Origin of the sequence: Acinetobacter sp. 22512, assembly GCF_052044755.1 — a bacterium.
Taxonomy (GTDB): Bacteria; Pseudomonadota; Gammaproteobacteria; order Pseudomonadales; family Moraxellaceae; genus Acinetobacter; species Acinetobacter pittii.
Map to the genome: position 1 here is coordinate 57,672 of NZ_JBQENP010000011.1, position 55,531 is coordinate 113,202.

A 55,531-nucleotide genomic window follows, 5' to 3' on the forward strand; every position below is an offset into this window, starting at 1 on the left:
GCTGCACCACGCTCGTGAGATAAACGCATATCAAACATGATGTATTCTCCTCATTTAATTTTTTATCTGAGTACAGTTTATCGTAGCGTTTATTGGAGTGAATCTATGAAAATAGAAAGCTTGGTGCGATTTATAGAACGATGAAACTTGGACGTAATTTTGCTAGTCAACCAATAGAGTCAACGGAGAAAAAATATTTTTTAAATAAGATGAAGATTTCTTTGAGCTGAATTTTTACTTTAAAAGCTAAACATGCAACATAGAAATTAGTCGCTAAAGAAACAATTTTAAAGAAAAGTACATTAACGAAAATAGCTCCTTTTTATTTCATTTAAAGCTTAGCAAATAAAAAGAAATTTCAAGCCGTATACACATTTGTCTATGCTCTATCTTTAAAATAACTTAAGAGTTAAAACCGATAAAAAGATAATATTAAAAATAACTAAAATAAGCTCTTATTAAATAAAGTTACTTTTCAATGGAAAAGTTTAGTATTTATTGGGTTTTTTAATGATATTTTTAAAATAACTTTTATTTTCAATAATTTGAATAAGAGTGTCTTATTGTAAATAAATGTGAAAATATTCACAAAGCTATAATTTTTTGTTAAGATCATTAACATTAAAAACATAGAGATAATAATAATGATCAATAAAGTATTAATAGTGTTGTCTGTGGGTATTGTCTTTGTATTAGGGTATTGGGCTTATTTAGATACTCAAAATAAAAGACATCAAGAGCTAATGCAGATCATACAAGAAGCTGAAAAAAACCTACAAAGTATCGAACGAAATCCGAATCATGCTCATCACAGCAATTTAGCTTCTTTTCATATGCAACAATATATAGGCGAGAAAAAAATTATTTTCTAGCAATAACGAGCTATAAATTTCTAACTTTTTACAGTGTCATTGGTCATATCTTTTCATAAATTTTGATCATGTTTCTGTTGAATCTGTTAAACTTATTGAACGTATAGTAAAAAAGCTGCATAGGGGTTATGCAGCTTTTTTGTGTTTCAAGAGGGGCTGTGGTTATTTGCTATGTATGAAAACAGACATCAAATGAGTGGCATATTTGTTGCTTCTTAAATTTGAGATTCTTGTTTATAGGACTGAACAGAAAAACAATATTGTTCAGCGACCTACATAGACGTAAATATTCCACAGTTCAGATTTTGCATAGAGGCTACTTATGGCGGCGCCCAATTCTTCGGCAGGCTGGTTAGAGCGTTTATTTAAACTAAGCGACAATAAAACCACTTTCCGAACTGAAGTTCTTGCTGGTGTAACTACATTCCTAACGATGTGTTACATCATTATTGTCAATCCACTCATTTTATCTGAAACCGGCATGGATCATGGTGCCGTATTCGTTGCGACCTGTTTGGCAGCAGCAATCGGATGTTTAGTAATGGGGATCATTGCTAATTATCCAATCGCACTGGCCCCTGGTATGGGTTTAAACGCTTACTTTACCTACTCGGTTTGTATGGGAATGGGCGTGCCATGGCAAACAGCTTTAGCCGCTGTTTTTGTTTCAGGCCTTGTCTTTCTTGCAATTAGTTTCTTTAAAATTCGTGAAGCGATTGTTAATGCGATTCCAATGTCACTTAAGTTTGCAATCGGCGGTGGTATTGGTTTGTTCCTAGCACTGATTGCACTAAAAAATGCTGGAATCATTGTTGATAACCAAGCGACATTAGTCGGTTTGGGCGATATCAAACAGCCTACAGTATTATTAGCGTTATTCGGATTTTTAATGATTGTGGTTTTACACCAGTTAAAGGTTCGCGGTGCAATCATTATTAGTATTTTAGTTGTTACAGCCATCGCTACTGCTTTAGGTTTAAATGAATTTAAGGGTGTAGTGGGTCAAATTCCTTCAATTGCACCAACATTCATGCAAATGGACTTTGAAGGTCTATTTACTGCAAGTATGGTCGGCGTCATTTTCGTATTCTTTATTGTCGACTTGTTTGACAGTACAGGTACTTTGGTTGGTGTTTCACACCGTGCAGGTCTTTTACAAGACGGTAAATTACCTCGTTTGAAGAAAGCATTATTCGCAGACTCTACTGCAATCGTTGCAGGTGCCGCATTAGGTACATCTTCAACTACACCATATATTGAATCAGCTTCAGGTGTAGCAGCAGGCGGACGTACTGGTTTAACTGCTGTTGTGGTTGCAGTCTTATTTATCTGCTGTTTATTTTTAGCACCTCTTGCTCAATCTGTACCAGGTTTTGCAACGGCGCCAGCTTTATTGTTTATTGGTGTGTTGATGATCCAAGGGATCACTCACATTGATTGGGATGATATTACTGAAGCTGTTCCAGCATTTTTAACCATTGTATTTATGCCATTCACCTATTCAATTGCTGATGGTATTGCAATGGGCTTTATTAGCTATGCATTAGTTAAATTATTCACGGGTAAGGCAAAAACTGTACCGTACATGGTATGGATTATTGCTGCACTTTGGGTATTTAAATTTATCGCGTTTGGCGGTTAATATGATTTTTTGTAATTTTCTTCTTGAGCTATCTTAGACATAGTTTTCAATAAGAAGAAAATTATAAAAGGGTGTGATTTTGACCACACCCTTTTTTCTTTAGACGTGGAGTTAATATGAATCAAGTCGAGCTGATTCGCGCCTTACCAAAAGCCGAATTGCATGTGCATATTGAAGGGACTTTTGAACCTGAATTAATGTTTGCAATTGCCCAGCGCAATCAGATTCAGATTCCTTACAAATCTGTTGAAGAAGTAAAGCAAGCTTATAACTTTCATAATCTTCAATCATTCTTAGATATTTACTATGCTGGTGCAAATGTTCTTGTACATGAACAAGACTTTTATGATTTAGCGTGGGCCTATTTTGAGAAATGTGCCGAAGATCATGTCGTTCATACAGAAATGTTCTTTGATCCGCAAACCCACACTGACCGTGGTGTTGCGTTCTCAACTGTGATTAATGGTTTAAAGCGTGCGTGTGCAGATGCCAAAGCTAAGTTTGGTATCAGCTCTCAACTGATTATGTGTTTCTTACGTCATTTAAGTGAAGAAGCTGCATTTGAAACACTTGAACAAGCTTTACCATTTAAACAAGACATTATTGCAGTCGGTCTCGATTCAAGTGAAGTAGGGCATCCGCCAGCTAAATTTGAACGTGTTTTTGCAAAAGCACGTGAAGAAGGTTTCTTAATCGTTGCTCACGCTGGCGAAGAAGGTCCCCCTGAATATGTATGGGAAGCTTTAGATCTACTTAAAGTGAATCGTATTGATCATGGTGTACGTTCTGAAGAAGACGAACAATTAATGGCGCGTTTAATTAATGAAAAAATGCCGTTAACGGTTTGTCCTTTAAGTAACTTAAAGCTATGTGTTGTTAAGGATATGAAAGATCATAATATCCGCCGTCTTTTACAAAAAGGCGTACATGTGACGGTTAACTCAGATGATCCTTCATATTTTGGTGGATATATGAATGATAATTTCTTTGCCATCCAGCAAGCATTAGACTTAAACAATGATGAATTGAAACAACTCGCAATTAATTCTTTTGAAGCTTCTTTCATTTCAGATGAAGAGAAACAAAAGTGGATTGCAGAAATCCAAAAAATCTAAATAAAAAAACCGCCTATCTCGGGCGGTTTTTTTATATATCAGGTTTATTTAGGCTGTTTGGTCATACTATTTAAAATATTGTCTTTATCAATAAAGTGATGTTTCAAAGCTGCAAGTACATGCCCTACAATAAGAAAACCTGCAAACCAAGAAATATAAATATGTAATGGTTTAACAACAGCTAAAAGCTCTGGGTTATCTTGCACTAAACGTGGAATTTCAAACAAATATAAAACAGGGGCAGGGTGACCAGCACTCCAACTAAACAAGCAACCCGTAACAGGTAAAGCAACCAAAATCACATAAAGGAATAGATGACCAACGTGTGCCAGAGTTTTCATCATCGGTGACATGGTGTCAGGTAGTTTTGGAGCTGGATGTGTATAGCGCCATAAAATCCGGATAATGACTAAAAAGATAATTGTGGTTGCAATGTTCTTGTGCAACGTAATCACATCACCTTTAAAGCTGCCATCAACGTCATAGCTTAAAAAATTTCCACTATAAAAGCCAATAACCCATGCGACGATGAAAATAATTGCCATCACCCAATGCAGAATTTGTGCTGTACGGGTGTAATACTGAGAGGAAGCAGTAGGCATAAAAGACCCTTTTTTTGTCGTTTTGATTTGTGATTTTAGGGGAAAGCACAGATTTTGAGAAATGTTTTATATGTGACAGAGCGTGCTAAAAACAGAACGTTTTACTCCAAAAAGCATTTGATGAGCTGAATTTCACTCGGCAAAATAGTTTGCATAAATGCATCAAATTATTTGTTTCTTCTAAAGTTGAGTTTAGGCACAATACGCGCTGCCAACGTTCAATCAAAGGAAAAAATGATGAAAAAATTGATGCTCGCTCTAGCGCCAGTTGTTTTAGCTTTAACAGCATGTGCAACAACTACAGGCACTGGTACAGGTGCTGCTTCTGCACAAACCACAACTCAACAATTAGGCGTTGCTGCGTTAAAGGTTGCTGTAAATGCGAAATGTATTACAGAGATTAATAATGTTGCAGCTTGGAAAACAGCAACAAAATATATGACTGCTGAGCAACGTGATAGCATCCAAACGAATGTGTGTGGTTGTGTGAGCGAAAAGGCTCCAAACAGTGTGACAGCAGTAGAATTAGCTGCAGCTGCACTTGATGTAAATACACGTGCTACAATCGTAAACCAAGTGGTTTCTAAAACTGTAAACGCTTGTGTGGCAGAAGCTTTACAAAAGTAATTAATAAATTATGTGTTAAAGAAGGCTGATTACTATTGATCAGCCTCTTTTATTTAAAGGTAGTGAGTTGATGTTTATTGCTGGTGTAGATGAGGCGGGACGGGGGCCTTTAGTAGGTTCGGTTGTGGCAGCAGCCGTTATTTTAGATCCGAATAATCCAATTTTAGGATTAAATGATTCTAAAAAATTAACTGAAAAGAAACGTGAAAAGTTGTTTATTGAAATACAAGAAAAAGCCTTAGCTTGGTCAATTGCTGAAGCAACTCATGCTGAAATTGATGAACTAAATATTTTACAGGCGACTTTTTTGGCTATGCAACGCGCTGTTGATGGCTTGAAAACGCAACCTCAAAAAGTGATTGTCGATGGTAATCAAATTCCGAAAGGAATTATTATTCCTTGTGAAGCCATTATTGGTGGAGATGCAAGCCATGCTGAAATTAGTGCAGCAAGTATCTTGGCGAAAGTGACACGAGATCGACAAATGGCAGAATTAGATCAGCAATATCCGTTATTTGGATTTGCCAAACATAAAGGATATCCAACCAAAGCACATTTTGAAGCGATTGCCGTGCATGGCGTGATTGATCAGCATCGTCGTAGCTATGCACCTGTTAAACGTGCTTTAGGTCTATAAATACAACCACTTAAAAAATTTAAAGCGACTATAAAGTCGCTTTAATTAGGGAGAGAACAACTTCATATTAACGATTGAAGTTTTTCTGTGCATAATTATCATCTTCATAAGAAACTTGATAATCTTGATCAAGATGTTGAAGGTGTTCATGCATTGCACGTTCATGTTGAATACGTTGATAAATTTCTTCGCGATGAACAGAAACCTCTTTTGGTGCATTCACACCAATACGAACTTGGTTTCCTTTGACGCCAAGCACAGTAACACTGACTTGATCCCCAATCATTAATGTTTCCCCGACACGGCGGGTCAGAATCAGCATGTTTATCTCCTTGCTAAACGCTTAAAACTGCAATATTGGTACCCAAATAAAAAGCTCAACCTCAGTTTTCAGTCAGATTCTAACAGAAATATGAGAACAAAGTCATATTTTGATAATCTCTGCCAAAAAACTTTCCGTTTAATATAACAGAGCCGCTATAAAAAAAACTATAGCGGCTCTGTGTTTTCTTTGATTATTGTCGGACAAGTAAACATTTTTTAATGAATTCTTGACCGGTTGGTAAAATTAAGCGCGAGCGCTGCTTTCACCATGTTCACGATCCAAACCAAAAGCGGTATGTAAGCAGCGAACAGCAAGTTCAAGGTATTTCTCGTCGATAATCACAGAAACTTTAATTTCAGAAGTTGAAATCATAAGAATGTTGATACCTTCATCAGCAAGGGCAGTGAACATTTTGCTCGCTACACCTGCGTGTGAACGCATACCAACACCTACGATAGATACTTTAACGATGTCATCACGTGTTGAAACTTCACGTGCGCCAATATTTTTAGCAGTTTCGTTTAAGATTTTTTCAGCTTTCGCTAAATCAACACGGTTTACAGTGAAAGTGAAATCTGTTGTGCCATCTTCTTCAACATTTTGCACTATCATATCGACTTCAATATTGGCATCACTTACTGGTGATAAGATTTTAGAAGCAATGCCTGGTTCATCAGGTACACCTAAAATCGTTAATTTTGCTTCGTCACGGTTAAAAGCAATACCTGCAATAATTGGCTGTTCCATAGTATCTTCTGCCTCAGTAGTAATGAGTGTACCAACATTTTCTTTAAATTCGTCGTCAAAAACGCCGTCGTCGTCATTATCAAAGCTTGATAATACACGTAAAGGAACTTGATATTTCCCGGCAAACTCTACTGAGCGAATTTGTAAAACTTTAGAACCTAATGATGCCATTTCTAGCATTTCTTCAAAAGAAATACGGTCGATTTTTTTGGCTTTAGGAGCAACGCGAGGGTCAGTGGTGTAAACACCATCTACATCAGTGTAAATCTGGCATTCGTCAGCTTTTAAAGCAGCAGCAAGAGCAACACCAGAAGTATCTGAACCACCTCGACCTAGTGTTGTGGTATTTCCATTAGCATCAAAGCCTTGGAAACCAGCAACCACAATAACACGGCCTGCATCTAGGTCATTGGTCATGACATCTGTATCAATAGACTCGATACGCGCCTTGGTAAATGCACTGTCAGTTTTAATACCGACTTGACGTCCGGTATAGGATTTAGCTTCCACACCAATCGAATTAAGTGCCATAGCTAACATGGAAATCGTCACCTGTTCACCGGTTGAAACCATTTGGTCTAACTCACGTGGGTCAGGTGTTTCGGTAATGGCTTTAGCGAGAGCAAGTAAGCGGTTTGTTTCACCACTCATTGCAGATACGACCACAACAACCTTGTGACCGTGATCATGCCAACGCTTCACACGACGAGCAACATTTAAAATGCGCTCGGGGGTACCCATAGAAGTACCGCCATATTTTTGAACGATTAATGCCATATCGCCTAAACCCTTATAATTAAACGGGAAAAGTATATTCTTGCTTCCTTGGTTTCATTATATGTACACCATTATGTACATAAATGAAATTGCTGAGTTTATCTAGCAAGCCGTGATTCGGCGGACAGTATATAGTAACGTAAATATGCTAACAATCATTGATCTGGACTAATTTCATCAAGTTTGCTGATTGTTAGCTTCGGTACAACTTATATAGCTTTTTTTAGTTGCTTCTTTTGCTGGCATTCTTCCTCCCACTTCATTACATCAGTAGCGAGGTATCTTTTCATTGTTCCGCCCTCAGAACTTAATGCCGGGGCTGGGAATGGAATCCCCCAAGGTGTGTTAATTTCCCACCGATTAAGTGTGCGTTTAGTAATATGAAACATCTCACACACATTGTTAGATGTCAGATATTTATCCACCTTACCCCTCCTTACTTTCCGCTTTAACTTCTTTCAGTGATTCAATTGACTTAATCCAACTTAAAATGTGTGGCTTAGTTATTTCATCCTGACCGTGAAACCAGTAGAACTTTTTTTCTTTTTCAAGAACGTAATAAGGTTCACCAGATCCATTAGGCACAAGAAAATAATGGGTAGCATCTTTTGGTGCTGATTCAAGTATTTCAAATTCACTCATCCCTCAGCTCCCGATTCAATATCCAACTTCATTGCACCTTCTTCTGGATATTCGGTCATCCAAAAGTAATAGCCTTTTCCACTGTGGCCATCTTCAAAGAATTTAATTGTTAGTTCATTATCAAGTTGATCTAAATCTTTCTCACCATCTGGATTTACAAATTCGAGAAGGCTTTTTAGTTGATGACCGCTAAGTGTTATGCTCATTGTTCAGCTCCCGATACTTTTGGCACACTATGAAAATGCATCCAATGTGAAGGTGGATCATTTTGATAGTTTGCCCATACGCTATTTAAATCCTCATCAATAGTCATATAGTCTTGTTCTGGGGTGACATCAGGAGCATCTGCCCAACAAATAAGTACCATTATGTCAGTAGTTGGCAATTCATCAGTCACGCTAATCCACGTTGGTACTTTGGATTTCATGAAATTTACGGCTTTCTTCCACATTGCCCAACCACTATTTACACGATGGTAAATATCAAAAAGGTCTTCTGCACTTAAATCGGTTTTGATACCGTCAACAATATCAAAACAACCGCCATTCATATCAAATTCGAGTACGTCTAAATGTCCAGGAATCCAATATTTTTCTTTAAAGAAAGGTAATTGTTCAGACCAAAAAGCTTGTTTTGTTTTTAAATCCATCATTTCCTACGCCCTCAAATATTCTTCTTTAGTCCACTCAACAAACTCTTTATAAAGTTGTTGTGCCGGTTTATTTAAACGGTTGTGATAGTCGATCGTTATGCGGCGCCAAGCGACTGGTACCGCATAATGCTTTGTTAGAAACATTGCTTGATCCATGCCTTGCCGGACTATTACGTAGCCCAGCAATTGCAAGTAGTACATAAAACCAAGCATGTGTTTTTGGCTCACTTTCTTGTACTGATCTTTCATATTAGAAACCGTCCACTAATAAATAATCAGGCTCAGCCTCTTGAAGTGGTGTAGATGTAGGATTCTCTAATTCAAAGCGGCGTTTCTTAACAAAATCCATGAGTCGTGATTGAATCTGTGGATCTCGTGCGGCCACATCTATTTCCAAAGCATTCAATGTTGTGATGTCTGGCGCGTTTTGGATCTGAACCATTAGTGATGTTGGTTCACTCTCTATAGGCTTTTCATCTGCAAGCTCAGTCAAACGCTTGTGAGTAGCTTTGAGTAAAGGATCCATTTGTTTATCTGACCATGTACGGGTATAGCGATAAACTGCATTCACTTCGTCAGGTGTTTTTGATTCCCTAACTCGTAGCAGAAGGGTATCAAGGTTTTTTTGATATTCAGGATCTAATGTCGGGTCAGTAGTTTCAGAAACTAATAGATCCTCAGAAACGGTGACATTAGTTTGTTCTGTTATAACAATCGTAGGCTTCTTTGTTTCAGCAATAACTTCAGCAGTCTTTTCTGAAACTACTGTTTGCTCAGCTTTAGCTTGTTTACCTTTTTGACCTCTTGGTTTGTCTTTAGTTGCGTCTATTACTTGTATATCAGTAATCATATTGCCAAAAGTTTTACCTATAGCTTGAAGTTGAAGCTTTGCATTTTCTTCATCAAGCTGTGCAAACCCATTACCAACACTTAGACAAGTTTCACCATTTTTAGAGTTATATGTGGTACGCAAGACATGGGAAGGCATAACAATATAGATAACTTGGCCATCTTCTAAATCATGCGGTTCAACTGGCTTGGTGAATGTAATTTCTGCTAAAACAGTCGTTTCAAGCTGAATGCAGAACTCGTAATGGGGTAGACCAAATACCGTTGCTGGCATTTGATCTAAGGTGCTGAATGACTTATCAGCTTTAAGTGTTCCATCACCAGCGTAACGGCAAAGAACAGTTTTACCTTTTTGAAGAGCTGCAAATGCTTCAGATGCTGTTAGTAAATTATTCATGCCGTAATCCCCGTTTTAGCCAATGTCTCAATGTCTTGTTTAACTGCCGTAAGTTTTGCTGCTTCAATTTGAGTAAGGGCATCAATGCCTAGATGCTCACAAACTGATTTCACGTCTAAACCGCACTCATCAATGAATGCCTGTAATTCATCACGCTGTTCATTTGAAATTCCTTTAAACTCAGGCGGGTTATTCCATTTCTTCTTCTCTTGATCGAAAGTGCAGTTCATTTCACGGGCACGTAACTGAATTGCATGCCACATAGGTAGGGCATATTTGTGTTCTCTATCGAGAGATTCAGTAAGCTGGTTTAGATCACCAGCGTGATTTGCCTCAGTACAAGATTGTTTAAAGTTACTCAAATCTGCCTGAGCTTTAATTTCAGCAGCTTGTACTGGTGTCAGAGTGTTAATGTGTTCTTTAGCTTGTTTAAGTAGATCAGCTAAGAAAGTAGGGGAGCTGCTTAACTCAGGTACGGGTACTTGACCAGTACAGATTTCGGCACCGCTTGATGTTGTCATTACCGTACCCAAGCGACCTGAGTTTTTAGCGTGGTGAGTTGGTGTAGGATTGAAAAGAATTGTACGAATAGTATCGCCGTTCTCATCAGTGGCCGAGTGGAGATAGCCCATTACGTCAGCCATGCGGTAAAGTAAATTACGGTTTTTACCGGCTAAATCTGGTCGATATACTTTTAGCTTTTCTTTACCCGCTTCCTCTTCAATGGCATGGGCAATAAACACCACATCTTTACCAAGGCTCTGCCATTTGCGAACCATAGTCATAAACTTGTTACCAGCTAATCCTTGCGCTTTAAGGGTTAGAGTTTGGTCACGTTGTCTATTATCAGGATTTTTTAATAATTGATCTTTGATAGCATCAAGCATAGCCCCAACAGTATCAGCCACAATTGTTTGATAGTTGTCGTAAAAACTGTCCTTTAAGTTCTCAAGATCTAACCATGTGTCAATGCGTACAATGGTGCCACGGCGGAGCTCAGGCGCTACACGATGCTGACCTTTGTCAAAGTCAAAAATTACAGGCTTGTTAGCTGTATGAGCGATGGAACTTTTACCAAGACCAGGGTCTGTATATAGGTAACAAATAACGCTTTGAACCAATAGCGTTTGTTCAGGTGTAAAAACTTCAATAGCCATAATATTTTTGCTCCTATCTACTACCAGTAAAACCGCGTTTTTGCTTATACGCTTTGCGTTCAATTGATGAGATATGTGAGTTACCCAAATCGATAGCTAATTTCTTTTTGCGTTGAAAGCTGATCTCTTGAGTTAATACTTCCCAAACTTTTGGATATTCAGTTTTGAACTTTTCAACATCTAAAGGCGTCTTAGTTTCGTCTTTAACTTTGTAAAGAACTGAGCCATTAGCATTAGATGCATACACTTGCCAGCCAATTCGAACAGAGTAGAGTCCTGTATTGTCGCGGCCTAAATAAGACTTGTACCCATCCGGGTGTTTTTTGAAATTAGACATATTCAGCCTCCTTACATTCGCATGTGCCAACAAATGCATAAGTAAGCGGGCTTGGCGCATCAGATGGTGAAACATCCTTAATATTTAAAGGAATAATTTCCTTTCGATATTTAACTAAAACAACATCACCTTCGCGGCACTCAACAATTCCTTCTCTAGAAGAAAAACGAGCAGAGTTGGAAGTTTGGGTTACTTTGCAAAATGAAACCTCATCACCAGCTTTGATTTCTGAGCGATCAACAGGGATAATTTTCTTGCAAGTAGGGCAGTTGTAATCTTTCATTAGGCTGCCTCCAACCATTTATTACGATCGATATAGCCAACCAATAAAATATTTATATTTTTATGGTCATCAAGATTAGTGAAGTCGTTCCAAGGTTTGCCGCTAAGGTCCGTTACTGACTCAATAGAAAGGTTGGTAATTTCAGCTGCTGTAAAGTCAGATCCTGCTATGCCGTAACTGTCTGCTACACCGTCAAAATCAAAGCTTACGTTTAATTTAAAGCCGTCAATGCGTATAACAGCTACACCAGTTTTTTCACCAGTTTGCTTAGCACCTAAAAGCTCATATTCAGAAGCAACCATTTGCTTGCTTTCGTATGAGTAATTAGAAGGGACGCTAGAATTAGCGGTACGGTATTCACAAGAACCAAGGGCTACAAGTACAGTAATTGCTGTAAGGCCTGCTACCTTATGCTTGTGTGGAATTGCTTTTGCATTCATAATTGATCTCGCAGTTTGCAAAGCACATCGGAAGGTAGAAGAGTCGATGTGCTTTTTTGTTGTTTGTGAGAAAAATATACCTGCAAGGTAAAATAAAGTAAATACCTGTGAGGTGAAATTAGATGATTATTTTTTTACTTCCTAGGTGTATTTAATGTAAAGGCCATAAAAAACCCACCAATTGGTGGGCTTAAATAAGAGTATATTAAAATAATTAATGAGCGTTAGGATGCTGTTGTCTGTGTTGGCTAGGAGGTACAATATCGGTAATAGCAGTAATGCTTTCGACTTCATCCATATCAAAAGTTAAGCGTTCGCCGCCGTTTACAGCTAAAAGATTTAAAACATTATTATGAATGCCAATAAATTCTTTGATTGTGCACCTACCATCTTTTAAACAAACTTGCACAAATTCAGTCGGCGTTAATTCTGCATCTGGGTCACAGACTACATACCAGCCATTACGGATAGCGGGGTACATTGAGTCACCAGTTCCTTTAATTGCATATGATCGATCACCAGCAGTGTGAGTCGGAATGTATCCATCACCAGCATTACCATCATACCCCATGTCTGTAAAATAACCATCCATGCCCATCTTGCTATACGCCTTTACTGGAACCCATCTTTTTGAAATAACTAGAGGTTTTTCTATAATATTAGTGAAAAGTACTGCATCTTCGCTATCAGGAATATTATATTTTTTCTTAAATGCCTCTATATCGAGTTGTTTAAAACTTGAAGCGCTATCTATTTGCTGTGAGTTTGTATTTTGACCTTCAGACTGATCTAAATATCCACGAGGCTTATTAAAAGCTTCTTCAATTTTTAATGCAGTTTCATCACCAATATTCTTTGTTGGATTTTTCCCAACATATTGGCTTAACAAACCATAAGACATGTCAATTTTTTCGGCAAATTCAGAACGAGTTAGTCCCGATTCCTTCATTAATTTCCTTGTATTACCAAGCCTAATTTCATGAATAGTCTTTAATTCATTCATTTTTCAATTCACCTCTAGCGCTGAACTCAAAAATACCTAATAGGTAGAAAAAATATATACCCTGATAGGTTGTATTTTATTTACCTTGTGGGTATATTTATTAAATAAAATTACCAGTGAGGTGTATTAATGCTTACTCTTCATAGCTATTGGCGCGGATTAAGTGAGAGTGACCGTCTCAAATTCTGCAAAGAAGCAGAAGTCTCATACGGATATATGGAAACTCATTTAATCCATGCTCGCAAAAGACCAAGAATGGAAACCATTCAAAAAATGGTTGATGCAAGCAATCAAAAATTAACTCACGAAAGCCTATTTGATTTCTTTTTAGGTACATCAAAAACAGCTTAGGAATAAACATGAGCAAATTATCAGTCGATCTATCTGCAAGTGCCAGAAATGACGTATCCCGAATTTTGCAGGCACTTGCAACAAATAAGAATGTCGAAATTGCAGAACATTTAAATGTAGATGCAAGCACCTTGTCGAGAATGAAAAATGACAAGAAAAATAATGGCTTAACTGAAATTGAAAGTTTTTGCGAACTCTTGAGTTGTTTAGGTTTGAAAGTAGTACCGAAAGATTATCAAAGCATTGATAAAGAGCGAGTCGCAGCACTTTTAGTCATGTCTAAAAGTTGGATGAACCGTATAGAAACAGTTGATGACTTATTTCATGACGAAATCAGTGGTCAAAAGGAAAAGCTTGGATATTAAAAAAGCCTGATCTCGGAAATCAGGCTTAGTTAATTCAATTACTGGCTAGAGGAATCGAATATGCAAACTAATCTATCAAATCAAGAGCAAATAATCCAGAGCTGGTTTGAACCGGCTCTCCACACACTTAAAGCATTAATCAAAAAGTGTGAAGAGAACCTTGAGCGAATCAAAGCTGATACTAAAAATGCAGCTGTAAAGCGAGATGACTTTAAAGAAACTTTAGTCCGTCAACACCGTATTACGTATAACCATGCTGAGGAAATTATTAGAAGCCTTAGCCGTGCTGATCGTATTCGCTTCTTGGGTAGCACATACATTCAGATTAAAGAAGGCGGTGAAGCATGAATGCATTTGTTGATGCTGCTCGTTCATTTAGAACTCAATTCGACTTAAATTTTTCTGAAAAAATCATTGTAGATTTCTTTGCTGGCGGTGGTGGTGCAAGTACTGGTTTAGAGATGGGGTTAAACAGGCCTGTTTATGTTGCTGTAAACCATAATCCAAAAGCAATTTCTATGCATGAGGCTAATCATCCTCATGCAAAGCATTATGTTCAGGATGTATTTGCAGTAGATCCGATTAAAATTTGTGATGGACATCAAGTCGGTTGGTTTCATGCAAGCCCCGACTGTACACATCATTCGCAAGCTGCTGGTGGTCAACCACGTAAAAAAGAGATACGTGACCTTTCTTGGGTTGTTCTTAAGTTTGCAGGCAAAGTTAAACCTGATGTGATCAGCTTAGAGAATGTTAAGCAGATCTTAGGATGGGGACCTTTAATTGCAAAACGAGACAAAGTAACAGGCAGAGTCATTACACTCGATAAAATTGATGTTAATGGCAAAAAGGTAAATCGAATTGCAGAGCCTGGTGAGCGAGTTCCTCGTCACAATCAATTCTTAGTACCGAACCCAAAGAAGAAAGGTAAAACTTGGAAACACTTTGTCCGTAGTCTTGAACAACTTGGTTATGAAGTTGAGTGGCAAAAAAATATTATTGCTGCTGATTTTGGGGCGCCAACAAAACGTGAGCGGTTATTTCTCATTGCACGCTGTGATGGGCAACCAATAGTATGGCCAGAAAAATACTTCTCAAAGAAACCTAAGGGCAATTTAAAAAAATGGCGTCCCACTGCCGAATGTATTGATTTTTCGGATTTAGGCAACTCAATATTTGATAGGCCTCAAGGTCCTTTAGCTGATGCAACCTTAAAACGAATTGCGAAGGGCATTCAAAAATTTGTTATTGAAACCAAAGAGCCATTTTTTGTTAATTCTGCCACTCCTTTTATTGGTCGTGATTTCAGAACTAGTTTCGGCCATGACATACGCGAACCACTGGCAACGACAACAGCAGGGTATGGCGGCCATAGTTCTTTAATAAGTCCAATTCTTGTTCCGTTTATTACTGAGTTTGCTAACGCATCTCAACAGCGGAACTGGTCAATTGATGAGCCTCTTTCAACCATTTGTGCTCAAGTGAAAGGTGGGCATCATGGTTTAGTTACAGCCAAGTTGAGTAAAGATAACTATAAGGGTGCCCTTCGTGTAGCTGCATTTTTAATTAATTACTACGGCAATGGCGATGCAAGAAGTATCACTGAGCCAATGGACACAATCACCACCAAAGATCGTTTAGCCCTCGTTACTGTCTGGATCAAGGGGGAACCTTGGGCAATTGTTGACATATGCATTCGCATGTTAAAGCCGCGTGAACTTTATAGAGCGCAAGGCTTTCCTGATTCTTACATTATTGAATATGGAAGTGATGGTAAGCCTTTATCCAAAAAAGATCAGGTTTTTATGGTTGGGAATTCTGTATCGCCATATCCAATGGCAGCAATTGCGAGAGCAAATAATCCTTTTGAAACTCATCAATCAAAATTGAAGGGGGCAGCATGAACTATTACCAACACCATATTGGTGACTTTAACAATGCGACTCGCCACCTCAGTTTAATTGAGCGGGCGATTTACCGCGACTTATTAGATATGTATTACGACACAGAAAAGGCGATTGATGCATCAAGCATTGATCGTCTAGCACGCCGTTTGCAATGTACTACCGAAGAGCAAAAAGAAGCTCTCAAATATGTACTTGATGAGTTTTTCATTCTTGAAGATGGTGTTTATCGCAATAATCGTTGTGAACGAGAAATTGCTGAATATCACGGGAAAAAGAAACAAGCGAGTGAGGCTGGTAAAGCGTCTGCTGCAAAACGTGCAGCGAAAAAGAAAGGCTCGTCCAACAGCAGTTCATCAAAAGATGATCATTCGTCTAACGAAAATTCAACGGTCGTTGAAAATCCGTTAAACGAAGAACAAACGGGCGTGCAACCAACCAATAACCATAAACCATTAACCAAGAACCAAGAACCAATTATTGATAGTAGTGGTAATACGCGTGGAGAAAATTCGCAATTAACTCCAATTCAATTTGCTCAGTATCAGATCGATGACCACAAGCGTTACTCAATGCGTGAATTCATTTCTGAATACAGCGAGTTTCAATACGATTTCATTTCACTTGTTCAACAAAGATATGTTTCGGTACCTGAAGTCGACTTGAGAACCATGATTCAAAACTTCGGTGACTGGTACTTTGCAAACGAATCAAGCTCGTTGAATACACCAAGCATCTGGTTGGTTAAGTGGTTCTCCTGGGTTCAAAACAACGAGAAACAAGTTGCTGCTAACCGCAAGAAGCAAGAGCAAATCACTTCAGCTGGGCAAAAAACACAAGAGCCGGGTTACTTCGCAAATCTTTTTGAAGAACAAAACCAGTCTCAAATCGTGGATGTAACCCCTTCAAAAAAGTATCTAGTGAGTGAGGAGGTAGGTCATGCATGAGATTACCTTGAACGAAGTGCGTCAATTAATCGCTTCTCTTCGCACTGTTTACGCTGCTCAGTTCAATAAGCAATTTCCAGCAACAGGCGAAAGTGCAATTCCTCTGTCAGTGGTTGAGCAAATCGCACTTAAAACACTGGTTGGCGTTCAACAAAACCAATTTAACAACGCACTTGCTCGTTTACTTACAGCAGGTGGACGCTTTATGCCGTCATTTGCCGAGTTTCGCACCTGGTGTATTGGTGAAAGTTGGATGTCTCCCGAAGAAGCTTGGTCACGTGCATGTAAGTTTACGACTGACCGAACAGTGGTTATTACCCAAATTACAAAATATGCATTAGACGAAGTGATGTACTTGATCGAAGCCGGCCAAATGCGAGCGGCTCAAGATAATTTCTTCGGGACCTACAACGTGATGGTGGCTAAAGCTCAGTTAATAGGTCGTCAGCAAGAGTTTTACACTCCACCGCTACAACTAGAGCACAAAGAACCTAAACACGTTCCTGTGAGCAATGACGAAGCGCAAAAGCATCTCAAATCATTGATGGAACGTTTAAAAATCAATGGCCGTAAGCCTGCACCAGTTCAAAAACTTGAGGTCAAGGAAAAAGAGCCTGAGATCAAACAAGAGTGGGGTCCAGATCCTTTCGATAATCCGCACGAATACGCAGAGATGTGCCGTCGGGAAGGAATGCCAATTCCTAGAAATATTCTTAAGTTAATTGATGGGGCAAATGTATGAAAGCATCTAAGTTAATTAGAGATAAAGGGCTGAAATACGCGAAAGAAATCGTAGATTCAGCTCCTTCTAACGCAACCGAATGGAATGAGGGTTACGAATTCCAATGTGGTCATAGTGTAGAAATTAGTAAGGCTGACCGAGAAAAATATTTTGTAGACCTTTCTGACCTCAAGCGTCTGGTGGAGTCGGTTGATCAGATCAATGCGTTTGATGGTGGGATTAAAGAAGCTAAAGAAATTCTAAGCCGTATTAACGAACATGGCAGTAAGTACGCAACATTGTTTGAAAGACCTGCATTAGAACGCGCAATCAAAGACCACGAATCAATATACGGAGGCGGGGAATGAATCTAGTTATCGGCAAACAATACAAGTGGATTCATGAGCCACAAATCTTGACGTATATCGGCGAGAAGAATGGTTGGCACATTTTTACTTTTAAAGATAGACCTTGGTGCGAGTGCTTAGATGCTGATTTGCCATACATGGAAGAAGTAAAAGGAACCAGCCATGAGTGAGTTTGAGTGTAAATCTGGAAAGTGGGCTTGGGAGATTCAAAAAGAACAACAAGCGAATGTGGATGAGCTAAGAAGTTCAATTGAAAACCTAGTTCAAAAGTATAAACACGATGCCCATGCTTCAAGCCTTTTTGGTGATCAAGATAAAGCACGAGTTTATAACTGCTTTGCTAATCAGTTGGAAAATTTACTGAAAGGTGGTGCTTGATGTCATCAATGAGCCTTGCTGATTACCGCCTTACATGCCCGAAAGTTCAAAAGAAAAAGGGTCGAAACAAGTTTAATGCTTCGAAAATTAAATTGGATGGAATGACTTTTGACAGTACTAAAGAATACAAACGGTATATCGAGCTAAAGGCTCTACAACAACGAGGTGAAATTAAAGAATTGCAGCATCACACAAAATTTGAATTGGCACCTAAGACAAAATTAGAAGGGGAGAAACGAGCTAAACCAGCACTTAGATATTTTGCCGATTTCACTTATTTCACGACATCAGGTGAATACGTTGTTGAAGATGTGAAGTCTATAGCTACACGCAAGCTACCGAGTTACCGAAATAAAAAACACCTGATGAAAACAGTTCACAATATTGATGTGAGGGAAGTTTAAACATGAATGCAAAAGTTAATAACAAGACAATGGACTGGTCTAAACGTTCTGCTCATCAATGGTTGGAACAATATGGTCTATGGGTAAGATCAACAAAATCTAAAGTTTCTGCTAATCCTTTAGCATGTTTAATTGACCAAAATGACACAACTAGAATTAGATCAAGTAAGGTCTCTATGCCATGCGAAATTGAAGATTATGAGGCAGTTGAAGTAAGTAAGCTCTTGGCTAAAATGCATAACGATAATAGAGAATTTCTACAAGAAAGAGCTTGGTTTTTAATACTTTATTATGAAAATAATTGGTCGTATTTAACAATTGCCAATGTACATAGATGTAGTAAAGCAAAAGTACGTGCTGAGATTGATAAAGGTTTGGCTTATTTGGATGGTAAAATAGAGGTAATGCAATCTTGACAGTGCAGCACACTTGGTTTAGATTTGTGATATGGTGGGACAAAGTTATAAGCGTTGCACCAAATTGTTTTAAAAGCTCGCCAAATGGTGGGCTTTTAATTAGGATTTGAGAAAACATGAAATTTATCGTATATTAAACTTACTATAAGGTGTTTATTTCCATTATAGTGTTTTTCAGTTGAAAAGCTTAGTCCGTACTTTCCCCAAGGTACGGATTTTTTTTATTTTTTGCTATATAGTCCAGGCTGGTAAAAATGAATATCTGTGTTGGTGGTGAATTAGATGGGCAAGTGATCGAAAAAGAAGGCAGATTACTTAAGGCTTCTGACATTGATCCATCATTCAAAACTGAGTACTACAAGCAAGTTTTTAACCGTGACAACATTAATTATCATTTTTGGCTACCAATAGGGTCCAACTTGCATGAAATGTCAAAGCGAGTTTTGGATATTTTGAGAGCATCAAAAAATTAAGTTTAAAGTATGTTGTAAATACATCTTCTAATTTGTATGATATGTCACAAATACTGCGCTGAAAGTTTTTGTTTTTATGCCCCGTTTCTTTTTTAGAAGCGGGTTTTTTAATGTTTATGTTTTTCTTGCTGGACGTATTACGGCATGTAAAGCCCCGCTAAATATCAATTATTGGCGGGGTTTTTTCTTTAATTAATTTGATGATTTGGTTCTCGGTAGTAAATAATTTACTATTGAGAAATAAGTATTTGAAAAATAAAAATAATTTGATTTTTTGTTTTATGTTTAGTATGTTGGTAAATATTAATTATTTTTAGGTGAAAGTATGACTTTATTTATCGGTGGTCACCAACATGGTCAATTCTTGTCGAAAGACGAGTTGGATTTGAAGCCAGAAAGTATTCCAAAGCAGTACGGACCAAGAACATGTATGCAAAGGCCAACAGAGTCATATTATAGAACTCAAGTAAGCTTCCACGGAGAAGTAAAAACGTTTTATATAATTTCTGGTAAGCAGCCAATTGAAATGAGAGATGAAATAATTAATTTATGGGATCAAGTAAAATCAGACATATATGCTATCTGATTAATTTAAGAAATTTTTTACTTTTTTCTGGAGGATTTCTTTCATGTTATAGTTCAGTCTGATTATAAACTGGTTAATAAAATGAATATCTGTGTTGGTGGTGAACTTGATGGGCAAAAGATAGAAAGAGGGGCGTTAAGAAGAATGATGTATATAAATATTATAAAAATCAGTAATTGCATAATAAATTCAAATATTTACTTAAAATCAGGGTGACAGAATTTAAACAATCTTTACCTAGGCGAAGGATTTACTAACTCAAATAAACATTATTTTAGACGGATAATTATAAAAAACGGAGTACAAATGTTATGAATAAGAATGTAGAGCTAATAAATTACATTGATGTAGCTGAGACAGTTTACGAACGGGTATATGAAAATAATAAAATTTCAAATAATTTGATTGTTAATCTAAATCGCATTATGGCTGAGATAAAGAATCAAGCTGCAGAAAAAAGACTCAAATTGAAGTACAGCTCAATAGACTTTGAATATTGTTTAAGTTTGCCTTTAGCTGATCGCAAGATAAAAGTAGATTTAAGTCTTATACCTCATTTTGAAGATCGTGAAGAAAGTATTTTGTGGTTAACTAACTTTATTGGAAAAATTTGTGAGCCCAGAAAGATACAAAGACAGAAAAAAAACTTCATTAAGTACCTGTGAATTTTAGATGAACAGCCCTTAAAGCGGTTTTTTATTGCTAGTAGAATATTTAAGGTATCTTTTCTAATAGGCACATACTATTAAAGTGTTTTTTATTTATTTTTTAGATTGAAAAGATTGCTATTTGAGGAATTTCAATATAAAAATCTTTATTGATTGAGCGTAGTTGTTATACAGGATATTTATAAGGATTTTAAAATGACAATTATCACATTGCTTGATGTTGAGACGAAGAAGAAGGTGATAGTTCGGTCCGTAATAGACCCAATAGCAAGAATAGACAAAAAAGGGAATATACAAATTATTCAAATTCATAAATGGCTATATGATGAATCTGGAGATTTCGTTGATGAAGATTTATATGAGGCACTCAACAATGGAGAAGTTGGAATATACATAACTTTGCAGTATATGATCATTGATATTGAAAATTAATTATTTTTTATTTTTAGTCAGTTTGAGTTCTTACTCTCTAGAGCCTAATGGTTACTGCACATAAGACCTTATTAAGTATTACCTATTGATGGGCACATATTCTTTATAAGTTTTGATAATTAAAAAAATTATGTAGGCTAAAAATAAAACCATTTAAAAAAAGAAATCTTTATCTATTTAAATATGAATATTTGATGTTTTTAATTCAATCCCTATTGCTAGTGCTTAAATATTATGCCAATATGAAGTTGGAAATATTTCCGAATAGATATTTCCTATTTCAGGTTTAAGCGTTTTTTTCGCTAAGTCCATTTCTGAATAAAAATAGGAAGTGGGCTTTTTTATTTTTAAATATTTCTGTATTATCAGTGTGTTGCTTTAAGTAACACTAAACCTTATTGATCAGCGCAAATATCAAAAAAGGGGGAGCTTGCCTACTAGGCAAGCTTTTTAAATTGATAATTTAAACACAATAATCCATTTTAAAGCTCAATAGAAAAATCAAACTTCCCTAGCTTTTATTCGTACTAATTTATTGAATATAATCGTTTTTATAATTTTTAAAATTTCCTTAAACTAAAAATGGAAAATTTCTTGTTGCAACATTGTTATAATAGGACTACCTTAAGAAAAATACTTTATAAAAATGAGGAGCTGCTGAAATGCCACAGTATCTCATGTTTGCGGAAAATATTTATAACAAAATTAAAGATGAGGAATTGTTTTCACATGACTGTATTGAAAATATGAACTTACTTATGACATGTATACGCAGAGAAATTGAGGGAACAGAATTTAAATTAAAATATAATTTTATTGATTTTGTTGAATTGTTTAGTAGACCATTAGATGAATGTAAAGTAAAAATAGATGTGAGTTTGATTCCTCCTCATAATTCAGAAGGTGAGTATATTTTATGGTTAGCTGGATTAATCGAAAAAATTACAGAAGGTGGACCTAAACCACCTCCGCCTATAAAGAAGTTTATTCCAGAGTATATGAGCTTGAAATTTGAATTAGATTTTTTACCCTTAAATGAGGAAAAAATTCAAAACGAAGGTAAAGAAATTACGGATTACTTTAATTCAAAGCTCTATAAGTCAACTTTTAAGAAGTAATATCATATTGCCTGTGAGTTTAGCCACCGCCTAAGGGCGGTTTTTTTTATGGGTGAGAATAATGGATTCTACAGAATACTTTTGGCTTACACGAAAAAAAGAACCTAAAACTAAGTCCAAATCTAGACCACTACCTAAAGCTACTCAAAAGTACTTAGAGGCTGAAGAAGAATTTACTCAAGCTTTGGATAATCTGGAAATTAAGTACGAAAAGAAATTCCAGTTTAAATCTACAAAGCATTGGCGTTTTGATTTTCATTTAATTGAACATCGTATTTTAGTTGAAATTGCTGGTGGACCTTGGTCTGGTGGACGAAAAGGCAAGCTGGCTACAAAAGCGTGGAGTATGGACCGTTACGATGTAGCTGAATCAATGGGATATACCGTTGTCCGGTTAGAGGCAGCACCAAGATTTAAGATTAATGAATCAGGTCCATTACAGATCCAAGCTCATTTCGCAAGCCAATGGCTTAAAAACTTGAAGAGGCAAATATTCAATGGAGCAGATCAGACCATTTCCACCAACTGATTTTATTGATCAAGCTGAAGAAGAGGAAGTAATTCGTTTAATACCAGCTCCAGACCTAAAGAAATGGGTTGTGGCCAACTACTTAACGATAGGTGGACCTCTTTATAACCCCGATCACGATCACATAGCTGAGCTGCTTCACGATAATGAAGAATTTTTAGCATTTGCTTGGGCCTCTTCTGCATATAAAAGCAAACAAGCTATGGTGTTAGGCCAGTGCGAAAAAGTCATGTTCAATGTTGGTGGCTGGCGCAAAGCTAGACAAGAGCAGCAAATGCGCGACTGGTTCGGATTCGTTCCAGTTTACTTAATCACAATCGATGCAAGCTTTTGTGAAAAGGCAAACGATAGCGAGTTCTGTGCTTTGCTTGAACATGAGCTTTATCACATTGGTGTAGAACGAGACTCGGACGGTGAGATTATTTACAGTGATCATACTGGATTACCAAAGCACTATTTAGCTGGTCACGATGTGGAAGAGTTTATCGGTGTTGTTAAACGCTGGGGTGCAAATGAAAACGTTAAGCGGCTTATTGAAGTCGCTAAAAACCCGCCGTTTGTTTCTGATTTAGATATTTCGAAATGTTGTGGAAACTGCGTAATTACCTGAGCCTTGAGGCTCTTTTTTTTGGCTATTTAGGTTGACGTAGGTTGACAGGATTGAGGATATGGCGGCTCTAAAAAAGGAGGTAAAACTCTTTATAGTTCGCTCACTTGCCGTATTTAATACACCCACAGAAACTGCTGAGCTCGTCAACCAAGAATACGGGATAAAAGTTACTAAACAGCAGTGTGAGAAATACGACCCGACCAAACGGGCAGGCGAGAACCTGAGCGAAGAATTAAGAAAAGATTTTGAAAAGACTCGCGAAATGTTTTTGGGTAAGCCTGAGGCAATCCCTATTGCAAATTTAGCGGTGCGTTTACAGCGCTACGAAAGCCAATATCAAAAGCACAGTAGAAACCGTGTAGCAGCTTTAAGCATTCTTAAGCAAGCTGCTGAGGACATAGGCGGCAAGTACACGAATAAGACTGAAATTACAGGCGCTGGTGGTGGTCCATTACAAAGCGAAAATATTACCTATGTGACTGCTACCGATGAGCAGGTAAGGCAGGCGATAGATGAACTCGAGAACGAATATTGATCCTGTTAAAGCCAAAGCTAAGCGGATTAAATGTGAGAAAGAACATTTATTTTTCACTCGTGCTTTTTTCTTGCCACGTATGGGCTTTAAGTTTTCGGTCAATTGGCATCATGAATATATTGCCGACAAGATTGACGAGGTAATCGCTGGAAAGGTTAAGAACCTAGTTATTAACGTTCCACCGGGTAGTGGTAAAACTGAATTACTTACAAACCTTATTGCCCGTGGTATAGCACGTAATCCTCGTTCGCGGTTTCTGTATTTGTCTTTCTCACAGTCACTAGTTGAGGATGTATCGGCAACAGCCAGAAACATTGTTAAGTCGGAAGACTTTCAGAGTTTATGGCCAGTAAAGATTTCTACCAGTACGGATGCTAAGTCGAGCTGGAAAACTACCGTTGATGGTTATGATGCTGGTCATGTTTATTCTGCATCAATGGGTGGGCAGGTCACGGGTCGCCGTGCTGGTACATTAGCGGATAAAGGCTTTACCGGTGCAATTATTCTTGATGACCCATTAAAGCCTGAGGATGCATTTAGCCAGACCGCTAGACGTAAAGCTAACCGTAAGATTCTAAACACGGTCAACTCGCGTAAAGCTAAATCTGATACGCCAATTATTCTGATCATGCAGCGTTTGCACGTTGAGGATCCGACTAACTTTGTGATGACGGGTAATGTACCTGGTGAGTGGGAGCAGATCAGTATTCCCGCTCTTATCGATGATGAGTACATCAGTAAGTTGCCCAAAAAAATACAGAGCAAAATTCCACGTGATGTTGAGCGAGATGCGAAAGGTCGTCAAAGTTATTGGCCATTAAAAGAATCATTGCAATCGCTATTGCAACTCGAACAAGGCGGACAGGATAAAGACGGCGCTACGGTATCCCGTTATACATTTGCAAGCCAATACCAGCAGGCCCCTAAAAAGCTGGGTGGTGATCTGGTTAAGGCTGAATGGTTCCCACGTTATCTAGATCTACCTGTTCTTAAATGGCGTGCGATTTGGGCTGATACGGCGCAGAAGACCAAAGAGCATAATGACTTTTCAGTGTTCTTATGCGCAGGTCTTGGCTATGACAATAACCTTTACATCATCGATGTGAAGCGTGGCAAATGGGAAGCACCAGAGCTATTGAAAGAAGCTAAAGCTTTTATCAATAAACACAAGGACAGTAACACAAAGATTGGCAAGCTTCGTTATATGGCCGTAGAGGATAAGGCGAGTGGTACCGGTTTAATTCAGTCCATATCTAAGCAGACCACTTTACCAATACGTGCGATTCAGCGAAGTACTGACAAACTATCAAGGACAATGGACGTCATTCTTTATGTTGAAGAACGCCGTGTCTGGTTACCAGCTAATGCACCGTGGCTATTGAACTACATTGAAGAGATTGAAGGCCTTACTGCTGATTGGTCACATGATCATGACGACCAGTGGGACCCGACCATTGATGCAATTAATGATTCATTAGCCAAAAAGCCAACTGTATTTGATTAGAGGAAATTATGGCTGAAACTAAAAAGCCCGATGCAATTGGCGATGCAGGGGCATATACAAACTTTGTCTCAAATATTGGTACCGAACGTGACAAAGCTTCACACGGTTCTTTCGTTAAGAAAGTAATTCCTGATGAGCAATTAGAAGCCGTGTATCAACACTGGTTAGCTAAGCGAATCGTCAACCGTCCAGCAAGTGACATGCTCCGAGCTGGTTGGTTTTTTGAAGGGATTCAGGATAACGATTTACTAAAGCTTAAAGAGGCGTGTAAGGCATTTAACTTAGATGGGGTGCTTTTATCTAGTTTGGTACTTTCTCGCTTATATGGTGTTTGCTATGTGCTTCTAGGGACTGTAGACGGCGGCAACTTAGATCAACCGTTTGATTTAAACAAGTTAGGTATTGGTCGTTTAGAGTTTTTCACGGTGCTTAAGAAAAAGCACATTGAAGCTGATACCAGTAAATATTTATCGCCTAAGGAGGCAGGTGGCGTTTTAAAGCAGCCTGAATTTTACAAGCTAAAGCTTGATGGTAAATCTAACCAACGGATCCACCACACCCGCTTAATTAAATTTGGTCATGCAGATGTGGTCAATGAAGAGCCTGTAAGTGTCTTACAGGAAGTTTATGAGGATCTACTTGATCATGCTGCCGTAAAGAAAGCCACTGCTAGTCTGGTCCATGAATCAAAAATTGACGTGATTAGAACACCTAACTTGGTCGATAAGATCAAAGAGGATATGAAATCCGTAGCTGAACGTTTTCTTAGTGTCGGATTGCTTAAGGGCTTGAATGGCATGATCGTCTTGGATAAAGAGGAGGAGTATGACTCTAAATCTTATAGCTTTGGCGGTCTGCCTGACCTCATGCGTGAGTATTCGATTCAAACTGCTGGTGCAGCTGATATGCCATATACGATTTTATTTGGGCAATCACCTGCAGGCATGAACGCAACTGGTGAGCACGACACACGGAACTATTACGACAGTATCGCAACTAAGCAAATATGGTCCTTAAAGCCATTCATGATGAAGCTTTTAAGAGTAATTGTTCAAGCTACATTTGGTCGTCAGATTCCAAGTTTAGATGTTGTGTTTAACCCATTATGGCAATTAGACGCAAAAGTCCGTTCTGAGGTCGAAAAAGCAAACGCTGAACGGGATTCCAGGTATTTAGAAATGGGCATCATTACCGAGCCACAGATAGCAAAACAGCTTGTTATTGACAGTGTTTATTCAGTGATCGATGAAGCTCATATCAAAGAGCTTGAGACAATGGTGAAGCTTAATGACAACGATAATTCAGATCCTGAAACCACACCTCCAGCAGGCGAAGAAACGTAAAAAAGGTCGTAAAGCTTCTAAGCCTAGAGCCGTACACGTAAATCGCCGTGTTGAGCTTTATTACACTCGGCAATTACTGGCTATTTCAAAATACTGTCAGGAACAAACTAAAGAGTTAGTTATTCCTACAGTTGGCCAGAATATCGGTGATGCTTGGTTTTCTGACATGATGACGGCGTTTAGGGAAAAGCTCACGAAGTATGTTGTTGAGGTTTCGCGACCGTTAGCCACAAAGGTCGTGACTGACACCCAAAAGGAAGTGGACAAGCAAATTGCAGAGCACACCAAAACAATTATTGGTGTGGATCTTACGCCGTTCTATCGAGCTGCTGATATTCAGGATGAGGTAGATCTAAACATTACGGCTAATGTCAGTTTGATTAAGTCCATTCCACAGCAATATGCCGATAAGCTTGAAGTATTAATTACTAATGCTTTGCAGACTGGACAAACCAATGAAGAGTTGGCCAAAGCTATTAAGCAATTAGGGTTATCTACTGATTATCGTGCACGTCTTATTGCTAGTGATCAGATGGGCAAGATTAACGGACAAATTAACCAAGCTCGACAGCTTTCGATGGGTGTTGAGACATACACATGGCAAACGGCGAAAGATGAGCGTGTACGCCCAGATCATCAACATAAACAGGGCAAGACATTCAGATGGGATTCACCGCCAGAAGGGGGGCATCCCGGTCAGCCTATCCGATGTCGTTGCACGGCATTGCCTAACTATGAGGATATCTTAATTGACTGATTCTAACGCTAGCGAGAAATGCTGGAAGTGTGGGAAGGACCACGGTCCAAGAAGACCCACTCCGCCGATTGTTTGTACACCCCCATTAGTTAAAGTAGATGGAGTAGAAAGCTCTAAAAAACCTAAGCCTCCACCACCAACTGTTTCTACCCCTCCAATAAAATGGGATGAAGTAAGTAACGTAACCCCTGAGCAAATGAACCAGATCCGAGAACTCACTTTGAAAAAGGTTTTCTTGTCAGTTCTTTTAATTTCAATCCCCATTCTGCTTTGGAAATTAGATTCGATCATTATGGCTTTAAAAGCCTAATACCATTAATAAGGATTTATGGCCATGAAACGCAAAAAGTTTAGTAAAAAACGGTTTTATCGCCGTTTACAAGCACAGAAATTTGCTAAAGGCGGGTTTGTAACTGGTGGCGACTTCACTCCACTGTGGTTAATGTCTTGCTGTGACGGGTTTCCTAACTTGGCTAAGGCGGCGGGTAAGGCTGCTGAAAAGTTTCAAGAGGTGGTGGGAAGTTTAAAAGGATTGCAGCCGCCGAATATCAAACCCATTAAAACTAATATTTTTATTGATGGTGTAGATTTCGGTTCTGCTAAAGACTTTTCTGTTACCTATTCAAGAACGTAATTTTGAAAATTAATAAAGCCACCTTCGGGTGGTTTTTTTATTGAGCGCAATTTATGAAAACCATTTACCAACTCAAAATTGGTGACTTTGCGCCAAGCGAATCGACACGCTCATTTACCAAAGAGGGGTATCTGAAATGCGTCAATGTTCGCTTAGCTAAAGCGCCACAAGTACGACAGTACTATGCGTATGAGTTTCCATCTCTGGAAGGTTATACCGCTGATCAAGTCATCAATGTCTACACGCCTGCAGAAGAGCTTTTCAAACCTGAGGCTATTCAAAGCTTCAATGGTGTAGACGCTACTGACTATCACCCGCCTAAAAATGAAATTAACGCATCTAACTGGAAGGATTATCACATTGGCTATTGTGAGAACGTTCGACAGGAAGGCGATTATCTGGTGGGTGATTTGCTCATTAAAGACAAGATCAGTATTGATTTGATCCAAAGCAACGAGCGGCTAGAAATGTCGCTTGGCTATGGAGCCTTATTAATCGTTGAGCAGGGTAAGGCGCCAGATGGTACGCCATATCAAGCGAAATTTATCAATTTTATAGGCAATCACGTAGCGCTCGTTAAATATGGCCGTTGTGGTGGTGATTGCCGCATCGGTGACAAACAACAAACTCCACATAAGGGGAATATATCAATGGAAGTTATTGTAAATGGTGTGCGCTATAACATTGGCGACAACACGCCTTTAGCGGATGCATTAAAAATCCAGCAAGAGCAGCTTGACAATTTAAAGGCGGCAAAGCTCAAAGTTGGTGATAAGCAATTTTCTATCGGTGATGAGCTTGGAGTAATTCAAGCAGTCGTAGATCAATTGCATACCGAAAAAACTGCTCTTGAGCAAAAAGTAGGTGATCTGGAAAAAAACCAAATGACACCTGAAAAGCTGGAGCAAGCTGCTGCAGAGCGTGCTGCTGTGATTGCTGATGCTAAAGCATTGGTGCCGTCAGTTAAAACGGAAGGTTGTTCATGTGAGCAAATCAAGCGTGATGTTATTGCTGCAAAAGCTGGTGATGCATTAGTAACTGCTTTGATGGGTAGCGTATCAGTAGGTGACGCAAAGCCTGAGCAGATCGATACAACTTTCCGTGCACTCTGTGCTGTGAAGGGTACACATCCTTCTAATCCTGTAGGTGATGCTCTTCACCAGCAGCAAAATGTTAAAGCAGGCGATGGTAACCCAGCAGGCGGTGGGGATGAAAAGACCTACAGTAAAGAAAACGCATACAAAACAATCTAAGGGGAAGTAAATCATGGTTAAGCAATACGATGCTGTACCCGGTATGAAGTTTCACCTCATTGGCCCAGAGGATATTTTATCCCTGCCTGTGGCTGGTACCGGTTTGGTAAACGATGGTGACGTGGTTGTACGAAGTACTGACGGAAAAACAGTTTCAGCGGTAACTGGTGCAACTAATACCAAGTTTGGAATTATCGTACGTCACGGCGTAGGTAAGTCAGGCAAAACGGCTGATGGCAAAGAAGCCTATAAAGCTACTGATGTAGCACCGGTTATGACGATAGGCTCGATTTACGTGAAGGTCACCGCACCAGTCACCGATATCAACGCAAAGGTTTATGTTAAAACAGCTAACGGTACCACAGCAGCGCCGTTAGGTTCTTTATCCCCAACAGCAACAGACGGTACAGAGTTACCGAACGCATCTTGGGAAACAATTTCAAATGAGCAGGGCTTAGCTGCTGTTCGCTTACGTGGGGCATAATAATTATGAGTAAATTGGCAGCAATGAAGCTACGTCTAACACCAGTAGCTCAAATGGTTCAGGCAAATATTGGGGATGCATTTAATATTGATGCATTAGCCCAGTTATTCGTTAAATTGGAAGAATTTAACGAAATGGGTCCTCAGCTTCAGCAAGTGATGGATTACGCTAAATACATTCCTGTTAAACCTGTCAATGCCGTATATGGTGGAGGAGAGATCCTAAGCCGTAAGAAGGGTGTGGGTATGGGTAAAGATCATTCAGGAACTGGTAATGATATTCCCGTGGCTGAAGTTGAATATGATACTGTTCAATTGCCAGTGAAGGTCGGCACGATCAGTTATATGTATTCAGTGTTTGAGTTACAAGCAGCCCAAAAATTAAATTTAGCACTTGAAGCAGATAAAGTAGAGGCCGCTCGTCTAGCTGCAGAAAAACACTTAAGTAACATTGCTTGGTATGGCAATGCTCTTACCGGAGTTAAAGGCTTCTTAAATCAGACGGGTGTAACCATTGTTACAGCCCAACATAACTGGGCTACTGCAACCATTGAAGAAGTACTAAGTGACTTCAATGCAAGCTTGGCAGATGCTGAAGATCTTGTTGATGGGGATGTATCCGTACAGCCAGATACTTATTTGATGGCATCAAATCAGTACTTACATCTTTCTACCCGTGTAGTTGCTGATTCTGGCGGAAAGACATTCTTAAAATTCATTGAAGAAAATAACATCTTCGCATCACAAGGTAAGCCGTTAACCATTCGTGGTTTAGGTCGTTCAAATGGTAAAGGTACGGCAGGTGCTGACCGTTCTATTATTTACCGCCGTGACCCGTCATGCATCCAAATGAAATGTGATGACGTCACTTTCTTGGCAGCTCAACCAGTTGGTGTGGATATTAAAGTGCCTGGTCACTACAAATATCAGGGCGTATGGTTGAAGCGTGTTGATTCTCTCCGTTACTTGGATCACGTGTAAGGATTAAAACAGTATGAAATATTCTTATATCTATAGCGGCTTACAGGCCGCTTTTGTTTTTTCTGGTATTGCTGTTTTACCTACAGGCACACCAACTCTTGTGGATGAAGAAGCGCACAAGAAGCTCACTAAAAATAAGTTTGCTAAACATCTTATTGATATCGGTGAACTTGAAGTTCAGGAAATCGCGGAAGATGAGCCAAAAACAGCGGGTAAAACTGGTGGCCGTGGTGGTAAAGGCGGCAAGCAAAACGATGCAGCAGGTGATGCGGCAAAAGCTGCAGAAGAAGCTACTTTGGCCGCCGTGAAAGCTGAATTAACTGCACTTGAAGTAACGTTCAGTGACGATGAAACACTTGAGCAGTTACAAGCTAAGTTAGCTCAGGCTAAGGAATAAGGTAGACATATGGACGTACAAACGTTTCGTAAAAAGTTCTCGACTGATTCGAGTTTAATGTCTTTGCCAGATGAGAGAATTCAGGATGCATTAGAAGAGGCGGATCTGATTGTTTCTCAAATTGAGTTCGGGGCATTAAAGGAACGTGCTGTAGGTCTATATGCAGCACACATTCTTAAAGTTGGTACCGTAAGCGGCAATGGTGCTGCTTTTGGTACCGCCTCGAGTATGACAATTGCCGGCCAAAGCGTGAGTTATTCCCGATCATCGAAAGAAGCTTTCTATGATCTCAGCATCTATGGCCAACGCTACCTTGCGTTAAAAAATTCCATTCCAATCGATGACGAAGGCACAAACCCTAATCGTTTAGGTGTTGGTGTTTTTGTCGTATAGGAGAGACCCATGCCTTTTAAATATCAGGCACCAGAAGGTTACAAGCCAACTAAAATCGTTATTGCTGGACAAAACCTAGATATCAAAAACGGCGTTTTAGAATCTGATAATGACATTATCCATATTTTAAAGCCCTTAGGTTTTGAGCGTTATGTTGAAGTTGTTGAGCCAAAGAAAACGGCTACCTCTGCTAAAGAGTAAATAAGCTATGAGCGATTATCGTGTTGATACTCAGGTCAATTTTGATGAGATGAATAATCGCGTTAGGTTTGAAATAAGACGCACGATTAACGCTCTTACTTTGCGCTTACAGCGGATTGTTCAGGAAGACATGTTAAGTGGCCAACGACTTAAAGTTCAGTCAGGCCGCTTACGTGGATCCGTTTCATCAAAGGTGGATGAGGATAAGGATTCCATTGAGGGAACTGTAGGAGCTGGTGGTGCTTTGGTACCTTATGCACCTGCACATGAATTTGGTCTAAATGGAGCTTTGGGTGTTAAAGCACACCTAAGGACAATTAAGCAGGCGTTTGGCCGGCCTATTTCGCCGGTTCAGGTCAATATTAAGGCCCATTCAAGGAATGTACGTTTTAGGGAATTGCGGTTCATGCGTGATTCACTGGATATCGTGGCCAAGATTGTGCCGAAAAATATTGATGCAGCAATTGAGCGGGGTTTAGCAGGTGAATAGCGAAGCAATCTATCAAGCTTTATTTGATCGGTTAAGCACAAAAGTAGAGGGGTTGATTACGGTCAGTCGCCGTTTACGTCACTTTAGTAATGTATTGCCTCATGAACGACCTGCAATGTTTATTACACAAGGCAATCAGCAGGAAGTACCTGTACATGGTATGGATTCAAAAGTTGAACTTGCTGCTGAGGTCTATCTCTATATCCATGAGGCTGATAGAGATAAACCTCCATCATCACAGATGAATATATTCATCGATCGTGTACGTGAAGCTATTCAGCCAGATCATCCAGATTTTAATGAGTGTCAGACCTTGGGAGGTTTGGTTGAGCATTGCTGGATCGATGGCACCGTAGAAGTATATGAAGCAGTAGAAAACATGCTGGATGATCAGGCGATTGCAATTATCCCTATCCGGATCCTCACAACCAATTAACTTCATTTTATGACCGCCTCTATGGCGGTTTTGTCATTTTAGAGAGGTCAAAATAAATGGCTCAATATTTATTTGGTGCCGGCAAGATCTTTGCTACACCGATTCAAGATGTATACGGGCAACCGATTAGTAATCCCACACCAGTTGAAGTGGGGGTTATGCAATCCGTTGGTGTAGATATTAGCTATGACTTAAAAGAGCTTTTCGGTCGTGGTCAATTCGCCGTAGATGCTGCACGCGGTAAAGGTACCATTAAATGTAAAGCTTCTTTCGGACGTGTTAACGGTACCTTATTAAATTCCATTTTCTTCGGTGGCGTTGTTGCTGAGGGTGGAATCGAAACAGTTTCCCAAACCATTAATGGTGAAGTGATTCCGGCTGGTGGCACTGTTACACCAGTTGTTCCTAACAGCGGTACATATGTAAAGGATCTAGGCGTAACAGATGCTAAAGCAATCCCACTTAAACGTGTACCTACAGCACCAGCAACAGGGCAATACAGTGTAGATGCGGCAACCGGTGCTTATACATTTGCTGCTGCAGATGCAGGTAAAACGGTATTTATTAACTTCCGTTATTCAGCAATGGTGGCGGGTGCTAAGTCAATCACTGTATCTAACCTAGATATGGGTTATACGCCAGAGTTTGCCGTTGACCTGCAACGTGACTACAAAGGCAAGTTCATGCACATGAATTTTTTCCGTTGCACCAGTAACAAACTTGGATTCAGTTCAAAACAGGACGATTACGATATTCCTGAGTTTGAATTCCAGCCTATGGCTGACGATCTTAACCGTGTTTTCAAAATAGATTTATCGGAGTAATGCCAAATGCAATTTAAGCAAGTTGATAACCCACGTGGCTCAACAATTATTATTGATGGTCAGCCATTTGTATTTGCTCCTTTGTCACTTGGTGCGGTTGAAAAGTTATTGCCAGCTCTTCAAGCATTTAAGCCCGATGATGTGGGTACCGTGATTGATGTTGCGTTTAAGTCGCTTAAGCGAAATTACCCGGATATCACTCGTGATGATGTGGCAGAGATGATTTATATGGATCAACTCACTGAGGTTATGGAAGCTGTAATGTCTGTGTCTGGTCTTAAAGGGAATGATGACAGCGCAGCAGGTGGCTCGGGGGAATAAACTGGGAGGAGCTGTACACGCATTTAGTACTAACGATAGGTAAAGATTACGACTATGTACGTAATGAAATGGACCTGCCTAGATTAAGAGCATTAAGTGCGTATCAGCAAAGTAACCCTCCCGCGCATATTGGAATACAGCGCCTTTGCCGTATTTTGGAAGCATTTATGGGAATTGATGAAACTCCGCAAGCTATCACAGTTTCAGAGGATGACGAGGATGATATGTTGGAAGTTTTGTCGAATTTTCCGCAGGGTGGTTAAGGCTGCCCTGATTAATTTTTCAATGTGACAAAAAGTAATCGGTTTGTTAAATTAGGTTCACTTTATAACAATCGGTGAAATCATGAAAAAGATATTATTTGCTTTGGTGGTGGGATCTAGTTTAGTAGGTTGTGCAACGACATATAAAGCGCCTGTCACATTAAATCAAAGTGCAAGCGAGCAAGTGAGCGCTACGAAGGATCAAATTTTTAAAGCAGCTCAACGTGCGTTAGCAATTAATGGTGAACAGATTATGAGCGCTAATGCTGATGCTGGAGTAATCTCTACTGCAGCTCGTGATTATCGCCTTACACCAGATTTAGCAGATTGCGGAACAACAATGGGCATTGATTATTTAAAAGATAATCGAACCAGTACTAAGGTTGCTTATAATATTTTAATTGCAGATAATTCTTTAGATGTTCGCACAACATTGCAAGGTGATTATAAAGTTGGTGATGTAACTCAAAATATCACTTTAACTTGTGTTTCACGTGGTGTTTTGGAACAGAAAATGATTCAAAAAATTAAAGCTGAAATTAAATAGGCAGTATTTAAATGGTTCCAACTAAATTTTGTTATGCATGCGGTCAGCAAATTGATGCACGTGCTGAAATTTGCCCAAAATGTGGTGTAAGACAACAAGACGCAAAAGTAAATGGAAAGAAAAGCAAAATTGCTGCTGGGATTTTTGCTCTATTTCTTGGGGGTATAGGAGTTCATAAGTTTTACTTGGGCAAAGTCGGTATGGGGATACTTTATTTGATTTTTTGCTGGACGTTATTGCCTGCAATAATTGCATTTTTTGAGGGCATAATTTATCTATGCACCTCTGATGAAGATTTTGCCAAAAAATATGGCTGATTAACTTGCCATAAATAACCTTAAAAAGCCTTGCTATTGCAAGGTTTTTTTATTTTAGCTCAGCCCCTTTCAAGGGGCTTTTTTAATGCCAGTGAGGAAGTTATGGCAAACAATAACCGTGTTGAAGTCCATGTCGGTGCCAAGACCTCTGAACTAAAAGAGGGGATGAAAGATGCAGAAAAAATAGTTTCAGATTCTTCAAGGAAAATTGAAAATTCCAGTCAAGGCATTGATCTTAAAATCGACTTGTCAGGTATACGTTCAGAATTTAATAATTTTGCAAACAACATCTCAGATAAGTTTAAGAGTGTAGGCAATGATATTAAAGATTCATTAACGGGTGGTTTCTCACTAATTAAAGGAGGCTTTCTCTTAGGTATTGGTGAGGAATTGGCTAGAACAGCAGCTGAGGCTATAGGTGCAATACCTGACTTAGTTTCAGCAGTTGGGAAAGCATCAAAAGAAATAGAAATACAATCCCGTTTAGCAAATGCCAATGCAACAGAGTTTCAAGAGTGGGCATTTGCTGCAAAGAAGGTTGGTGTCGAGCAAGATAAGCTGAGTGACATCATGAAGGATGTCAACGATAAGTTTGGTGACTTCATGCAAACAGGCGGCGGAGAAATGGCCGACTTCTTTGAAAAGATTGCCCCTAAAGTTGGAGTAACTGCTAAAGAATTTCAAGGTTTATCTGGACCTCAAATTCTTGAGAAGTATCATCAAACCCTTCAAAAGGCCAATGTCTCTCAAGCCGAAATGACTTTTTATATGGATTCATTGGCTGATGATGCGACATTATTGGCACCACTTTTAGATAATAATGCCGAAAAATTAAAGGAATACGCAAAACAAGCTCATGATTTAGGGGTGATCATGAGCTCAGAAACAATGCAATCAACGAAAGAATTCAATACAGCATTAGAGACGATTCATTCAACTGTGCAAGGTGTTATGTCTCGAATGGCTGCTCAAGCAGCACCAGCATTGACAGACTTGGCAAATAGATTTTTAAATTTTGCAGTTGAATCTAAAGAAGGAATTGATGATTCCATAAAATCTATTATCAGTATTTTTGGCAGCTTCTTTAGTATTGTTGAGGATATTTTTAATACCATTGGTGGGATTTGGCAGGATTTGACGAGCAATATCAGTGATGGATCAGTAGCACAAATTGGTTTTATGGATGCTGTATCGGTTGTGATTCGTGGTTTAGGAATAGTAGTAACAGGCTTTCAGGTTGGTGTTCAGTCCGCCTTTGCAATTATTCGCGCCGTTGTAGTTACAGTATGCCAAGCTCTTATCATTGCATTTAATGGCCTTATGGCTGGCTTTGATATGGTTCGTAGCACTATCCAATACGGTCTGGATGTTCTACAAGTTAAGTTTCAAACATTTGGTAGTGTTGTTAACAATATTCTTCACTTCAATTTCTCAGGTGCGAAAGCAGCATGGGAGGGTGGCTTATCTCAACTTGGCGGTATCACTGATCGATATACCAATCAAATGAAAGGCCGAATGAATGACCTGAAAAACACATGGAATGCAGGGGCAGCTACAGCCACTAATTCACTCGTAACTGCTGGGCAACGGATTCTCGATGTTACTACCGCAGGTGGTAAAAAAATTACCAACTATGTGTATAAGGATCCTACAAAACCCATTGAAAAACCAGATACGCCAAAAATAGGAATTGGCACTCCACCTCCAAATCCTAATAAGGGGATTGGTACAGGCGTTAAGGATGATAAAGGCGGATCTAAATCATCTGCAAAATCCAAAGCTGAACAAGAGGCTAAAGAGCGTCAACGACAGGCTGAGCAGGCAGCTAAAGCGCTGGCTGATATTCGGTATAAATATGCATCCGAAGAAAAGAAAGTCGCTTTAGATCTGCAAAAGGCATTAGATGAGATTGAAAAATCCAAGATGACTGCCGATGAAAAAGCAGCTGCAAAAGTCAAAGCCGAAAAGGATGCTTCAGACAAGATCATTGCTATTCGTTTAAAAGAGTTTGAGGAATACAAAAAAGCTCGTGAAGAACAAATAGACAATTATCAACAGCAAGCACAACGACTTTATGAAATCGAAGCTGCACGGATCCAAGCTGAATATGATGCCAAGAAAATTTCAAACGTTCGCAAAGTTCAATTAGAGAAACAGCTCGAAGATCAATTACGTGAAATTAAGCGGCAAGGTCTTTTAGAGCGTTTAGCACTTGAGAATGAGCAAACCGGTATTACTGGCAAACAAGGCAATCAAAACCAAATCACAAACAACATTTCTGATTTAGAGACAGACCAGAAAGTTGCTGACACTAAGTCTATGGGCTTAATCAGTGATGCGGAAATGAAAGACTTTGAGGCTAAGTTCGGTGGGTTTACTTCTCGTCTTTCTAACCTTTGGGATCAGGGCATTCAGTCTCTTATGAATGGTACCCTCACTTGGAGTAACGCAACTAAAGCAGTGCTTGCTGACATGGGAGCATTTGCCTTGCAAACAGCTACTAAAGAGTTGCAAGGATGGCTAAGAATCCAAGCCATTAAATTGGCTCGTAAACTTGGCTTTGTTGGTGCTGAAACAGCAGCAGAAGCTTCTGGCCAAGCTGCTCAAACAGGGGCAACCATAGCAGGTGAAGCAACACGTACCAGCGTTACTGCAGCAGGTGGTTTAGCTCGTTTAGGTTTAAAAGCTGCTGAAGCTATCAAAGGCATCATGATGTCGGCATGGGAAGCGATGGCCGGAGCTTTTAAAGCAATGGTCGCAATTCCATATGTCGGTCCAATTTTAGCCGTTGGTGCTGGTGCGGCTGCTTTTGGTTTGGTTGCTGGTCTAGCGGGCAAGATTAAATCTGCTCGAGGCGGTTACGACATTCCATCCGGTGTGAATCCTGTTACTCAACTGCATGAAGATGAAATGGTTCTACCTTCACAACATGCGAATACAATCCGTGAAATGGGTAAAGCCTTGCGTAATGGGGCAAGCTTTGGCGCGGCTGCAGTTGCTGAAGGTGGTGGTGCTGGAGCAACCATTAGTATTAGTGCAATTGATGCCAAGAGTATTCAACGGCTCTTGAAGAGCAATGGTCGTGCAGTTGCTAGTGGTTTGCAAAGTTATGCCCGTGGATTTGGTAAAAACGGTAAATAAGGAGGTGTAAGTGTCAAACGTATTATTTCCAGAATTACCCGGTCTTGAATGGGATACATCTATTACTCCCATGTTTAACACCAAAATCATGACCTCCATTAATGGCCGAGAGCTTCGAGCAAGCTTTCAGGCCTCACCTAAATATGAAATCTCGTTGTCTTACGCATTCTTGCGCGAAAATAAGGGGAGAAAGGAATTGCAGCAACTTCAAGGATTTTATTTAGAGCGCCGTGGGGCATTTGATTCATTTCTTTATAAGATGCCTGATGACAATGAGTTTAATTGCACATTTATTGGTGATGGAACTGCTACAACTTTCCAGCTATACAAGGATATGTACACAAGCCAATTGCCTCTAGGTAATACAGAGGAGCAGATTGTAGGTGAAGTAGATCCCAATATGTGGAATCAAACACCAGCCAAAACAATGTGGAACACAAACCAAGAAAAGCTTATGTGGAATAACGCAACTGCTCAGATAACGAGTGACGGTAAATATGTACTTTCACAGCCGATCGAGGAAGGTGTAGAGGTAACTGTGACGGGTACTTTTTACTACCGTTGCCGTTTTAAAGATGACACACAGCAATATGTCAACTTTATGCATAAGCTTTGGAAAGCAGGGAAGGTTGAATTAATTGGTACTTTGGGGAATAAGATATGAGACAGGCCTCTCCAAAACTTATAGCCTTGTTAGATGCTGATCAGTTCATCATGGCCGATCTTTATACTATTACGACCATACAAGGTATTGAGTATCGCTATACCAACTATGACGTTCATTTGACGGTGCAAGGTAAGGAGTTTCGTGCTGATGGACCAATTATCAGCCGAGAGGGGACTAGCCTTTCTTTAGGTATTGAAGTAGATAACTTATCTATCACTATTGAGGCAACTGAAAATACCAAGTTCGGCGATGTACCCATAGCTCAGGCATTTCATAACGGAATTTTAGATGGTGCTCGGTTTAAGTTGGAACGAATTTTCATGGATATGAATACTCCTACCGATACTAGTGCTGGCACTTTGGTTTTATTTGAAGGGCGTATTGTTGAGCCTGAGCTTAATCGATATGAAATTAACGCAAGCGTGGTTTCTGATGTTGATAATTTAAAACTTCAAATGCCACGGAATCTATATACACCAGGTTGTTTAAACACTCTGTTTGATAGTGCATGTGGACTATTAAGTGCGGATTTTGCTGTAAATACGACCATTGGTACCAATAGCACGCCTAACCGCATTCTTTGCGATTTAAGCCAGCCTCAAGGTTGGTTTACGCAAGGTGTTGTGGAGTTTTTAGAAGGTGCAAATATCGGAATTAAACGAACGGTACGCTTGCATGAAGCTGGTTCGCTAATCTTAACTTTGCCACTTTTAAAAATGCCAGAGATAGGTGAGGCGATTCGTGTTTATCCGGGTTGTGATAAACGTCTTGATACATGTACTAATCGTTTTAATAACCGTGCTCGCTTCCGAGGGGCACCATTCGTACCGGTTCCAGAAACTTCTATTTAACAGTTCAATATTCAATCAAAGCCCTGCGATTTGCAGGGCTTTTTATTTGGGAAAAATATTATGGCAGTTCCTGATAAAGATGCCTTAATCGGACCGACGGTTACAGAGGCACAATTTAAAACAAATCTAGGTGCAATTGTAGATTTCATTAAACCAATTGAAACTCAAAGTCCTACATATCCAACGACTGCTTTATTAACGGCTTCTAGGCCTTCTGAAAGTCAAAGTTATGCAAAAGCTTTAGATACAGGGAAGGTCTGGTACTGGAATAAACCAGTAGGCTCAACAGATGGAAATTATTGGACAGTAACTAATTTAAGTGATTTAGATCAGGCAAAAGGCTATGCTGATGGTAAACATTTGATTACGATGAATTTGCTTTACAGCAAAACGGGCGTAGAAGCTAATAAACAAACTAAAGCTTTAAATGATAGTTTATCTCTCAATTTAGTTAGTAGTGAATTATCCAAACTAAATATATTAGAAACTGATAATTATATTAACCAGTTTCAGATTAATAAAGCGGGTGAGAAGCTTAATATTAGTGTAAATACTCCAGAAAACTCTGTTATTGATATTAAAAAGCTTGTTGCTGGCTTTAATATTCGTAATCTTAATTTTAAAATTATCGATAGTGCAAATACGCATGAAATCAATTTAATTGAAACGGAGAATATATTAAACAATGTTTTATATACGAGTTTCATTGATGCTCAATATAGAGTATCTAATATTGATGAAATTATAGTTAATAACAACTTCGCTTATGAAACTATCTTGTTTCGAGTTCCTGCATTTTTCGATACAAGTGCATTATCTACAATCGATAATCGTTTAATTTACGATAGATTAGGAAAGTTTGGAGCAACAGCGAATGGAAATATCGATGCAACAAGAACACTAGCAGTTGAGTACAATAGATCTACAAATTTAGTCACCTTTTCAATACCTTATGCCGAAATATTGGCAGATGGATATATTATTGAAAAGCAGTCAATTGTTGATTATTTTGCTAAAACATATAACAACTATGTTTTTAGTATAAAAACTGCAAATGTAGTAACAAAAGCACTACCTCAGATTTTATTGAAAGGTTCTGTACAAATCATAACTAATGCTTTATGTAATTTTAATGCTTGGATTAATATTAAAAAGACGACATTGAGCACAAATAGTTATACACGTTATGAATCTGAAGTTAAAAACAGACTTAATGTCGCGGTTAATAATAGACCAGTCTTCATTAAAGTTAAATTTAAAGAGGGCGAGGTCTTTAGTGATAAATATATTAAGGTTCTAGATCAAAACGGTACTGAATATGACTGCCAGTGGATTGAAGATGGAGACTTTAATGGGCGCCGAAATAAGAACTATGGCTATCACGCTGACGGCTCGCTGCACTGCGGCAGATTAGTAATTTTTGATAATTTTGGAGCAAAAGAGTCAAAAAAATATGTAATTCAGGTTTTTAAATCGAAGGTTAAAGACTATGCAATTCAACGTGTTTCATACCCAAATTCAAGTGATAGCGTAAATATCATAACTGAACGAGGAGATATAGTTAACTTAGTTAAAACAACAGGATACTTGATTAATAGCATCGTTACTAATAATGCAACGTATGCTGGTATAGAGCAAAATTTACTTATTCGAAATAACAGCGGGAATGTTCAGTATTTTTCTGCTGGCTATGAAGATGCGAGTTTTAGAGTATTATCAGAAGGACTTCTCTTCACTGAAATTGAATCTGTTTCATATAACGCAATTTCAACGACATATGCTGAAGTTAATCAAAAGTTTTTAAAGTTTACTACGCGAACACGTATATATAAAAACGGTCTGATTACAGTTAAAAAGCATGTACAGTGTGTGTTAGATGTTCCGAAAAATACAATTTACGGTGTTGTGTCTCGTATTCAATTGAATTCTACGGCTGTAAAAACGCAAAGATCTGGCTATAACGTGATAGTTGCAGACGCAGCTTTGAGTTTTTCAGGGGTGCATACAATAGGCGATGTCGCTCGTGATCCGATTGAAAATCAGTTTATCGGTGCTAAATCACCAATTTTTGAAAATTTCACAGGTTCAACTTATATACGCTATGACATTGGATGGAGAACAACAAACTTCACAATTGAGAAACTTCCGGATGTTAAAAGTTGGGCGTGGACTCATGCTTTTGAGATCAATTTAAATGAACTACAAACCGATGCCACAGTTCTTTCTGACATTGTTTTGAATCCGCTTGTCGGATTTGCATCTTCGAACCCGTCTTATTCTCCGGTTCGCAAAAGCGAAATCATGTCTCAGTTGGGTGATGTAATTAGCGGTCTCGCTGATTGGTACCAATATCAAGCAACAACTGATGATAAAGGGGGAGGCATTATTAATGCCCTTGCTGCAAAAGTCGTTAAGCATTTGCACAAAGGTGTATCTAGTTTCGACAGGCTTTACACAGAATTTTCTGATTGGGCGACTACATATTACGGTGGTGTTGATCAGATAAATTTAGGTCCTGATGCAGATTATAAGGCGCTGCAGTTTGTTTCTCGAAATGTGTCACCTGTGGTTTGGGGGCTGTATCAATTAGCACTTAGACATGACGATCAAGCTAAAATTGCTTCTTTAAAAGCTGTAGTCTCAAGATTGTCTAGTCAAGCTTATGCAGGGTTGATTGAAGTTACCACACCAGTGAACTCAAACTTTTATGCGGCTGGATTTCGATTGTGGTCAATGGCAGTAGTAATGGGCTTAGATACAACGGGAAAATATGCGTCCGCACTAACAATGTTAGACGGCAAATATTCTTCAAGAAGTAATTTTGCTACAACGCAAAACATCATTACTGATAACGAGTTGCAAAACATCATCACAGCTAGATATTTGCATTATCAAGTTTATGCTGCAAATAACTACTTGATTGGCTGCAATATTGCAAATCGACAACCTACTTTTGACTTATCAAGTTTTGTACTTGATTCGATTCATAGTTATGGTGGGATCAGTGAGATTGACTTTTGCATTGCAGAAACACGAAGAAATGGGCCGAGTACTGTAGCTTTCATCTTTCATATTCTGATGCAAGATTATGATACTTCTAAGCTAGAAGCTGCTAGTCGTTTATTGAATGCTTTTAATGAATATCTCAGCAACGTTCGGGGTAATCAATACAAGTTATGGGATGCTTACTCTCATATCAATATTTCGACTTCATTTAGTGACGTGCTCTTTGCAGCAAATATCTTTGCAGACACCTTCATAATTGAGTACTTCTCACAATAAGTTAAATTTCATTAATACCCGCTTCGGCGGGTTTTTTGATATTAGGAATTTGATAACGTGAAAAAAAATATTGAAGCGGTTCAGGAGGCGCTTACATGGCTTGGTACTCCTTACCATCATCAAGGGCGAGTAAAAGGTGTGGGGGTGGACTGTGGTACATTGATCTGTGAAGTCTATGAAAAAGTTGGACTCATGGACCATTTAGACCCGCGGCCATATCCACATGACTGGCACTTACACCAGATGGGGCAACGTTATTTAGAACTCATTTTAGGTGTATGTGATCCGGTCGAAGGTCCGCCACAACCTGGTGACATCGTTTTATATCATTTTGGCAAATGCATCAGCCATGGGGCAATTGTCATTGAGTGGCCACAAGTCATTCACAGTTATATCCATCAGGGAGTCATTATTCAGGATGGAACAAAAGGAAGTTTAGCCCGGCGAATTGCCGGGTTTTTTCGTATGAAGAGGCTTAAATAAATGGGTGGATTATTTGGTAGTACTACAATTAGTACAACGGATACCCGTATTAACTCTATGCGGATCCAGCAGTCAGCTTATGGGCTTTGCCAGCCATTGGTTTATGGCAAAACCCGTGTTGCGGCTAATATGTTTTGGTATGGAGATTTTACAGCTACACCTCATACAACAGTTCAAAAGTCTGGTGGTAAGGGTGGGGGTACTAAAACCAGTAATACCACCTTTAGTTATAGCGCCTCTCTCATGCTCGGTTTATGTGAAAACCAGATTAAAAAGATTGGCCTAATTTGGGTAGATAAAGAGCAATATGTGCCTAAACAAGAAGGATCTATAACTTTAGATCCTATCGACCAGTTAAAATTTGAATTATTCGATGGAAATAATAATCCGCCGTGGGGATGGCTAGTATCAAAGCATCCAGAACAGGCAATTAATTATCCGTATTTGGGATATGTAGCTGTAGCTAATTATGAGATGGGTAATAGCGCCAGCCTTTCAAATCATAATTTTGAAGTGATCAGTACTATCACGCTATCTGACACAATTGATGATGCTAACCCGGCAGATGTTATTGAAGATTTTATTACACACCCACGACATGGCGCAGCCCCAAATCTTAACATTGCAGATCTAGAAGAGTTTAGAACCTATTGCCGGGCAGCTAATCTCTTGATTAGTCCTGCATTCACAGAACAACGCCCAGCTTATGAAACTATCAATGAGATTGTTGAGGCTGTTAACTGTGCTGTGGTACCTAGCCCGGATGGCTTAAAGATCCGTTCTTTTGGGGACTCTGCAATAACGGGTAACGGCGTTACCTTTACACCTGATCTCACACCCGTTTACCACTTAACTGATAATGACTTTATTGGCGAGGATGAGCCAGTACGTGTGCGCCGTAGCCGTGATACAGATGCCTATAATCATGTGCAGATTGAATACATTAATCGCTATAACCAGTACAACACTGAAACAACAGAAGCCAAGGACCAAGCAAATATTGAAATGTTTGGCTTGCGTACCGAGGATCCTGTGGAATGCCATTATTTTTGTGAACCGAAGATAGCACGTCATGCTGCACAACTTCGCTTACAACGACTGCTTTATGTTCGCAATGAGTATGAATTTGATTTGGGTTGGAAGTACTGCCGATTAGAGCCAATGGATATTGTCACTATTACAGATGAAGCATTGGGCTTAATTCAATTTCCTGTACGTATTACACGTATTGAGGAAGATGAGTTCGGTGAATTAACTATCACGGCTGAAGAACTGGCCGTAGGTTCAAGATCTGCCATTGAGTATGACTCTCAAGCGTCAAATGGTTATCAGGGCGGAAATGAAGAGCCGGGTAATGTGAATGCTCCAGCTATCTTTGAACCACCTTTAGAACTTACAGATGGTAAGAGTCAAGTTTGGGTGGCAGTTTCAGGTGGCGTTAATTGGGGCGGCTGTAATGTTTGGGCAAGCCTTGATAATACGACATATGAAATGATTGGCACAATTTATGGATCTGCACGTTATGGGCAGGTTGTCACCGCCATTGATGCAGATGACGCGACATTACAGGTTGAGCTAAATACAGCAAGCCAGATCTTCAGTGGAACATTAGAAGATGCTCAAGCTGACCAAACACTTTGTAAAGTGGGGGATGAGTATTTTAATTATCAAGTGGCCACCTTAAACGGATCTGGTCTTTATACCTTAAGTGATGTTTTACGTGGACGTTTTGATGATGCACAAAGTCACAACGCTGGTGAGCCATTTGTTCGTTTGGATAAAGCTATATTCAAATATCCGTACAATGAGGGTCTAGTAGAAAAACAAATCTTTTTAAAGTTCACAAGCTTTAATGGTTTGGAGCGTAAAGAGCAGACCTTAGATGAGGTTACGGCGTATAGCTATACTTTAAGTGGTGGACGTCCTGCAGGCGTTAAAGGCTTATCGCTTCAATCTCCGTTTGTTGGTACCACTTTCAAAGTTCAATGGCAGAGTTCAACCGGTGCAGATGGTTATCGTGTTCAGGTTTGGTCTAATGGGGCAATGATTCGTCAAGTTGATACAACCAATACGGATTATAGTTATTCGATCGAAGAGGCTAAGCAAGATGGTTTAGGCCGAGCTTACACAATTCGAGTGGCCAGCAAGAACGGCGACCAAGTTAGTACATATGCTGAATTGAGTATTAGTAATCCAGTACCGCCTGTACTTCTCAATGTGTACACAGCAGCAACCGTAGATTCTATTACGGTGAATTGGGTGCCTAGTGAAGTACCTGATCTGAAAGACTATGCAGTATGGCTAAGCGCTACACCTAACTTTGATCCTACACAAATGCCGCCTACGTGGACCGGCACAGATTTAACAACTACTTTTGGAGGACTACAACCAACTACTCCATATTACATTCGTGTTGCTGCACGTGATGTATGGGAAAACACGGTTTGGAACTATACAAATCAGATTACTCAGAGTACTTCTGAAGCTTAAATTTATTTAATTCATAGCACCCAAAAGGGTGCTTTTTTATTGCCTAATTCTGGAGTAAAAGGCATGGAACCAGTTTCTACAAGCGGTTTTACAGCACTATTAAAATTTTATGGGGTTGCAATTGTGGTGGCTTTAGCGGTCGGCTTGGTTGCAGCAGTTGTATTAATGACACGTATGCCACGTTCACCACAAGAGTGGGCTGTAGGTTTGATCTGTACGGTTGTATCAAGCCTTGCTGGCGGTTCATTCATTATCGTGAAGTGGGGGCTTCATGAATGGGTTACTGATATATGGGGGATGATTGCACTTGGTGGATTCTTCTTTGTTTGTGGTTTACCCGGTTGGGCTTTAGTTCGCTGGATCTTTAACTTCATTAACAAACAGGAAGGTAAGACCATTATTGAGGTACTTAAAGAAGTTAAGAAAGCCAAAAACGATATTTCAAACAGTTAATGCCGCCTTCGGGCGGTTTTTTTACATCTGAAGGAAACCGAAATGAATATTGAACAATATCTTGATGAGTTAATTAAACGCGAAGGTGGTTACGTAAATAACCCAGCGGATCGAGGAGGGGCGACCAAATACGGTATTACTGAAGCGGTCGCGCGTTCAAACGGCTATAAGGGTAATATGAAAGATTTGCCGCTTGATGTGGCTAAAGCGATTTACAAGAAGCAGTACTGGACAGCTCCACGATTGGACCAGGTAAATGCTATTTCTTCTGCAGTAGCTGAAGAACTTCTAGATACTGGAGTGAATTGTGGTACCAGCTTTGCAAAACCTCTTTTACAACGGGCTTTAAATCTCCTAAATAATAATGGTAAAGCAGGGTGGCCAGATTTATCTGTAGATGGAATTTATGGTCCAGCAACCTTTAATGCACTCAAAACTTATTTGGCAAAACGTGGCAAAGAGGGGGAAAAGGTTTTAGTCCGCGTCCTTAATATTATGCAAGGTCAGCGTTACATTGAAATCTGTGAGCGTAATAAAAGCCAAGAGCAGTTTTTCTATGGCTGGATCGCTAATCGGGTTGTTATATGAAAGTCTTTCATTGCAGACGTTCAAAGATAGCTTTGACAATCACAGTGCTGTGCATTCTATTATCAGGATGCACAGCTCATACGATCAATAGCAATGTGAGTGTAGGAATTTGTGTGAAAGCCCTCTGAGGAGAGCTTTTACAATTTATGCATTTTTTACATTACCTAACTGATTATTTTTACTAAAATAAATACATATTAAAATAGCAACTAATATTACTCCTGATGCTGCAAAACGGCTTAAGTCTAAACCTCCAGCGGAAAGGGGCTTATCTAGAAAGTCTCCAACTACAGCACCCAAAGGACGAGTTAAAATAAAAGTGCTCCAGAATAAAAATGTTCGTGAAACAGAAGTGAATTTATACAAAAACACCATCAATAAAATGAGTGCTGAGAAAAGAGCAATCCCGCCACTATAGCCTAATCCAATCGTATCTGCTGACCAGTCACCAAGAGCTGTACCCAAAGTTTGGCTAAAGGTAATTGTTAACCAATAAAAGACTTCTGATTTAGGTTTATTAACGGTATGAGGGGAGACGCTGCCTTCAACTTTATACCAACCCAATAATGAGAAGATGACTAAGCCGAGGAGTAAGCTACTTCCTCCACTATAACCAATACCTAAAGATCGAGTGACAAAGTCTGCTAATGTTGTACCAACAGTTGTACTCGCAATAATGGTAAACCAATATAAATATGGTTTATAACTTTTTGCCTTAATTTGACAGATCAATAAGATAATAAAAACTATGGCAAAAATAAAAGTACTAGTTAAATACCCAAGTTTCAATGACATTGAAAAACTATCTCCGCCAGTTTCACCAAAAGTAGTTGCGAAGATTTTAGTAATCCAGAATAGAAGGGTAACTTGGGGGACTTTAGTTATATACTCACTCATTTCATGACTTGAATTATTCATCTAAGAGTCTCAAATGATAAATTTATCAAACAATAAATTTTTAAAATTAAGATGAGCTTAAAGATTTGTTTTTAATAATATAGCTTTGTATTCTTATTGGTTACTAAGCTCATTTTTTAATTTCTATTTAAGTTTTACTAGCTAAGATTTCGAGTTTTTAATATTTAATGGTTTTCAAATGCTAGTAAATTTTTTAAAATTCAAAGAGATATGTAATAATATTACACTATTAAATTTTAATTTGCTTTTATCTATCTGGCTAGGTTTATTTCTGAATATAGGTTTTTTTAAAAAAATCCATCAACTTACACCTTATAATGGTATTAAGTCAGTTCTTTTCTTAGGGGCGACATTAGTTATTTTAATAGCGGCATATAATTTAATTTTTCAATTAATAAATTGGAAATGGACTGCCAAAATCTTTGCAATTTTATTGATATTTATTGGTGGCTTTAGCTCTTATTTTGTAAACACATTGGGTATCATTATTTCACCCGACCAAATTCAAAATATGGTGCAGACCGATGTTTCGGAAGTTACCGATCTAATCTCTTTACGCTTTGTTTTATGGACAGTTTTTTTTGTTATTTTGCCCATTTTTTTAATTACTCAAGTTAAATTTAAACAAGAAAAAGCATCACGGTTGTTATTGAAGAAAGTATTCTCACTGGTAGCTTCATTTGCAGTGGTCGGTGTTTTACTTTTTACTTACTATGTCGATTTCGCTGCAATATTTCGTGAGCATCGTGATTTAAAAGGGATGATTTCACCGCAAAATAGTATTTCATCGCTTATGTCTTACTATCATAAGAAGGCTCCGAAGAAAAATCTGCCTCTTGTGATATATGGACAAGATGCTCATCAAGTTCAGCAAGTACAAAAGAACCTCCCTAAGTTAATGATACTTGTTGTCGGTGAAACGGCACGTGCCGAAAGTTTCTCTCTAAATGGGTATGCAAAAAATACGAATCCGGAGCTTTCTAAACAAGATATTTTCAACTTTTCGCAAGTGAGCTCATGCGGTACGGCGACAGCTGTTTCTGTGCCATGTATGTTCTCGGGTATGCCACGTGTAGATTATGATGAGCAATTAGCTAGTCACCGCGAAGGTTTATTAGATATTGCAAAACGTGCGGGTTACCAAGTGACTTGGATTGATAATAACTCGGGTTGTAAAGGTGCATGTGATCGCGTTGAACAATACCAGATTCCAGAAAACTTAAAGAAAAAATGGTGTAAAGATGGCGAATGTTATGATGACATTCTCATTGACAGCTTAAAGCAGTATTTGGCTACTATTGCCAAAGATGATGATCGTCCGCGTTTGATTGTTCTGCATCAAGTGGGTAGTCATGGACCTGCATATTACAAGCGTGCACCTGAGGCATATCAACCTTTTAAACCGACTTGTGATACTAATGCGATACAGGGCTGTTCGCAAACTGAATTGCTAAATAGTTATGATAATACAATTGTATATACAGACCATGTATTAAGCCAAATGATTAATACTCTAAAAGAAATATCAAAGTATCAGACAGGTTTATGGTATTTATCTGATCATGGCGAATCAACCGGAGAACATGGTTTATATTTACATGGTTCACCTTATGCAATCGCACCGAGCCAACAAACACATGTACCAATGATTATGTGGTTCTCTGAAAGTTGGAAACAACATAATCTTGCTCAAGTGAATTGTTTAAGCCAAAAAACTAAACAAAAGTTAAGTCAGGATAATTTATTCCCAAGTTTGTTAAGTTTGCTGGATGTAAAAACTAAGGTAGTAAATAACAAACTTGATATGTTGAGCCAATGTAAATAAATATATTTTTAATTTATATAAAACGAAGCAAAATAGACTTGTTTCGTTTTATAAAATGTATTGGTTCGTAATTAGCACACATTTTAAGATCCCTCTAAAATTATTTAATAAACCTTCGTCAGCTATGCATCAAACTTACAACAATATAATTATTCTTAAAACCCAAAGACCACCCAGATTCTTTATAGAAAGGTTCACCATATTTAATTGTATGCTCGATATAAAAGTAAACCCAATATTTCATTTCTTAATTCTCAATTATTTAGTAAGTAATTTAATTTTTTCTAACCATTTTGCATATGCTTCAGTTTGCTGGGGTAGGTACTCATAATAATCATATGTGCCTTGTTCACCAGACATTACATGGCCAATCATGAGTTGTGCAACATCACGCGATGTAAATGCACTGAAATTAGTACGAGCAGTTCTTCGTAGATCATGAAGCGACCAATGTTTCATGTGATAATCATGATGTCTTCTAAGGCGTTCCATTACATAACCAGGCAATGAATTTGAAGAACCATGGCTCATAGGGGTTGCTTCACTGTCATTAGTTAAGAAGTACTCACATGTGCTGTATTCAAAAGCCTCGACAATTAATGCCTCCATTTCAGGCAAAATAGGGCGAATAATTTCACGGCCAGTTTTCTTGCCAGTCTTATTGTTTACTACAGGAACAATCCAAACCTTTCTATTTAAATCGAAATCTGTCTTTTTGGCTTTTCTGAGTTCGCCATTTCTACAACCAAACATTAAACATAGTTTTAAGAAAATTTTGTTTTTAGGCAAAATATTTGATTCTTCAATAGCCATCAAAACCATTTTAATTTCTTCATCCGAAAGAAATCTGGTACCTCTATTTCTTTCAATTCCTAGATCTTCTTTAGCATAGATATCGGATAAGACATTCACTTCAAGCAATTGTCTTTTTTTAGACCATTTTAGAACCTGTTTTGCATTCGTTAATACCCGATCTGCGATCGAAGGTACATCATCAGCTAATTCTTCAAGTAAGGCCAACCATTGTTGCAGAGTAATGCGGTCAACTGGTAAATCACCAATTTCAGGGATGACATGTTGTTCAAAGGTGTTTTTAATTTGCTGTGCAGAAGTCTTTTTCTTTAGACAATAACTTTCATACCAGTCATTAAAGACATCTTCAAATGTGCTTGCATCGATGTATTTTTGCTGCTGTACACGAACCTCAACTTTAGGATTCATTCCTTTATCTAAAAGTGCCCGCATTTCACCAGCTTTAATACGCGCATCTTTGAGTGACATATGAGGGTAGGTGCCCAAGTCTAAGCGTTCAGCTTTTCCAGCAAATCGATATCTCAACTGGAATACAATTTTACCTTTAGGTGAGATTCTGACACTCATTGAATCCCGATCTGCTATTTCTTCAACCTTATCACGTGCCTTGCCGTTATTAGCTTTTAGCCACACTTCAGTTAAAGCCATAGTCCACCTGTGTACATAATTTTGGTCAAGTAAGAGATAAGTGCGAATATGTACACGTATGTGTACATAATTGATAGGGCTTATTCTGTCCTAAAATGTCTTAGTGTGTCTATATTAAAAATGGGGGAAATATTGAGAAATAAGGCTTTTATTGTAGTTTTTGTCTTAGTGTGTCTTGGAGTGGCTAAATGGCATTAATTCTTTTGAACGATTAATGCCATAGTTGTTCCATATAAGCCATGACCCTGAGAGGCTTTTCAGGGTCAGTTACACAAAAAGTGAAGTCTTATTTTTGTTCAAGCCATGCAGGCAATGCTGCGATAACTTGTCCAAACTTCTCGTTAAGTGGCGCGCCACCTTGTGCTAAGTCAGGTTTACCACCACCTTTACCACCTAACTCGGTTGCTAGATGTTTGATGATGTCACCTGCTTTTAGAGTTGCAGTGTATTGTGATGCAACTGAAGCAAGTAGGCTGACTTTGTCACCCTCTACACCAGCTAACACAATAACTGCATTCTCTAATTTCGATTTAACACTGTCGTGTAAGTTGCGAAGTGATTTTGCATCTACACCTTGAACAGTGGTAATAAGCGTTTGACGACCAGCAATGGTTTGTACCTGATCAATCAATTCTGACGCTTGGAAGTTTGCCAATTTCTGATTGAGCTGTTCAATCTGCTTTTGTAATGCAGAAACCAATTCAACATTGGCTTGTACACGCTCAACAGTTTGGTCTTTCTGTGCTTTTAATAAGCCATTAATGTGCTGGATATCAGCATCAGTTTTTTGTACTACATCTAGCGCTTTAGTACCTGTAACAGCTTCAATACGACGTACACCAGCAGCTACACCACCTTCAGAAGTGATTTTGAATAAACCAATATCACCTGTACGTTTAACGTGGATACCACCACAAAGTTCAATTGAGAAGTTTTTCTCATCAATAATTGAACCCATAGAAAGTACACGTACTTCATCACCATATTTTTCACCGAACAACATCATGGCACCTTTAGCTTTTGCAGCCTCGATATCAAGAAGTTCGGTTGTTACAGCACTATTTGCAATAATTTCTGCATTCACTAAGCGCTCAACTTGTTGTAACTGTTCAAAAGTTACAGGTTGGTCATTAGCAAAGTCGAAACGTAAGATATCGCTTGCAACTAAAGAACCTTTTTGTTGTACATGTGAACCTAAGATTTGACGAAGGGCAGCATGTAATAAGTGAGTTGCAGAGTGATTACGTGCAGTTGCTTCACGAATGTCTGCTTTAACAATCGCTTCAACATTTTGATCTGCTTTAAGGCTACCAACGGTCACAATACCTTGATGAACAAAGGCACCACCTGACTTTTTAGTATCTTGAACTTCAAAAATACCAGTTTCGTTTTTGAAGATACCAGTATCACCAATCTGACCACCACTTTCAGCATAGAAAGGAGTTTGGTTTAAAACGATAAGCGCTTCATCACCTTCAGAAACTTCGTCAACTTGTACCCCATCTTTATAGATCGCTACAATTTGACCTTGACCAGTAGTGTTGATGTAACCATCAAACTGAGTTTCGCCTTCAACTTTTACAATGTTGTTGTAATCAACGGCAAACTTACCAGCATCACGAGCACGTTGACGCTGTGCTGCCATTTCCACTTCAAAACCAGCTTCATCAATAATAAAGTCACGTTCACGTGCAATATCAGCAGTTAAGTCTGTCGGGAAGCCGTAAGTGTCGTAAAGTTTAAATACAGTGGCACCAGGAATCGTCTTATCTTTTAATTGAGCAAGCTCACCTTCAAGTAGTTTTAAGCCTTGCTCAAGTGTTTTAGCAAACTGTTCTTCTTCACGAATTAAAGTTGCTTCAATCACGTCTTTACGCGCTGCAAGCTCTGGATATGCATCACCCATAACTTCAATTAAAGGTTGCAACATTTTGTAGAAGAACGTACCCGTTGCACCAAGTTTATTTCCGTGACGAACAGCACGACGGATAATACGGCGAAGTACATAACCACGACCTTCATTACTTGGATTTACACCATCAGCAATGAGGAAACAGCATGAGCGCGCATGGTCTGCAACAACACGTAAAGAAGGCTGACCTTGGTCTTCAATACCAATAATATTTGCGGCAGCTTTTAATAAGTGTTGGAACAGGTCAATGTCGTAGTTTGAATTAACATGTTGCAATACAGCAGAGATACGCTCTAAGCCCATACCTGTATCAACAGACGGAGCAGGAAGAGGGTGAAGCACGCCATCAGCAGTACGGTTAAACTGCATGAAAACGTTGTTCCAGATTTCAATGAAACGGTCACCGTCTTCTTCAGGTGAGCCTGGTAAACCACCCCAAATGTGATCACCATGGTCAAAGAAAATCTCAGAACATGGACCGCATGGGCCAGTATCACCCATTGCCCAGAAGTTATCAGATGCGTATTTTTCGCCTTTATTATCACCAATACGGATAATACGTTCTGGTGCTAAACCGATTTCTTTGTTCCAGATGTCGTAAGCTTCGTCATCGGTGTGGTAAACCGTGGCATAAAGTTTATCTTTTGGTAAAGCAAGCCATTGTTCGCTGGTTAAAAATTCCCATGCGAATTTAAGTGCATCACGTTTGAAATAATCACCGAATGAGAAATTACCTAACATTTCGAAGAATGTATGGTGGCGTGCAGTGTAGCCAACGTTGTCTAAGTCATTGTGTTTACCGCCAGCGCGTACACATTTTTGAGATGTAGTTGCACGCACGTAGTCACGTTTCTCAAGACCTAAAAAGCAGTCTTTAAACTGGTTCATCCCAGCATTTGTAAATAATAAAGTTGGGTCGTTGGCAGGAACAAGAGAACTCGACGCGACACGTGTATGCCCTTGCGTTTCAAAGTAGCGCAAAAATGCTTCACGAATTTCAGCAGATGTCATTAAACGAGTACTCACAACCAAGTCACTCCATATTTTCGAATTTGGCTAAATGTATCAATGCCTGTTTGTTTTATGCCAAACCTTGCATGTGATACGGGGCTTATTTTTTAAAAACGCTAAATTGTAGCGGAAAAACCCCACCGAACCAACGATTTTAAAAGGAATATCTTACAAAACTGTGATTTGGCTAAAAATCTATATTCAATTGGCCTTGACGTGCTTTACTATATGCCTTCTTTAGTTTGTAGTTTTGTTGATAAGGATTGGTCATGCAACGTATCGCCATTAATGGGTTTGGTCGGATTGGACGTAATGTTTTACGCGCCTGGTTCGAAAGCCCAAAACAATTTCATTTTGAAATCGTGGCGATTAACGATATAGCAGATGTCCAGACATTAGTGCATTTATTTAAATATGATTCTACGCACGGCCGCTTCAATGGAAATGTAGATATATTCATTGAAAATGAAAAAGTTTTTTTGAATATTCAGTCAAATCAACGAACGCTAAAAGTTGAGGTTTTAAAGCAGAAACAACCTGAACTTTTACCATGGTCTAGTTTAGATATTGATGTGGTACTTGAGTGTACAGGACTGTTCCGTTCTCATGCGGATGCGACACGTCATCTACAAGCAGGGGCGAAGCGGGTCATTATTGGGGCGGCACCTTTTGATCATGTTGACGCAGCCATTGTTTATGGTGTGAACCATAATGAAGTCAAAGTGACTGATCAGATCATATCAAGCGTTTCATGTACTACGCAGGCTTTAGTTCCATTAGTCAAAATCATTGATGATGCTTTCGGTATTGAAACTGCGCTTATGACAGAAATTCATGCAGTGACAGCAGATCAATCTGTTCTTGACCACGCACATCGTGATTTACGTCGTGCTAGAGCTTCAGGGCAAAATATTATCCCGACCACATCTAGTGCACTCGGCGCATTAAAGCGTGTTATGCCTAAAATGGAAGACCGTATTGATGGTTATTCAATTCGTGTACCAACTATTAATGTGGCGGCAATTGACTTAACTTTTATCGCGCAATCTCCAATTACTGTGCATCACATTAATGAAATACTAATTAAAGCATCTCAAACAGACTATGCAGAAATTATGGCGGTAACAGATGAGCCATTAGTTTCGAGTGATTTCAATCATTCACCTTATTCACTCATCGTTGATTTAACTCAAACTATGGTTGTAGGGCATCAAGCTAAAGTATTCGCTTGGTACGATAATGAATGGGGCTATGCAAATCGTTTATTGGATCTGTGTGATTCTTTCTAAATATGATTTTAAATCATTTAAGGGTGTTAAATTAATACCCTTTTTATGGTTGTTAATTTCTAATATGAAAAGTTCAAATAATTAAAATTCTAAATATTAGTGTTGTG

General features: G+C 38.9%; 70 protein-coding genes (1 of these 70 running past the window's edge). 51 read left to right on the forward strand and 19 right to left on the reverse strand.

Features of this window, described 5'->3' with window-relative positions; all coding sequences use genetic code 11:
- A protein-coding gene (locus ACTJJG_RS12685; RefSeq protein WP_069119554.1) for a pirin family protein crosses the window boundary here: on the reverse strand, positions 1-38 show its beginning. Its footprint begins 685 nt before the window's first position; only the first 38 of its 723 coding nucleotides appear in the window; it begins with the start codon at positions 36-38; its stop codon lies beyond the left edge, outside the window.
- Positions 39-644: 606 nt separating this feature from the next.
- On the opposite strand from ACTJJG_RS12685, the gene ACTJJG_RS12690 reads away from it, so the two are divergent.
- From ACTJJG_RS12690 to ACTJJG_RS12700, 3 genes are all read left to right on the forward strand, one after another.
- The gene (locus ACTJJG_RS12690) at positions 645-872 is read left to right on the forward strand and encodes a hypothetical protein (protein ID WP_069119555.1); all 228 of its coding nucleotides are present in this window, start codon (positions 645-647) and stop codon (positions 870-872) included.
- Positions 873-1,194: 322 nt separating this feature from the next.
- Positions 1,195-2,514, forward strand: coding sequence for an NCS2 family permease (locus ACTJJG_RS12695; protein WP_005070381.1), 1,320 nt, complete (start codon positions 1,195-1,197; stop codon positions 2,512-2,514).
- Between the two features lie 116 nt (positions 2,515-2,630).
- Positions 2,631-3,629, forward strand: coding sequence for an adenosine deaminase (locus tag ACTJJG_RS12700; protein ID WP_002163181.1), 999 nt, complete (start codon positions 2,631-2,633; stop codon positions 3,627-3,629).
- Positions 3,630-3,673: 44 nt separating this feature from the next.
- On the opposite strand, the gene ACTJJG_RS12705 is transcribed toward ACTJJG_RS12700, so the two are convergent.
- Positions 3,674-4,231, reverse strand: a complete 558-nt coding sequence (locus tag ACTJJG_RS12705) for a cytochrome b (RefSeq protein ID WP_065719128.1) — start codon at positions 4,229-4,231, stop codon at positions 3,674-3,676.
- A 237-nt stretch (positions 4,232-4,468) separates the two neighbouring features.
- Here ACTJJG_RS12705 and ACTJJG_RS12710 point away from each other — a divergent pair, with 237 nt between their 5' ends.
- On the forward strand, positions 4,469-4,858 hold the full coding sequence (locus ACTJJG_RS12710) for a hypothetical protein (RefSeq protein WP_005076998.1): 390 nt from the start codon (positions 4,469-4,471) through the stop codon (positions 4,856-4,858).
- A 70-nt stretch (positions 4,859-4,928) separates the two neighbouring features.
- The gene (gene rnhB, locus ACTJJG_RS12715) at positions 4,929-5,495 is read left to right on the forward strand and encodes a ribonuclease HII (protein ID WP_032056751.1); all 567 of its coding nucleotides are present in this window, start codon (positions 4,929-4,931) and stop codon (positions 5,493-5,495) included.
- Positions 5,496-5,562: 67 nt separating this feature from the next.
- Here the strand turns inward: rnhB and csrA are convergent, their stop codons facing one another.
- From csrA to ACTJJG_RS12780, 13 genes are all read right to left on the reverse strand, one after another.
- Positions 5,563-5,817, reverse strand: a complete 255-nt coding sequence (gene csrA / locus ACTJJG_RS12720) for a carbon storage regulator CsrA (protein ID WP_000906487.1) — start codon at positions 5,815-5,817, stop codon at positions 5,563-5,565.
- A gap of 246 nt (positions 5,818-6,063) precedes the next feature.
- Positions 6,064-7,344, reverse strand: coding sequence for an aspartate kinase (locus ACTJJG_RS12725; RefSeq protein WP_002115333.1), 1,281 nt, complete (start codon positions 7,342-7,344; stop codon positions 6,064-6,066).
- A gap of 209 nt (positions 7,345-7,553) precedes the next feature.
- Entirely contained in the window at positions 7,554-7,769 is a 216-nt protein-coding gene (locus ACTJJG_RS12730) for a hypothetical protein (RefSeq protein ID WP_000362184.1), read from the reverse strand.
- 1 nt (position 7,770) lies between these two features.
- Positions 7,771-7,986, reverse strand: a complete 216-nt coding sequence (locus ACTJJG_RS12735) for a hypothetical protein (protein ID WP_002061614.1) — start codon at positions 7,984-7,986, stop codon at positions 7,771-7,773.
- Positions 7,983-8,192: a hypothetical protein gene (locus ACTJJG_RS12740; protein WP_032063650.1), complete on the reverse strand. Its 210-nt coding sequence runs from the start codon at positions 8,190-8,192 to the stop codon at positions 7,983-7,985. The genes ACTJJG_RS12735 and ACTJJG_RS12740 overlap by 4 nt, the downstream gene beginning before the upstream one ends.
- The gene (locus ACTJJG_RS12745) at positions 8,189-8,638 is read right to left on the reverse strand and encodes a DUF551 domain-containing protein (protein ID WP_372552720.1); all 450 of its coding nucleotides are present in this window, start codon (positions 8,636-8,638) and stop codon (positions 8,189-8,191) included. Before ACTJJG_RS12745 ends, ACTJJG_RS12740 begins: the two co-directional genes overlap by 4 nt.
- 3 nt (positions 8,639-8,641) lie before the next feature.
- On the reverse strand, positions 8,642-8,887 hold the full coding sequence (locus ACTJJG_RS12750) for a hypothetical protein (protein WP_000654847.1): 246 nt from the start codon (positions 8,885-8,887) through the stop codon (positions 8,642-8,644).
- 1 nt (position 8,888) lies between these two features.
- The gene (locus tag ACTJJG_RS12755; protein WP_372552721.1) at positions 8,889-9,884 is read right to left on the reverse strand and encodes a hypothetical protein; all 996 of its coding nucleotides are present in this window, start codon (positions 9,882-9,884) and stop codon (positions 8,889-8,891) included.
- Positions 9,881-11,041, reverse strand: coding sequence for an ATP-binding protein (locus ACTJJG_RS12760; RefSeq protein ID WP_372552722.1), 1,161 nt, complete (start codon positions 11,039-11,041; stop codon positions 9,881-9,883). The genes ACTJJG_RS12755 and ACTJJG_RS12760 overlap by 4 nt, the downstream gene beginning before the upstream one ends.
- A gap of 13 nt (positions 11,042-11,054) precedes the next feature.
- On the reverse strand, positions 11,055-11,378 hold the full coding sequence (locus ACTJJG_RS12765) for a hypothetical protein (RefSeq protein ID WP_372552723.1): 324 nt from the start codon (positions 11,376-11,378) through the stop codon (positions 11,055-11,057).
- Positions 11,371-11,661 carry a hypothetical protein gene (locus ACTJJG_RS12770; protein ID WP_372552724.1) on the reverse strand — a complete coding sequence of 97 codons (291 nt, stop codon included), beginning with the start codon at positions 11,659-11,661 and terminating at the stop codon, positions 11,371-11,373. The genes ACTJJG_RS12765 and ACTJJG_RS12770 overlap by 8 nt, the downstream gene beginning before the upstream one ends.
- Positions 11,661-12,101: a hypothetical protein gene (locus ACTJJG_RS12775; protein WP_372552739.1), complete on the reverse strand. Its 441-nt coding sequence runs from the start codon at positions 12,099-12,101 to the stop codon at positions 11,661-11,663. The genes ACTJJG_RS12770 and ACTJJG_RS12775 overlap by 1 nt, the downstream gene beginning before the upstream one ends.
- 214 nt (positions 12,102-12,315) lie before the next feature.
- Positions 12,316-13,104 (reverse strand): LexA family transcriptional regulator, encoded by a 789-nt coding sequence (locus ACTJJG_RS12780; RefSeq protein WP_372552725.1) that lies wholly within the window; start codon positions 13,102-13,104, stop codon positions 12,316-12,318.
- A 129-nt stretch (positions 13,105-13,233) separates the two neighbouring features.
- Here ACTJJG_RS12780 and ACTJJG_RS12785 point away from each other — a divergent pair, with 129 nt between their 5' ends.
- From ACTJJG_RS12785 to ACTJJG_RS12890, 22 genes are all read left to right on the forward strand, one after another.
- Positions 13,234-13,455: an XRE family transcriptional regulator gene (locus ACTJJG_RS12785; RefSeq protein ID WP_372552726.1), complete on the forward strand. Its 222-nt coding sequence runs from the start codon at positions 13,234-13,236 to the stop codon at positions 13,453-13,455.
- Positions 13,456-13,463: 8 nt separating this feature from the next.
- Positions 13,464-13,820, forward strand: a complete 357-nt coding sequence (locus tag ACTJJG_RS12790; RefSeq protein ID WP_372552727.1) for a transcriptional regulator — start codon at positions 13,464-13,466, stop codon at positions 13,818-13,820.
- A 60-nt stretch (positions 13,821-13,880) separates the two neighbouring features.
- A complete protein-coding gene (locus tag ACTJJG_RS12795; protein ID WP_372552728.1) occupies positions 13,881-14,168 on the forward strand; it encodes a hypothetical protein in 288 nt (95 codons plus the stop codon).
- The gene (locus ACTJJG_RS12800; RefSeq protein ID WP_372552729.1) at positions 14,165-15,724 is read left to right on the forward strand and encodes a DNA cytosine methyltransferase; all 1,560 of its coding nucleotides are present in this window, start codon (positions 14,165-14,167) and stop codon (positions 15,722-15,724) included. Before ACTJJG_RS12795 ends, ACTJJG_RS12800 begins: the two co-directional genes overlap by 4 nt.
- Positions 15,721-16,671, forward strand: coding sequence for a YdaU family protein (locus tag ACTJJG_RS12805; RefSeq protein ID WP_125825091.1), 951 nt, complete (start codon positions 15,721-15,723; stop codon positions 16,669-16,671). The genes ACTJJG_RS12800 and ACTJJG_RS12805 overlap by 4 nt, the downstream gene beginning before the upstream one ends.
- A complete protein-coding gene (locus tag ACTJJG_RS12810; protein WP_372552730.1) occupies positions 16,664-17,413 on the forward strand; it encodes a hypothetical protein in 750 nt (249 codons plus the stop codon). Before ACTJJG_RS12805 ends, ACTJJG_RS12810 begins: the two co-directional genes overlap by 8 nt.
- Positions 17,410-17,760 (forward strand): hypothetical protein, encoded by a 351-nt coding sequence (locus ACTJJG_RS12815; RefSeq protein ID WP_032024181.1) that lies wholly within the window; start codon positions 17,410-17,412, stop codon positions 17,758-17,760. Before ACTJJG_RS12810 ends, ACTJJG_RS12815 begins: the two co-directional genes overlap by 4 nt.
- Positions 17,757-17,930: a hypothetical protein gene (locus ACTJJG_RS12820; protein WP_165570962.1), complete on the forward strand. Its 174-nt coding sequence runs from the start codon at positions 17,757-17,759 to the stop codon at positions 17,928-17,930. The genes ACTJJG_RS12815 and ACTJJG_RS12820 overlap by 4 nt, the downstream gene beginning before the upstream one ends.
- Positions 17,923-18,138, forward strand: coding sequence for a hypothetical protein (locus ACTJJG_RS12825; protein WP_032024179.1), 216 nt, complete (start codon positions 17,923-17,925; stop codon positions 18,136-18,138). Before ACTJJG_RS12820 ends, ACTJJG_RS12825 begins: the two co-directional genes overlap by 8 nt.
- Positions 18,138-18,542: a DUF1064 domain-containing protein gene (locus ACTJJG_RS12830; protein ID WP_044425177.1), complete on the forward strand. Its 405-nt coding sequence runs from the start codon at positions 18,138-18,140 to the stop codon at positions 18,540-18,542. The genes ACTJJG_RS12825 and ACTJJG_RS12830 overlap by 1 nt, the downstream gene beginning before the upstream one ends.
- A 2-nt stretch (positions 18,543-18,544) precedes the next feature.
- Positions 18,545-18,958, forward strand: a complete 414-nt coding sequence (locus ACTJJG_RS12835; protein ID WP_000992315.1) for an antiterminator Q family protein — start codon at positions 18,545-18,547, stop codon at positions 18,956-18,958.
- 254 nt (positions 18,959-19,212) lie between these two features.
- Complete coding sequence (locus tag ACTJJG_RS12840; protein WP_001017713.1) at positions 19,213-19,431, forward strand: hypothetical protein; 219 nt, start codon at positions 19,213-19,215, stop codon at positions 19,429-19,431.
- 325 nt (positions 19,432-19,756) lie between these two features.
- The gene (locus ACTJJG_RS12845; RefSeq protein WP_372552731.1) at positions 19,757-20,017 is read left to right on the forward strand and encodes a hypothetical protein; all 261 of its coding nucleotides are present in this window, start codon (positions 19,757-19,759) and stop codon (positions 20,015-20,017) included.
- A 311-nt stretch (positions 20,018-20,328) separates the two neighbouring features.
- Entirely contained in the window at positions 20,329-20,682 is a 354-nt protein-coding gene (locus tag ACTJJG_RS12850) for a hypothetical protein (protein WP_234610953.1), read from the forward strand.
- 198 nt (positions 20,683-20,880) lie between these two features.
- Positions 20,881-21,117, forward strand: a complete 237-nt coding sequence (locus ACTJJG_RS12855; protein WP_004738624.1) for a hypothetical protein — start codon at positions 20,881-20,883, stop codon at positions 21,115-21,117.
- A 662-nt stretch (positions 21,118-21,779) separates the two neighbouring features.
- A complete protein-coding gene (locus ACTJJG_RS12860; RefSeq protein ID WP_057062263.1) occupies positions 21,780-22,235 on the forward strand; it encodes a hypothetical protein in 456 nt (151 codons plus the stop codon).
- Between the two features lie 61 nt (positions 22,236-22,296).
- On the forward strand, positions 22,297-22,764 hold the full coding sequence (locus ACTJJG_RS12865) for a hypothetical protein (RefSeq protein ID WP_440608954.1): 468 nt from the start codon (positions 22,297-22,299) through the stop codon (positions 22,762-22,764).
- A complete protein-coding gene (locus tag ACTJJG_RS12870) occupies positions 22,733-23,374 on the forward strand; it encodes a putative metallopeptidase (RefSeq protein WP_440608955.1) in 642 nt (213 codons plus the stop codon). The genes ACTJJG_RS12865 and ACTJJG_RS12870 overlap by 32 nt, the downstream gene beginning before the upstream one ends.
- Before the next feature lie 58 nt (positions 23,375-23,432).
- Positions 23,433-23,909, forward strand: a complete 477-nt coding sequence (locus ACTJJG_RS12875; protein WP_000729394.1) for a DUF2280 domain-containing protein — start codon at positions 23,433-23,435, stop codon at positions 23,907-23,909.
- Entirely contained in the window at positions 23,887-25,413 is a 1,527-nt protein-coding gene (terL, locus tag ACTJJG_RS12880) for a phage terminase large subunit (protein WP_212510805.1), read from the forward strand. Before ACTJJG_RS12875 ends, terL begins: the two co-directional genes overlap by 23 nt.
- 8 nt (positions 25,414-25,421) lie before the next feature.
- Positions 25,422-26,756: a DUF1073 domain-containing protein gene (locus tag ACTJJG_RS12885; RefSeq protein ID WP_057066771.1), complete on the forward strand. Its 1,335-nt coding sequence runs from the start codon at positions 25,422-25,424 to the stop codon at positions 26,754-26,756.
- Positions 26,701-27,513 carry a phage head morphogenesis protein gene (locus ACTJJG_RS12890; RefSeq protein WP_109850662.1) on the forward strand — a complete coding sequence of 271 codons (813 nt, stop codon included), beginning with the start codon at positions 26,701-26,703 and terminating at the stop codon, positions 27,511-27,513. Before ACTJJG_RS12885 ends, ACTJJG_RS12890 begins: the two co-directional genes overlap by 56 nt.
- On the opposite strand, the gene ACTJJG_RS12895 is transcribed toward ACTJJG_RS12890, so the two are convergent.
- On the reverse strand, positions 27,502-27,732 hold the full coding sequence (locus ACTJJG_RS12895; protein ID WP_153309870.1) for a hypothetical protein: 231 nt from the start codon (positions 27,730-27,732) through the stop codon (positions 27,502-27,504). The two genes, ACTJJG_RS12890 and ACTJJG_RS12895, sit on opposite strands and share 12 nt — an antisense overlap.
- Positions 27,733-27,847: 115 nt before the next feature.
- Between ACTJJG_RS12895 and ACTJJG_RS12900 the strand changes: the two genes are divergently transcribed.
- From ACTJJG_RS12900 to ACTJJG_RS13005, 22 genes are all read left to right on the forward strand, one after another.
- Positions 27,848-28,147 carry a hypothetical protein gene (locus ACTJJG_RS12900; RefSeq protein WP_000823405.1) on the forward strand — a complete coding sequence of 100 codons (300 nt, stop codon included), beginning with the start codon at positions 27,848-27,850 and terminating at the stop codon, positions 28,145-28,147.
- A 53-nt stretch (positions 28,148-28,200) separates the two neighbouring features.
- Positions 28,201-29,400, forward strand: coding sequence for a DUF2213 domain-containing protein (locus ACTJJG_RS12905; RefSeq protein ID WP_252618331.1), 1,200 nt, complete (start codon positions 28,201-28,203; stop codon positions 29,398-29,400).
- Positions 29,401-29,413: 13 nt separating this feature from the next.
- Positions 29,414-29,884 carry a structural cement protein Gp24 gene (locus ACTJJG_RS12910; protein WP_000240727.1) on the forward strand — a complete coding sequence of 157 codons (471 nt, stop codon included), beginning with the start codon at positions 29,414-29,416 and terminating at the stop codon, positions 29,882-29,884.
- Between the two features lie 5 nt (positions 29,885-29,889).
- Positions 29,890-30,864, forward strand: coding sequence for a DUF2184 domain-containing protein (locus ACTJJG_RS12915; protein ID WP_000039808.1), 975 nt, complete (start codon positions 29,890-29,892; stop codon positions 30,862-30,864).
- Between the two features lie 13 nt (positions 30,865-30,877).
- Complete coding sequence (locus ACTJJG_RS12920; protein WP_000877803.1) at positions 30,878-31,261, forward strand: hypothetical protein; 384 nt, start codon at positions 30,878-30,880, stop codon at positions 31,259-31,261.
- Positions 31,262-31,270: 9 nt separating this feature from the next.
- Complete coding sequence (locus tag ACTJJG_RS12925) at positions 31,271-31,654, forward strand: DUF4054 domain-containing protein (protein ID WP_057066779.1); 384 nt, start codon at positions 31,271-31,273, stop codon at positions 31,652-31,654.
- A gap of 9 nt (positions 31,655-31,663) precedes the next feature.
- On the forward strand, positions 31,664-31,855 hold the full coding sequence (locus tag ACTJJG_RS12930; RefSeq protein WP_057066781.1) for a hypothetical protein: 192 nt from the start codon (positions 31,664-31,666) through the stop codon (positions 31,853-31,855).
- A gap of 7 nt (positions 31,856-31,862) precedes the next feature.
- Positions 31,863-32,345 carry a hypothetical protein gene (locus ACTJJG_RS12935; protein WP_057066783.1) on the forward strand — a complete coding sequence of 161 codons (483 nt, stop codon included), beginning with the start codon at positions 31,863-31,865 and terminating at the stop codon, positions 32,343-32,345.
- A complete protein-coding gene (locus tag ACTJJG_RS12940) occupies positions 32,338-32,781 on the forward strand; it encodes a hypothetical protein (protein WP_086376865.1) in 444 nt (147 codons plus the stop codon). The genes ACTJJG_RS12935 and ACTJJG_RS12940 overlap by 8 nt, the downstream gene beginning before the upstream one ends.
- A 56-nt stretch (positions 32,782-32,837) precedes the next feature.
- A complete protein-coding gene (locus tag ACTJJG_RS12945) occupies positions 32,838-33,605 on the forward strand; it encodes a hypothetical protein (RefSeq protein WP_057066786.1) in 768 nt (255 codons plus the stop codon).
- A 6-nt stretch (positions 33,606-33,611) separates the two neighbouring features.
- A complete protein-coding gene (locus tag ACTJJG_RS12950; RefSeq protein WP_033502662.1) occupies positions 33,612-33,926 on the forward strand; it encodes a hypothetical protein in 315 nt (104 codons plus the stop codon).
- A 35-nt stretch (positions 33,927-33,961) separates the two neighbouring features.
- Positions 33,962-34,189 (forward strand): hypothetical protein, encoded by a 228-nt coding sequence (locus ACTJJG_RS12955; protein WP_032060342.1) that lies wholly within the window; start codon positions 33,962-33,964, stop codon positions 34,187-34,189.
- Between the two features lie 82 nt (positions 34,190-34,271).
- Positions 34,272-34,736: a hypothetical protein gene (locus ACTJJG_RS12960; protein WP_004840926.1), complete on the forward strand. Its 465-nt coding sequence runs from the start codon at positions 34,272-34,274 to the stop codon at positions 34,734-34,736.
- Between the two features lie 11 nt (positions 34,737-34,747).
- On the forward strand, positions 34,748-35,053 hold the full coding sequence (locus ACTJJG_RS12965) for a TM2 domain-containing protein (protein ID WP_000249256.1): 306 nt from the start codon (positions 34,748-34,750) through the stop codon (positions 35,051-35,053).
- A 102-nt stretch (positions 35,054-35,155) separates the two neighbouring features.
- Complete coding sequence (locus ACTJJG_RS12970; protein WP_372540387.1) at positions 35,156-38,194, forward strand: phage tail protein; 3,039 nt, start codon at positions 35,156-35,158, stop codon at positions 38,192-38,194.
- A 10-nt stretch (positions 38,195-38,204) separates the two neighbouring features.
- Entirely contained in the window at positions 38,205-38,858 is a 654-nt protein-coding gene (locus ACTJJG_RS12975; protein ID WP_057066627.1) for a DUF2460 domain-containing protein, read from the forward strand.
- Positions 38,855-39,712 (forward strand): DUF2163 domain-containing protein, encoded by an 858-nt coding sequence (locus tag ACTJJG_RS12980; RefSeq protein ID WP_016802927.1) that lies wholly within the window; start codon positions 38,855-38,857, stop codon positions 39,710-39,712. Before ACTJJG_RS12975 ends, ACTJJG_RS12980 begins: the two co-directional genes overlap by 4 nt.
- 60 nt (positions 39,713-39,772) lie before the next feature.
- Positions 39,773-42,994 (forward strand): hypothetical protein, encoded by a 3,222-nt coding sequence (locus tag ACTJJG_RS12985; protein WP_228718957.1) that lies wholly within the window; start codon positions 39,773-39,775, stop codon positions 42,992-42,994.
- 57 nt (positions 42,995-43,051) lie between these two features.
- Positions 43,052-43,477 carry a C40 family peptidase gene (locus ACTJJG_RS12990; RefSeq protein ID WP_161511819.1) on the forward strand — a complete coding sequence of 142 codons (426 nt, stop codon included), beginning with the start codon at positions 43,052-43,054 and terminating at the stop codon, positions 43,475-43,477.
- A complete protein-coding gene (locus ACTJJG_RS12995; RefSeq protein ID WP_125512139.1) occupies positions 43,478-45,967 on the forward strand; it encodes a phage tail protein in 2,490 nt (829 codons plus the stop codon).
- Positions 45,968-46,030: 63 nt separating this feature from the next.
- Entirely contained in the window at positions 46,031-46,420 is a 390-nt protein-coding gene (locus tag ACTJJG_RS13000; RefSeq protein ID WP_002122319.1) for a hypothetical protein, read from the forward strand.
- 42 nt (positions 46,421-46,462) lie between these two features.
- Positions 46,463-47,008 (forward strand): glycoside hydrolase family 108 protein, encoded by a 546-nt coding sequence (locus tag ACTJJG_RS13005; RefSeq protein ID WP_161511821.1) that lies wholly within the window; start codon positions 46,463-46,465, stop codon positions 47,006-47,008.
- Between the two features lie 144 nt (positions 47,009-47,152).
- Here ACTJJG_RS13005 and ACTJJG_RS13010 read toward each other — a convergent pair whose 3' ends face one another.
- Positions 47,153-47,926 carry a COG4705 family protein gene (locus ACTJJG_RS13010; RefSeq protein ID WP_001066070.1) on the reverse strand — a complete coding sequence of 258 codons (774 nt, stop codon included), beginning with the start codon at positions 47,924-47,926 and terminating at the stop codon, positions 47,153-47,155.
- 178 nt (positions 47,927-48,104) lie between these two features.
- Here ACTJJG_RS13010 and ACTJJG_RS13015 point away from each other — a divergent pair, with 178 nt between their 5' ends.
- The gene (locus tag ACTJJG_RS13015) at positions 48,105-49,751 is read left to right on the forward strand and encodes a phosphoethanolamine transferase (RefSeq protein WP_000960796.1); all 1,647 of its coding nucleotides are present in this window, start codon (positions 48,105-48,107) and stop codon (positions 49,749-49,751) included.
- A 258-nt stretch (positions 49,752-50,009) separates the two neighbouring features.
- Here the strand turns inward: ACTJJG_RS13015 and ACTJJG_RS13020 are convergent, their stop codons facing one another.
- The gene (locus ACTJJG_RS13020) at positions 50,010-51,212 is read right to left on the reverse strand and encodes a tyrosine-type recombinase/integrase (RefSeq protein WP_104133553.1); all 1,203 of its coding nucleotides are present in this window, start codon (positions 51,210-51,212) and stop codon (positions 50,010-50,012) included.
- Between the two features lie 286 nt (positions 51,213-51,498).
- Positions 51,499-54,135, reverse strand: a complete 2,637-nt coding sequence (gene alaS / locus ACTJJG_RS13025; RefSeq protein ID WP_039757442.1) for an alanine--tRNA ligase — start codon at positions 54,133-54,135, stop codon at positions 51,499-51,501.
- 269 nt (positions 54,136-54,404) lie between these two features.
- On the opposite strand from alaS, the gene ACTJJG_RS13030 reads away from it, so the two are divergent.
- On the forward strand, positions 54,405-55,424 hold the full coding sequence (locus ACTJJG_RS13030) for a type I glyceraldehyde-3-phosphate dehydrogenase (protein ID WP_005076995.1): 1,020 nt from the start codon (positions 54,405-54,407) through the stop codon (positions 55,422-55,424).
- The last annotated feature ends 107 nt before the right edge of the window (positions 55,425-55,531 follow it).

Excerpts from the sequence above, each read along its gene's own strand:
- ACTJJG_RS12690 (WP_069119555.1), top strand. The coding sequence starts at position 645 with ATGATCAATAAAGTATTAATAGTGTTGTCTGTGGGTATTGTCTTTGTA.
- ACTJJG_RS12695 (WP_005070381.1), top strand. The coding sequence starts at position 1,195 with ATGGCGGCGCCCAATTCTTCGGCAGGCTGGTTAGAGCGTTTATTTAAA.
- ACTJJG_RS12700 (WP_002163181.1), top strand. The coding sequence starts at position 2,631 with ATGAATCAAGTCGAGCTGATTCGCGCCTTACCAAAAGCCGAATTGCAT.
- ACTJJG_RS12705 (WP_065719128.1), bottom strand. The coding sequence starts at position 4,231 with ATGCCTACTGCTTCCTCTCAGTATTACACCCGTACAGCACAAATTCTG.
- ACTJJG_RS12710 (WP_005076998.1), top strand. The coding sequence starts at position 4,469 with ATGAAAAAATTGATGCTCGCTCTAGCGCCAGTTGTTTTAGCTTTAACA.
- rnhB (WP_032056751.1), top strand. The coding sequence starts at position 4,929 with ATGTTTATTGCTGGTGTAGATGAGGCGGGACGGGGGCCTTTAGTAGGT.
- csrA (WP_000906487.1), bottom strand. The coding sequence starts at position 5,817 with ATGCTGATTCTGACCCGCCGTGTCGGGGAAACATTAATGATTGGGGAT.
- ACTJJG_RS12725 (WP_002115333.1), bottom strand. The coding sequence starts at position 7,344 with ATGGCATTAATCGTTCAAAAATATGGCGGTACTTCTATGGGTACCCCC.
- ACTJJG_RS12735 (WP_002061614.1), bottom strand. The coding sequence starts at position 7,986 with ATGAGTGAATTTGAAATACTTGAATCAGCACCAAAAGATGCTACCCAT.
- ACTJJG_RS12740 (WP_032063650.1), bottom strand. The coding sequence starts at position 8,192 with ATGAGCATAACACTTAGCGGTCATCAACTAAAAAGCCTTCTCGAATTT.
- ACTJJG_RS12745 (WP_372552720.1), bottom strand. The coding sequence starts at position 8,638 with ATGATGGATTTAAAAACAAAACAAGCTTTTTGGTCTGAACAATTACCT.
- ACTJJG_RS12750 (WP_000654847.1), bottom strand. The coding sequence starts at position 8,887 with ATGAAAGATCAGTACAAGAAAGTGAGCCAAAAACACATGCTTGGTTTT.
- ACTJJG_RS12755 (WP_372552721.1), bottom strand. The coding sequence starts at position 9,884 with ATGAATAATTTACTAACAGCATCTGAAGCATTTGCAGCTCTTCAAAAA.
- ACTJJG_RS12760 (WP_372552722.1), bottom strand. The coding sequence starts at position 11,041 with ATGGCTATTGAAGTTTTTACACCTGAACAAACGCTATTGGTTCAAAGC.
- ACTJJG_RS12765 (WP_372552723.1), bottom strand. The coding sequence starts at position 11,378 with ATGTCTAATTTCAAAAAACACCCGGATGGGTACAAGTCTTATTTAGGC.
- ACTJJG_RS12770 (WP_372552724.1), bottom strand. The coding sequence starts at position 11,661 with ATGAAAGATTACAACTGCCCTACTTGCAAGAAAATTATCCCTGTTGAT.
- ACTJJG_RS12775 (WP_372552739.1), bottom strand. The coding sequence starts at position 12,101 with ATGAATGCAAAAGCAATTCCACACAAGCATAAGGTAGCAGGCCTTACA.
- ACTJJG_RS12780 (WP_372552725.1), bottom strand. The coding sequence starts at position 13,104 with ATGAATGAATTAAAGACTATTCATGAAATTAGGCTTGGTAATACAAGG.
- ACTJJG_RS12785 (WP_372552726.1), top strand. The coding sequence starts at position 13,234 with ATGCTTACTCTTCATAGCTATTGGCGCGGATTAAGTGAGAGTGACCGT.
- ACTJJG_RS12790 (WP_372552727.1), top strand. The coding sequence starts at position 13,464 with ATGAGCAAATTATCAGTCGATCTATCTGCAAGTGCCAGAAATGACGTA.
- ACTJJG_RS12795 (WP_372552728.1), top strand. The coding sequence starts at position 13,881 with ATGCAAACTAATCTATCAAATCAAGAGCAAATAATCCAGAGCTGGTTT.
- ACTJJG_RS12800 (WP_372552729.1), top strand. The coding sequence starts at position 14,165 with ATGAATGCATTTGTTGATGCTGCTCGTTCATTTAGAACTCAATTCGAC.
- ACTJJG_RS12805 (WP_125825091.1), top strand. The coding sequence starts at position 15,721 with ATGAACTATTACCAACACCATATTGGTGACTTTAACAATGCGACTCGC.
- ACTJJG_RS12810 (WP_372552730.1), top strand. The coding sequence starts at position 16,664 with ATGCATGAGATTACCTTGAACGAAGTGCGTCAATTAATCGCTTCTCTT.
- ACTJJG_RS12815 (WP_032024181.1), top strand. The coding sequence starts at position 17,410 with ATGAAAGCATCTAAGTTAATTAGAGATAAAGGGCTGAAATACGCGAAA.
- ACTJJG_RS12820 (WP_165570962.1), top strand. The coding sequence starts at position 17,757 with ATGAATCTAGTTATCGGCAAACAATACAAGTGGATTCATGAGCCACAA.
- ACTJJG_RS12825 (WP_032024179.1), top strand. The coding sequence starts at position 17,923 with ATGAGTGAGTTTGAGTGTAAATCTGGAAAGTGGGCTTGGGAGATTCAA.
- ACTJJG_RS12830 (WP_044425177.1), top strand. The coding sequence starts at position 18,138 with ATGTCATCAATGAGCCTTGCTGATTACCGCCTTACATGCCCGAAAGTT.
- ACTJJG_RS12835 (WP_000992315.1), top strand. The coding sequence starts at position 18,545 with ATGAATGCAAAAGTTAATAACAAGACAATGGACTGGTCTAAACGTTCT.
- ACTJJG_RS12840 (WP_001017713.1), top strand. The coding sequence starts at position 19,213 with ATGAATATCTGTGTTGGTGGTGAATTAGATGGGCAAGTGATCGAAAAA.
- ACTJJG_RS12845 (WP_372552731.1), top strand. The coding sequence starts at position 19,757 with ATGACTTTATTTATCGGTGGTCACCAACATGGTCAATTCTTGTCGAAA.
- ACTJJG_RS12850 (WP_234610953.1), top strand. The coding sequence starts at position 20,329 with ATGAATAAGAATGTAGAGCTAATAAATTACATTGATGTAGCTGAGACA.
- ACTJJG_RS12855 (WP_004738624.1), top strand. The coding sequence starts at position 20,881 with ATGACAATTATCACATTGCTTGATGTTGAGACGAAGAAGAAGGTGATA.
- ACTJJG_RS12860 (WP_057062263.1), top strand. The coding sequence starts at position 21,780 with ATGCCACAGTATCTCATGTTTGCGGAAAATATTTATAACAAAATTAAA.
- ACTJJG_RS12865 (WP_440608954.1), top strand. The coding sequence starts at position 22,297 with ATGGATTCTACAGAATACTTTTGGCTTACACGAAAAAAAGAACCTAAA.
- ACTJJG_RS12870 (WP_440608955.1), top strand. The coding sequence starts at position 22,733 with ATGGAGCAGATCAGACCATTTCCACCAACTGATTTTATTGATCAAGCT.
- ACTJJG_RS12875 (WP_000729394.1), top strand. The coding sequence starts at position 23,433 with ATGGCGGCTCTAAAAAAGGAGGTAAAACTCTTTATAGTTCGCTCACTT.
- terL (WP_212510805.1), top strand. The coding sequence starts at position 23,887 with ATGAACTCGAGAACGAATATTGATCCTGTTAAAGCCAAAGCTAAGCGG.
- ACTJJG_RS12885 (WP_057066771.1), top strand. The coding sequence starts at position 25,422 with ATGGCTGAAACTAAAAAGCCCGATGCAATTGGCGATGCAGGGGCATAT.
- ACTJJG_RS12890 (WP_109850662.1), top strand. The coding sequence starts at position 26,701 with ATGACAACGATAATTCAGATCCTGAAACCACACCTCCAGCAGGCGAAG.
- ACTJJG_RS12900 (WP_000823405.1), top strand. The coding sequence starts at position 27,848 with ATGAAACGCAAAAAGTTTAGTAAAAAACGGTTTTATCGCCGTTTACAA.
- ACTJJG_RS12905 (WP_252618331.1), top strand. The coding sequence starts at position 28,201 with ATGAAAACCATTTACCAACTCAAAATTGGTGACTTTGCGCCAAGCGAA.
- ACTJJG_RS12910 (WP_000240727.1), top strand. The coding sequence starts at position 29,414 with ATGGTTAAGCAATACGATGCTGTACCCGGTATGAAGTTTCACCTCATT.
- ACTJJG_RS12915 (WP_000039808.1), top strand. The coding sequence starts at position 29,890 with ATGAGTAAATTGGCAGCAATGAAGCTACGTCTAACACCAGTAGCTCAA.
- ACTJJG_RS12920 (WP_000877803.1), top strand. The coding sequence starts at position 30,878 with ATGAAATATTCTTATATCTATAGCGGCTTACAGGCCGCTTTTGTTTTT.
- ACTJJG_RS12925 (WP_057066779.1), top strand. The coding sequence starts at position 31,271 with ATGGACGTACAAACGTTTCGTAAAAAGTTCTCGACTGATTCGAGTTTA.
- ACTJJG_RS12930 (WP_057066781.1), top strand. The coding sequence starts at position 31,664 with ATGCCTTTTAAATATCAGGCACCAGAAGGTTACAAGCCAACTAAAATC.
- ACTJJG_RS12935 (WP_057066783.1), top strand. The coding sequence starts at position 31,863 with ATGAGCGATTATCGTGTTGATACTCAGGTCAATTTTGATGAGATGAAT.
- ACTJJG_RS12945 (WP_057066786.1), top strand. The coding sequence starts at position 32,838 with ATGGCTCAATATTTATTTGGTGCCGGCAAGATCTTTGCTACACCGATT.
- ACTJJG_RS12950 (WP_033502662.1), top strand. The coding sequence starts at position 33,612 with ATGCAATTTAAGCAAGTTGATAACCCACGTGGCTCAACAATTATTATT.
- ACTJJG_RS12960 (WP_004840926.1), top strand. The coding sequence starts at position 34,272 with ATGAAAAAGATATTATTTGCTTTGGTGGTGGGATCTAGTTTAGTAGGT.
- ACTJJG_RS12965 (WP_000249256.1), top strand. The coding sequence starts at position 34,748 with ATGGTTCCAACTAAATTTTGTTATGCATGCGGTCAGCAAATTGATGCA.
- ACTJJG_RS12970 (WP_372540387.1), top strand. The coding sequence starts at position 35,156 with ATGGCAAACAATAACCGTGTTGAAGTCCATGTCGGTGCCAAGACCTCT.
- ACTJJG_RS12980 (WP_016802927.1), top strand. The coding sequence starts at position 38,855 with ATGAGACAGGCCTCTCCAAAACTTATAGCCTTGTTAGATGCTGATCAG.
- ACTJJG_RS12985 (WP_228718957.1), top strand. The coding sequence starts at position 39,773 with ATGGCAGTTCCTGATAAAGATGCCTTAATCGGACCGACGGTTACAGAG.
- ACTJJG_RS12995 (WP_125512139.1), top strand. The coding sequence starts at position 43,478 with ATGGGTGGATTATTTGGTAGTACTACAATTAGTACAACGGATACCCGT.
- ACTJJG_RS13000 (WP_002122319.1), top strand. The coding sequence starts at position 46,031 with ATGGAACCAGTTTCTACAAGCGGTTTTACAGCACTATTAAAATTTTAT.
- ACTJJG_RS13005 (WP_161511821.1), top strand. The coding sequence starts at position 46,463 with ATGAATATTGAACAATATCTTGATGAGTTAATTAAACGCGAAGGTGGT.
- ACTJJG_RS13010 (WP_001066070.1), bottom strand. The coding sequence starts at position 47,926 with ATGAATAATTCAAGTCATGAAATGAGTGAGTATATAACTAAAGTCCCC.
- ACTJJG_RS13015 (WP_000960796.1), top strand. The coding sequence starts at position 48,105 with ATGCTAGTAAATTTTTTAAAATTCAAAGAGATATGTAATAATATTACA.
- ACTJJG_RS13020 (WP_104133553.1), bottom strand. The coding sequence starts at position 51,212 with ATGGCTTTAACTGAAGTGTGGCTAAAAGCTAATAACGGCAAGGCACGT.
- alaS (WP_039757442.1), bottom strand. The coding sequence starts at position 54,135 with ATGACATCTGCTGAAATTCGTGAAGCATTTTTGCGCTACTTTGAAACG.
- ACTJJG_RS13030 (WP_005076995.1), top strand. The coding sequence starts at position 54,405 with ATGCAACGTATCGCCATTAATGGGTTTGGTCGGATTGGACGTAATGTT.